Source organism: Leptolyngbya sp. FACHB-671, assembly GCF_014695745.1.
GTDB lineage: Bacteria > Cyanobacteriota > Cyanobacteriia > Elainellales > Elainellaceae > JAAUTN01.
Genome location: NZ_JACJOV010000159.1, coordinates 1 through 57,671, shown reverse-complemented (window position 1 = coordinate 57,671; position 57,671 = coordinate 1). Strand labels below are relative to the sequence as shown.

The window sequence follows — 57,671 nt, the reverse complement described above, 5'->3', positions numbered from 1 at the left end:
CTCGTCAATTCTGTAGTCGCAGTAGGTATCTGAAGCATGACCGCAGTCACTCCACTCTCCTCAACCACTCCTGCTTTTTGCGAAGGAATTCAGTATTTTGCTGACAGTTTGCCCCAGTTTGAGACGTATGGCAAAACGCCAGCGATCGCCGCTAACCAAAGTGCGATCGCTGATCCCACTGATCCCGCTGCTGTCTATCAAACGCTGCTGGCTGCCGATGCACTGCGCTACATGATTTTGCAAGTGACGGCTAGCAAAGCCTCTGGACATCCTGGTGGATTTGCCAGTCAGGTTGAAGCCTATGCCGCATTGGTCATGCTTGGCTACAAAAACATCCTTACAGAAGTCGGACATCACGCCCCCGGTTTCTACAGCGCCATGTTTATCGATCGCTCCCTTGAAGACATGGGGATCAGCACCGTCCAGCAATTGCGCGATCGCTTCCGAGAACAGCACGGTTTGCTAGGGCACTTGTCTGGCTTCATTCCTGGCATTCTTGCGCCTGCTGGGCCACTAGGACAGGGACAACACTTTGCCATGTCGGCCGCCTTGCTGCACCGTGACAAGCTTTTCCCCTTCACTGTAGGCGATGGTGGTTTGGGCGAACCCTACGTCATGAGTTCGATGGCGCATTTCCACACCGCCTACCCTGACGTAACCAACTTTTTGCCCGTCCTCGTGTGGAATGGCTATTCTCAGGAACACCACAGCATGGTGTCTACCCAGTCCAACGAACGCATGACAGCCTACTGGCACGGCAACGGCTTCGAGGAAATCGTGCTAGTTGACGCAAAAGACTTTGACGACCAGAATCAGCCCGGAGACTATGTAGACAGCACCGCATTCTCCTTTGAGCGCCGCTTGGCATTTACCCAAGCCGTACTGCAAGCTGCGGACAAAGCGGCTTGTGCAGCACTGGGCGGCAAACTAACCGTATTCATCATCAAGCAGCTTAAGGGTGCGGGCGTTCATGCTCGTGGCTCCAAGTCTCACAACCTCTATGCCCATCACACCTTAGAAAATGCGGAGGTAATCGCCGCGCTCAAAGCCCGCGCCCTAACTCCCGCCGCCTGGGAACTGGTACGCACTAACGCTGAAAGGGCAGGTGGTGGCCCCGCTGCGAAAACGTCCGTTACGGAATCCGTGTTACCGATCCCTGATCTGGGCGAACTGCCGCTAGAAGAATTCCCGGTTGGTGGCGACAATCAGGTTTCTACTACCGCAATGGGTCGCTTGGTAGGAACGGTGGGAGAACGCGATCGCCAATTTGTCGTCACCAACGCAGACGGCAATGAAGCTTCTGGCATCGGCAATATTAACCAGGCGCTAAAGGTAATTCACCCCACAACTGACCCGCTCTACAACCAGAGCCCCAACGGGCAGGTGTATGAACCGCTGAGCGAAGATGCCTGTGCAGGTTTGGCAGCAGGACTGGCGCTAATGGGTGGGCGATCGCTGTGGTGTTCCTACGAATCTTTTGCGATCAACGGCTTACCGATCTGGCAGACCGTCACTCAGGCAATGGCAGAATTGCGTCGCTCCACGCCTTCTACCGTCACCCTATTCACCGCTGGCGCACTGGAACAAGGACGTAACGGTTGGACCCATCAGCGCCCCGAAATCGAAGCTTATTTTGCTGGAATGATGCGAAACGGCAACGTTTTTCCGCTGTTTCCTCCGGACGCCAACAGCATCCAAGTTTGCTACGACTGGGCACTGTCCACCCAAAACAAGGGAATTGTGATTACTGCCAGCAAGTCTCCGCTGCCAATTCGCACAACCTTTAAGCAGACTCAGCAGGCGTTGAGAGACGGAGCGATCGCCCTCCAGGAAACCAGCGGCAGCAAAACTGTTGTGCTTGCCACAATTGGCGACATGACTCTGATCCCCGCTCTTGAAGCTGCTGACCAACTTCAAAGTCAGGGCATTGGTGTTCGCGTCGTCTCAATCGTTAGTCCCCGTCGTCTCTACCGTCCCAGCGACGTTGCCTGGGATATTTGCTCCGAGCCAGACGGCGATTTCCTGGACGATGCTAAATTTGAGTCCCTGTTTGGCGGCGATGCACTGATCGGCATCACAGGTGGAGCCAGCGGCATGTTAGAGCCAATTATGCTCCGCAGCACTGCCAAGCGCGACACCTTTGCCTGGAAGCGCGGCGAAACCACTGCCACTGCCACCCAGCTGATGGAATTCAACGGCATCACTGCTGCTGCCCTAACCCAACGTGCTTTGGAATTGGTGCAGTAAAGACACAGGTAATCCTTTTGTTGGGGCGATCGCAATTCCAGCGATGAACTAACTAAATTGGCAATCGGGCTCAGGAAAAAAACAGCGGACAGTTCAATTTCATAGAGAAATTCTATGAAATTGAACTGTCCGCTGACTCTGCTTCTACTTCCAGGTCAATTTCTGCGTAAACGCTAGAAAACTCTCTGGGATCGGAGGCAACATTGCGATCGCCCTGCTCCAGCCGGATTGCCAACACTTTTCCCTGTCCTTGGGAGATGATGTACTCCTCGATCGCCCGCTTAATGTCTTTCTCTTGCAGAATAATCTTAGTTTCCATCCTGTTTAACCCCGTTAAACTTGGCAGCTTTGCTGCATCTGGAGATAAGTTTGTGTCTGGTGATTGGTCTGTTACAGACTCATTCGTTCCTGAAATCAGCAACGCCAGCTTGACTATATGATGTAGTTGATTCTTTGGCAGAAGGGTATTCCTCAAAAGGCTGAGTTCTGCATAAATTCATTATCTGCTTTGAGATTGCTGTGAAACTCACTCAAACTGCTGTGGGGCGATCGCTCCTTTTAGGATTGGTCACGCTGGTCGTGATTTTAGGGTTAAGTGGGGGAGCGATCGCCAGAATCGTTCCTTGGAATTCGATTGATTCTCCAACGCTGATCAGTCAGGCAAACCAGAACAGCAGCGCCTCAGCCGAATCGGGTAATTCGCCCGTGATGTTGCGAGGGATGCCGCTGCCAGAGCCACCCTTTCCAGAGCCAATTTTGCCGGGAACAACGGCTTCGCCATCGGGCTATGTTCCTCGTCAGGAGAGCGCTCCAGCGCATCCCACTAACTATGGCGAACGGTTTGCTCAAGATTCAGACGGCAGGCTCGTCTCCAATGACCTGATCGTCGTCATTCACGAAACCGTTGGGTCTGCCTCCAGCGCTATCAACACCTTTCAGACACCGCATCCCAGAGACGAAGACCAGGTTAGCTATCACTCCCTCATCAAGCGAGACGGCACCGTCGTTTACATCGTGCCACCGGAGTTGAGAGCTTTTGGGGCAGGCAGTTCCGTATTTGAAGGTCCTAATGGCCCAGAGACGGTGAGAACTAACCCTGCCTTTGCCTCTTCGGTCAACAACTTCGCCTATCACACCTCACTAGAATCGCCTAACGACGGACGCGGCAACAGCAGCAGACACAGCGGCTACACCGAAGCGCAGTATCAGTCGCTTGCCTGGGTGGTCGCCCAAACCCACGTTCCCGATAATAGAATTACTACCCATCGAGCCGTCGATCGCTCAGGCACTCGCCGCGATCCCCGCAGCTTCAACTCGCAGAGATTTATAGAGTTGCTGCATACGTATTCGAGGTAGGAGTTGGGGGTTAGGGGTTGGAGGAGATGGGAAGTGGATGGGATGATGGAACGATGACAGAAATGAAACCGATTCAGGTAATTGGCGGTGGGCTGGCTGGAACTGAAGCAGCCTGGCAAATTGCTCAGGCAGGAGTACCAGTGGTTTTGCATGAAATGCGACCGCTGCGGCTCAGTCCAGCTCACCACAGCGAGCATTTAGCAGAACTGGTGTGCAGCAATTCGTTTGGGGCACAGGCAAGCGATCGCGCCTCTGGTCTTTTGCACGAAGAGTTGCGTCGCCTTGGCTCTATCGTAATTGGCAAAGCAGACGAACACGCTGTGCCTGCGGGTGGCGCATTAGCAGTCGATCGGGCTGTGTTTAGCAGTAATCTGACCGAAGTGCTGGCTCAACATCCGCTGATTGAACTGCGGCGATCGGAAGTGAGCCAGATTCCCACCGATGGGATCGTCGTACTCACGACCGGGCCGCTCACCAGTCCGGCTCTGACGGATGACCTGCATCGTTTTACTGGTCTGGAATACATGAGCTTCTTTGATGCAGCCAGTCCTATTGTGGTAGGCGAATCGATCAACATGGAGGTTGCCTTCCTCGCCTCCCGCTATGACCGAGGCGAAGCAGCTTACTTGAATTGCCCCATGAATCGGGAGCAGTATCTTCACTTCTGGCAAGAACTCTGCGTGGCGAAGCAGGCAGAATTGAAAGATTTTGAACGCGAGACGGCAAAGTTTTTTGAGGCTTGTTTGCCTATCGAGGAAATGGCGCGGCGAGGTGAAGACACCATGCGCTACGGTCCGCTTAAGCCTGTGGGTTTATTTGATGCGCGCAAAGGCGATTTTCGTGATCCTGAGCGGAAGGGCGATCGCCCCTATGCTGTCGTTCAATTGCGTCAGGAAGACAAAGCCGGACAGCTTTGGAATATGGTTGGCTTCCAGACCAACTTGCGCTGGGGAGAACAAAAGCGGGTGTTTCGGCTCATTCCTGGACTTGAGGAAGCCGAGTTTGTCCGCATGGGCGTGATGCACCGAAATACTTTTATCAATGCACCGGAACTGCTGCACCCATCGCTTCAATTCAAAACTCGCTCAACGCTGCTTGCCGCTGGACAACTAGTTGGAACTGAAGGCTACACCGCAGCCACAGCAGGCGGTTGGCTAGCTGGAACCAACGCAGCCCGCATTGCCCTTGGTCAAGATCCGTTGGTATTACCCGAAACAACCATGATGGGTGCGCTGTTTGACTTCATCAGTTCTGCCTCACCCAAACATTTCCAGCCCATGCCGCCCAACTTCGGCATCTTGCCAGAACTACCCCAGCGAATTCGCAACAAGCGCGAACGGTATGGCGTATATCGCGATCGCGCCTTCACCGACCTCTCAACCTGGAGCCTCCAGCATTCTATTTCCCTCTATGCCGCAGATTTGCAAAGAGCTTGAGAACAAATGGCAATGATCGAAGCTTGAGATCGAAGGTTATTAAGTCAATATCATTACCATTTGCACAAAGAAAGCTTTTTAATTGTTGGGCAATTGCTCAATTACTTGAACATAGGCTGAATATTGACCAGGTACATTTTGAACTTCGGTGATCGTCAGTAAACCTTGCCAATTCCGTCCTTGCTCATCTTCAAAATTCCAAAGGCTCCATTGCAAAAGCTCTCCTTCACCGCTATCAATCTGCGTCCAATTAGTTTGTTGAAACTGGCGATTGTAATGATCAATTAGTGCTTTAGCATCTAAATCACTTTCAATTTCAACGTCCGAGCGAAAACCATCATTACTACCAGAGCCAATAAAAGCATCAGCAGGCGGCGGCAGATTTGGCAACGGTGAATCTATGCCGCTTTGAGAACATATAGAAACAGGTGAATCTTGAAGTCCAGAATTGAAGCTTTCTAAGAGTTCTACTTCTACTAGCGTCTGAGAATTACTTTGAGGCTGAGTTGAAGTAAGTGAAATAAGCAACAAAGAAGACTCAGAGGGAGAGCAATAGCTGGCATATTTGAACATCTCATCGCCAGTATCTTCACTAGGTTCTACAGCAAGAAAACCTTGATTTGTAGAGTTAGAATCTAGATACTGCCAATTTGCATCAAGCAATTGCTGTTGATAAGAAGAAAAAACCTCTTCTAGCGATTGAGCTACTTTAAGTAAGATTCGTGCAGAGCTATCGCTATTTCTTAGAATGGAGCCAACAGTTTCTGCCCCTTCTGGTAAAGGAAGTTCTTCTGGCAGTGAATTGGGAAGTTGACCCGGAAGAATTTGAGTCTCTTGGTTAGACCCAGTTAAAAATCTGACCATTTCCTGAAGCAAAGAGACTTCGCTTTCGGGAATCGGTTGGGCTGAGACTGTCCCCCAGGATAAAGCGAAGCTAGCTGCAACTAGCGCGGGTAAAAGCCGGAAGTAAACCATAGATACCTCTCAAATCTTGAATCGCCGACTGACGATCGCCCGTACTAGCTCTAACAATTGCACTTCAGCCTACAACCTCCCTCACCCAGTTGTGTGAACTCATGGGAAAAAAGTCCTACCTATGCACAGTCATTCCCTAGCTCCTACCTCCCCCAATCACAAACGGCTCAACCTCACTGTTTTGCCACTCCTGTTCAGAGTATTCGCAGATAAACGGACGCACCGTAAACTTAGGGGGATCGCCACTCACGTCAATTCGCAGAAACGAGTAAGGTCGTCTCTTTTTTGAACCGCGCCCTGTGCGGCCAATGAATAGGTGCGATCGCGCCACAGAACGGCTCTTACCTTCTAGATCGCTCTCCAACAACCCAGCTCCTTCTTCTCGCTGCCGCCGCAAACTGTAGCCACTGCCGCCGCATACAATCCAGTCCATGTGAGAGTCGGCATGTCCAGTTTCTCCAGTGCGAAGATGTTCCAGACAATGGGCATGACCGTTTAGCACCAGATCAACCAGCGGACGACCCTGTGTAAAATCTCCCACCTCAGCCGCAACTGCATCAAGCACCCAGCGTAAGTTATTGCGAATAGCCAGCGTTTGCGCCTGCTGCCATTTGGTCGCCTCTGTCACATAGGGCGGGTGATGAAAATAAACCACTCTTCCCCGAACCGATGAATCTTGCCACGATGTAATTAGCCGTTCGCGCAACCACTCAAGCTGCTCATAATCTGTGACCGATAGCTTATCTGCGGTCAACTGCTTCTCAATGTCTAGCTTGACTTCGTCGATTTGCTCTAGTTTGGTGCGTAAGTCGTCGAGCCGTTCTGCTTGCTCAGGCACATTGGGGTCTAGCGTTTCACAAGTTTTGAGAATATCTTGCTTCTGTTGCTCCAGTTCTGTACGTCGGTTTTCTAGCAGCAACCGATAGGCTCTTCCTTCACGAGTGTCAGGCAATGGGGGCGGATCATTGAAGGTGTTAGAGTCCAACGCAAAGAAGTCGATCCCACCGCAGCGAAAAGTGTAATAGCGATTGGGCAACCGGGTAAATTGACCCGGTTGGTAGAGCAGACAAAGACCTGTCTCGGTTTTTGCAGTGTAATGGCGATCGAGGTGTGCCTCCATTGCCTTTGGATTAAGTGCCTTAAGGTAGTCTAAAAATGCAGCGGCATATGTGTCACCTTGATCCGAGCCAAACCAGCCCATATCAAAATCGGTTTTGAGCTGGAGCTGACGGCGAAAAGATTGGGTAACTCCTGTCATTAGCCCATACATTAATGGCAAATCGTAGTAGTCGTGATTTCCCGGAACGGGCAGCATGGGTGATTGAAATACCATTTTGTTGTATTCAATCTGGCGAGGCTTTTCACCGCCTACCAAAAATTTGCGGTAAGGCTTAATAAAGTTGTCGTGGTAGTACTCTCTAGAACCCACCAGGTAAACGACATCCCCCGTGTGAATTGTGAAACGACAATCCGCTAGATGGGCTGTCATTTGTTCAGCAATCTGACGCTGGGGATTGTGCTTTCGATGGGCACTGGAGCCACTGTCGCCAATGACGAGAAAGGAAAAGTCTGGCTCATTTGCCCAGTCTTCTGAGAAGACCATTCGCGTCTGATCAATGCCTCGCTGCATGATTTGGGGCGATCGCCATCTGACCCGCTGCTTCATCTTGCGAATCTTCGTGGAGATGGGCGGATCAGTCACAAATCTCATGATGTTCCTATGGGTTGCTGCCCCTAAAATTTTGCTTAAACACGCCTAAACTAACTCGTTTAAGCCGAGCAAACATCACATTCTAGAGAGATTCCACAGAGATTCCACAGAGCACTAACCCTTGGCACTTTAAGGCTGATACTTTGCTATCCAGGCATCATATTTGCCTTTGTTGCTGTCTGCCCCCGCTAAATCTCCAAAAGTTTGTCCAGAAATATAGACATTATCAGATGAATCAACTGTGATGCCAAACGCTTCATCATCTTGGGCGGTGCCAATCTGCTGCTGCAAGAGCAATCGGCCAGTGCTGTCATACTTTGCCACAAGTGCCTGAGAATCTGACCCACCGGATGTTCTAAATGTCTCACCTGCTAGATAAACGTCGCCCAGGCTATCGACTGCGACTCCCTGAGATTGGTCATTCCCAGTGGTGCCAAACTGCTTTGTCCATTGGAATGCGCCGTTACTGTTGTATTTTGCGACAAAGGCATCTGCACCACCCGCACTGGTGTTGGTAGGCAAACTGCCGGATGGAAGGACGCCAGCCGTTTCGCCCGTAATATAGACGTTGCCTGTGCGATCGATCGCGATTCCCCGTGAATAATCGTCGCTGTTAGTTCTTAAGGTGTTAAACCAGAGCCTTCTCCCTGTGCTGTCGTATTTAGCAACAAAAGCATCTTCTCCAGTAAGAGCCGTATCCAGATTATTAAAATTCAGATTGTTGGGATCTAGATTGGACGTGTCAATAGAAGCATTGGTAATTCCAGTGACGTAGATGTTGCCCGTTTGATCAACCGTGATACCCGAAATTACGCCGCTGTTGGTAATGGTGTTAATGTCGGCTGAAGGTGCCCAGGGCTGTAAGGTGCCGTTCGCGTCGTATTTGGCGACAAAAGCTCCGAGGTTTGCAGAGAAACCGCCAATGTTGACAAAACCACCTGCTAAGTAGGAATTATCAGCACTATCTAGCGCAATTCCAGAGGCAGCAGCAATATTTCCTCGCGCGAACTCGCGTTGCCAGACTTGGCTACCGTCGGTGTTGTACCTGGCAATATAAGCTTTACCTGAACCGAGGAATAGTCTAGATAATGATGGCGCTTCAAGATCAACGGCACCCGCTACATAAGCACTGCCAGTCCGACCAATCGCCACTCCTGATAAAACGTCTGACTCGTCCGTGCCAACTTGCCGAGTCCACTGTAAAGTCCCATTGCTGTCATATCGGCTAACATAGCCATCTTGTTTGCCTGCATTGTTGCTACCCGATTGCAGTGAACCCTCTGTGCTGCCGACCTGGTAAACGCTATTGCCGTTCGCCGCTACATCGTAAGAATAGTCATTCGAGTTGACGTTTGCAGCGCCTAATTGCTTGAGCCACTGTTGAGATAGCCGGGTTGAGGAAGGTCTTGGGATTGCTGACGTTCTAAGAGTGTATTGAGAATTGACAACCTTTGTGTCCGCAAAAACACGAATTTGATACGTTCCTGGGTTAAGAATTTCGCGGATGGATTCTGCGGTGGTACCTCGTTGTCGGGATGTTTTAAGCGGTGTGCCAGTGCGATCGTGTAGTTGCAGAGTTGCATTACCCGTCAGACCTGTTAGCGTCAAACTCACTTCCTTGCGCTGATTCAGCCTAAAGCTGTAGAAGTCATTGTCAGCACCATTCACATAGTCACGATAGCGGGTAGCAGCCCTGCCCAGGGTAATGTTGCGAGCCCGAGCAGGCGTGTCTCCAGCCGCATCGAGATTTGTGGACATGTCTAGCGCGTATCGGGTGTTGCCACTTTGCTGGTAAACCCGAACAAAATAAGTTCCTGCTGCCACATTAAAGCTGACAGCCTCGTTGTTGGTACCTCTCAACCGGGATGCTTTGAGAATTCTGCCTGCTGAATTGCGTAGCTCTAGGTTGGCATTAGCCGTTAAGCCAGACAGCTTTAGGTCAAGGCTACTTTTACCAGACAGCTTGACCCGGTAGAAGTCGTTGGGGTCCGATCTGCCGACAAGGTCTGACAAGCGAACTCTGCTAGGGGTTAGCTTGACGTTTCTTGCTTGCTGTTGTGTATTTCCACCCAGATCCCTCACAACTTTTTCCCTCCACCCGGTCAATTTCACTACAGATTGACCGATATGCTGGGGCGATCGCAAGCTCCACTCAGTAGCTTCACGTAAAGTTTATAGGAATAAGAAACCTCGGAGAAGGAAAAAGCGTCAGTTGGCTCTCGCAGTCTTTCAACCAGGGTTTAGCTATGCGCCATTGGGGTAGTACGAAAAGTTACATTCACTCCTTCATTAGACTGCTCAAGTACCAGTAGAGGAGTAGGCTTTGCTTTTTGATCCCAATGCATATAAGCAATGCGTCCTTGAATCGTCGGTTGCCAGGTATCGCGATCGGCATTTGGACTCATGTAAGTCTGCATACACTCAATAATTTGATTGATCGTGACTGATGTCGGCTGAGTCGGCAACTTCATCAGTTTTACCTGTACCCGAAACAGAACCCGCTTGCCGCCTCTAGGTGAGTCGGTAAGGTCATACTCAATATCAAAAATTTCATCGATCTGCCGTCCTGTGCTGGCAATTCCCAAAAGTCCCTGACTGGCTTGAGTTGGACGAAGCGCAATACTGATTTTCTCTTTTACCTTAATTTTGATTTGATTCAAAATAGCAAAGTGAAATTTCTCCTCCTCCATTCGCATTCGCAAGTAATCCAGGTTAAATTCTCGTGAATGGATGAGATCGGGGTTTTTCTCCATTTTGCTAATTGTTTGAAGCGCAAGCTTGAGTTTCTTATGTAACTCCTGGTTCTTGTATTCCTCAAATCGTTTTTGCTTGGAGAGGCGATGAATTTTGACCTTAGTAAATATAGCTAGACCCGCTAGTATCAAAAAGAGTGTGCCGGATGCGGACATCCACACTTGATCGGCACGAAATCCTCCAGCCTGCGTAGCCGCCGAAGCTTGAGCCAATCTGGGTTCTACTAAAACCAGGTGAGTTGACATAGCTGTTTTCTAGGATAAAAAGAAGTGGGTGATTTTTTATTAGGATGCCCCCCATACAGTAAATTTCATCACTTGTTGAGCTAATGCAACAACGGATGAAAAGTAATACGTCAAACTGATTTACGGTTTGGCAAATGGCTTTGGCTCGAAGCCATGAAGCATTCTTCAAGCAATTCACTCTCACTCCGGACAAGAGAATTGAAGATTCTAAACTCTGTAGCAACTCCGGCAAGGATAGCGTTCAACGTGAGGGCGATCGCCCAGGTATATCTGGTTGTCAATAAGTTTTGAGGGGAAAGCTAACCTCTAGAATGAGGAGATAGTGGAATGCTTGTATTTTTTATTCATGGCGTTGCGACACGAGATGTTAAATATGCAGATCCACTAAAGCGGTCAATCCAAGAAAGTTGTGCTCAATTGGGCAAGGCTCTACCTCACTTTTATTCTTGCTTTTGGGGAAATGCCTTAAACGACGTTAGTAGGATGTGGAACCTGATTCATCAGGATTTGCAGAACTATAAGAAAAAACGTCCTCAGTCTGACATTCAAGAGATATTTCGCTATCAGACATTTAGAGAAGGATTTCTTTCCGAATTTGTAGGTGATATGTTTACCTACTTAAACCCAAAGCGTGGTGTAGAAATTAGAAAGGCGATCGCCCAACAGCTATTGGCATTCATCAAAGACCACCCTGAAGAAACCGAATTGCATATTGTCTCGCATTCTTTAGGAACAGTAATCTTGTGGGATATTCTCTTTTCTGAGAAATTTCACCCCAAAGATCCAGCTTTTTACATTCGGTTGGTTATTAATGGTTTGGAGGGCGATCGCTCAGCTAGAAAACTTCAATTAAAGAGCATTACAACGATGGGATCTCCCATCCTTTTCTTTAATACTATGCTCGGTATCAGTCCAGAGAGAGTAAAAGAATTCACTTTAACGTATAAAAATGACTCTTTAAGGTGGCTCAATGTTATCCATTCTTCTGACGTGATTGCCTCTCCTCTAGGGGCAGGATTGGCGATCGACGAAACCTATCATCTAAGCCATGAAGATGTTTATGTTTCTACCGATGCTAATTTTGCAGAGAAAGCTGCTCGTTCAATTGGACAGATGGAAGCAGCAATGGCATTAGGAGCAGGGGAAGCCCATGTCAGCTATTGGAACTGTGGTAAAACACCTAGCTCGACTGTATGCAACATCTTGGATATAAAAGAAGCTAACCTACCCGGTGATACCTCGATACAAAGCGTGATTGCTCTATTAGAAAACGTATCTGGCATGACATGCGATCAAATGAGATTGCACGTTAACGACAACCCAGCAAATTCGTTGAGCTTTAAAGATGGTAGTGGCAGACTACATCATGTGATCAATGTAGCCAGAATCCATCATGTTTGTATCTTTGATCACAACAACCTATGCCAGTTTTCAGGCTACGTAGGTTGGGTTCATACCGATAGTTTTCTGCAAGCTCTACTGCTTCTAGAAAAAACTTTCTGCTGCTCTTCAGCTTCCTAATGTCTGCCCTATTTTGCCAGTTCACCGACTATTTCTCAATTGGAGGTTCTATTCTAACCACTCGTCAGTTGCCTCATTTTTAGTATTAGTGTTTCGCTCTGGAGTTTCCCGTTTAAATTCCATGTGAATTGAGCGGCTTTGCTCTCCGTCAACGGCAACAGCAATGATGGGATAGTTGATAATGCCGTCCTGGAAGGACATTTGAAAGCGGAAGGTGCCGTCTGGGTTGAGTTGAATTGGCTGTCCGTCAATCGTAACTGTTGCATCGGGTTCGGTAGCTCCGTAGACAATCAGTTCGGCATCGGCGACGAGCCAAAACTTACGCGGACGGATTGGCGGAATCGAGGCAGGAAAGCCAGCACCCGACATGCCAATGCCCGACATACCAATGCCCGATGGAGTTGGCATGGACCAAAGTGCTGCACCTGACGGGAAGACGTAGGAACTGATTGCTTGCTGAGGCACTTGTTGCATAGAGCCAAACAGGGAACCTGCAACTCGCATTGATTCTGCTGATTGTGCCAGTCCAAAGAGGGTGTTGTAAGGGGTAGATTTGCCTGTGGCTTCTTCTTGTTTGGTAGGAGGAGTAAGCGTCAGGAAGGTTTTATCGCGCAGATCTTCATCCCAGGAAATGGTAAGAAATTGGTCTTCAAACCAGTCGGAAGGATAAACAGGAGGAATGCGGGTTGGGGCAGAACGGGCTAGCATGAGCCAACCGCTGTTGTTTGTAATGTAGCCGATTTCAACAATGTAGTCGCGATCGCTCACTGGAATTGGCAAATACCAATCTCGCGCCATTTCTTCACAGCTAAATTGCTGGAGGCTGTGCGGGTTTTGATGATTTAGGTCAAGATCTGTCACGTCATATAGCCGCAGTGCCAGGTAAGAGCCACCTTGCTGACGCAACTCTTCTTTATGTCCAATGGGAATGTCCCAGTAAGCATAAGCCCACTGCGGGTCACGCGGCATCAAAACGATCCGGCTTTCGCCGTAACCTTCGGGCAAATCGTCCAGGTCTTCATCGACGGCTGCTAGGAATTCAACTTCATCCGTTTGACCCACGTCAAATTTGGCAGCTTCTATATCGGACTGTATTTTGTCAGCCTGAATTCTGTCGTTAGGCATGGCAGACCAGGCGGCTGTACCTGCTGCTAAAACTGCGCCGCCAATTTGAGTTCTAATCTCGGAAATGTCTTCAGCGGGAATATCCTCAGCAGGAGCATTTTCAGCGGGAACATCCGCAATTGAGTCTTCTGGTGTGGTGCTGGCTGCGGGACTTTCTACGAGGGGAGGCATTTCAGCTAGATTGCTTGAATCTGCCTCTGCGAGTGAAGGCACGCTTTCCAAGGAAGAATTAGTCTGGGCTGGGCTGGACAGTGCAGCAGTGTTAAGGCTAGTGATTAGGGCGTTGCGGCTAGCTTGTGCTTCTGCATAGGTCGGTTCGATTTCGAGGGCTTGGCTAAAACTGACGATCGCCTCTTCTGCTCGTCCCAAGTTTGCCAGCGCATTGCCTTTGCCTGCCCAGGTCGCAGCTAAGGCAGTTCCAATAGCAGAATTGGTTGAGGCTGCGCTGAGTTCGATTGCTCGATCAAAGCTAGCGATCGCTTCCTCTGGTCGATCGACACTGAGCAACGCATCGCCTTTGCTAGACCAGGCTGCAAAGAAATCAGGTTTAACTGCTATGGCTCGGTCAAAGCTGGTGATCGCCTCTTCGTAAAGACCCGATTCAGCCAGCACCATGCCTCGATTGTAAAGGGCCTGATATTCAGGAATTGCGTTGGGGCGATCGCTTGACAACGAGGAGCGGGCGGCAGCAGCGGCACCACCCACCAAGGTAGATCTGACGGGGGCAGCGTTGGTAGCTGGACTCGGCGTTGTAGCACCTGCCCTAGATGCAGAATGTGTAGATTCCGTGGAGGGGGTGGAGGCTGTTACGCCACTGGTTACGGCACGAGAAGCTCGTGGAGCAGCAGATACGGGTGGAACTGAAGCAGCTTGGCTTGACTCAACTCTGTTAGATTCAGCCCGTTTTCTGAGGAGCCACCACAGTAAGCCTAACAGCGCCAGCGGCAGCAGCCACCACAGCCAACCTGGAATGCCCGCGTCTGCGTTGTTTGCGGCATCTGCACTGTTTGCACTTGCGATCGCCGTCTCTTGTGCAACCAGGTTTTCTCCCAGGACTGAGACTAGTTGAAAATCGTCTGTCGTGTTATCAGTCACAGTTGTCCTGACGAGAACCGAAGATCGCAGCGAGGCAGAACTGTCAGCCCTAGAATCCTGAGCCATTGACCCACCTGGCATAGACAAAAAAGGTGAGGCTGCCAGCGCGCTAGAAATAGGAGCAATGGCAACCAGAAGCGCCAGGGTAGCTACCGAAGTATCTTTTGTTTTAAGCATAGTGAGAATGGCGAGGGAGAATAGCAGGCTGACCAGCCTCAACGAAATAAATTTTTGTAAAAGATGGGCTGATTATACCGCTTTGGCTTGAAGGGGAAACGTTTTTTAATCTACCTGTGACACAGCGATCGCCTACCTTACAGCAACAGCCTCAGCAATAAATCGAAAAAACATTCAATTTGGCTAATTTTGTCAGATCAACCCGGTTCTTGCAGACTACGGAGAAAAAATTAGACCATGCAGGATGCTTAATTTACTCGACTGAGCCGCTGATAAATAGCAGTGAGGGCATGGCGATCGCCCACGTTTCCAGGAAACAGTACCACAGGCAGGTTGGGAAATTGGGGATGGTCATTTGGAGTACGCACAATCGAGCATCCTGGCAAAATTTGCCCTAGCAGCCGCGCCGAAGTCAGCGCTAACCCGCTACTCAAGACATCATTAGAAGTAATGCCGCCTTTACTAATGAGGAAACCAATATTAGACGGCAATCCGCGCACCATGTCCATCAGCAATGCTGAAACAATCACCCCAAAATTGAGCCGCGTCTGCACGTCCTCAAACGGCAGCTCTTGACGGCTCGTATAGATTGCAGGCGTTTTGCCCTCTTGATGAATGGCATGAACCTGCTGAAGCACCTGTTCTAGCAAGGCATTGCGCTGCTGGGCGGCAGATTCTTCTAGCAATTGCTCAACTTTGACCTCAACGCCAACTACACCGGGAGCCTGAAGCAAATCTTCTAGCTGCTCAGTTGTTTTCTTAACGTGAGAGCCGACTAACACCACACCAGGTTTGCCGTTGCGCGTATAGGTTGCCATGTCTTCGGGCGCAACGGGTTGCGGGGGCAGATCCGCTAAAGCGGTCAGCAAGCTAGCCGCGCTGCGAAACAAAAAACGCTTGCCGTGGGAAGCCGCAGCCAGCACATCCGCAGCAAAGCGATCGAGGTCTGCCTGGGTTTCGGCGTCAACCACTGCACACTGGTTATTGCTCAAGTGCAGCAGGCGATCGAGACTTCCGGCTCGAATATCTGCTAGCAAAAATCGCTCAACCGATGTGGACGCAATTCGCCCTTTGGTTTTTTCTTCAACGTAATCAGGTAGGTAGCTGTAGCTGTAGCTAAAGACTGAATCACGGGCAAATTCCGTTTCATGTACCGGAGTTGGAACCCCGTCAATTATTAGATAGTGAATGCTATCGCGGGTGATGCGTCCACCTTCAAAAAAAGCGGGGGTGAGGAAATGAGCATCAAACGGGCCAAGCTCCTGGACGATCGCATCGGTTTCTACGGGATAATGTCCTCGCAACGTCGAGTCAGACCGACTGACGATCAGAAACTCCTGGATATTTTCAGCGGCGATCGCCTGCTTGAGATTCTGGCAAACCTCTCGCGTCACAGCATTCGCCCGTGCCGGAGTCATTGCCCTTGTGTTGGTTAGCACAAAAAAGATCGGCGACTCATCGGCTAAACCTAACCGCAGCGTATCAACGTCCCACCGAGTTAACAGCAGACAGCTATGCACCGTCTGGGAGCCCGTTGGGTCATCATCAAGCACGATAATCTTTGGTTTGGTAGACATAAGCTCGATTGCATCGCGTCGTTCATTAATGCCGACCCTGGTTTAGTGCCGACTCTGTAATTTTCTCATCTCGTCTTGCACACTTAACCCTATCTGCAAAGCTTCGTCCAAAAGTCGTCCATGCTCACTTGCCTGATCACTCACCTGAAGCGCCCGCAACGCCATCAGATTGTCAGCAAAAAGTTCTGGATTGCGATCGATAAACCGTTTGTTTTCCCGCAAGATGCGCTCTGTCTTGAGGGCACGAACCAGGTTGGCTCTAGTTAGCTTGAGTGCCTCAACTACCCGATGGCGGTTGCTCAAGCGCACTCGCAGATTTCCGGCAGCTTCAATCTGATCATTAATGTCAATTGCCCGAATCATCGCATTGTGGCGATCGACCTCATCCAGCAAGCCCACTAGCGGCGAGGTTGTACTTCTTTTAACTCGAATGAACTGAATGATAGCTGCGACTACAAGTGCGATTGTCGCCGCTGAGCCGAAAATTATGTATTCATACCGCAAGGGCTGAAGCTGCGGTGAAAACTGGTTAAAGGCAAGGGCAAAGGGAATGAACCCCAGCAGTGTCATCAGCGAGATTTCTAAAGTTTGGCGAATCAGAAAGTGCGATCGCTTGTGAGAATCCCGCATCACCGACCGCCGAAATACCTGACTGGTATCCACACCGCTCAGCTTTCGTAGCTCTCCCCTGGTAATTTCTAAACCCTGCAAATCCGGTCGCATCATGATGAATCCGTCAGGTCAGACTGGGCAAGTCAGGTGATGAAGGTCTTGATTGTACTAGGTTAATCGCAAACTGACTGAAGTGGAGTGCGATCTCCCCTCAATTTAACTTTTCTGCTGATTAGAAAGTCTGGTTTGATAGTCAGGAGCCAACGATTGCTTTTGCTTTTTGCACAATTCTCAACAGCATTTCTTCATAGAATGAATTGGAAGGTGCTTCAAGCTTTTCAAAAGCCCGATTGTAGGCATCAATGCAAAGATTCATTCGTGCTCTAAATTCATCAACCGTCATCGCGTCGATATACCTGAAAAGTGCATCCGAGCTGCCAAAGTCGCAGTAGTCTAAAAAACTCTTCTGCGGAAAATCTTCATAGCTCTTGTTACCTTCTCCATAGTAAATGGGAAGGCATCCGTGCTGAATACTATCCCAAATTTTCTCAGTGCAGTAATAAGCTGTATTTGTGTTTTCAAAACATAAATTGAAGTGATAGTTTTGCAAAATTTTTGCTTTTCTTGATTCCCAACCTTCTCCCCTCGAATCTTCTAATGAAACACCTCTTGGCCAACCTCTACCATAAACATCAACTTTCCCTGACTTGTATCCTTGTAGAGCGATACGGGTTCTGAGATAGCACAAATCTAACTCCTCTCCGTTTCGCTTCAGGCTCCATCGGCGGCGATTGTTGCGGTAAAACATCAGAGCCACAACCTTTTTATGCTCAAAGTTAGGAAAACTACTTTCGTCGAGCGGCTTTAGTAGGCGATCGATTGTTTGAATGCCGTTGCTGTTGACGGTGTAGTAGTTGTTGAGATAAATGTCTCCGGTATAAACATTCATAATATGAATGTCTGGTAGGCTAAACCACTTTGCCGTGTCTGTAAAATGAGTATTCCAGCGAGGTTCATGCGACCAAACTAAATATTTCTTCTTTGCTCCATATTTCAATTGAAAAGGAATTAGATTTTTACATCTCTGGGCAACGAATAAGTCACAATCAGCTTCATCTTCGGTGATAACAATGCCCTTTTCTGCTAAAAAATTGAATCCTTTTGATTTAATGAAGGGGGTATAGAGCAGTGCATCTGCTTTGAAAATTTTGATCATGATTCCAATTTCCCACTCCACTGCATCAGCTCTATTCAACGGCAGAGATTGAGCAGAAGACAGACACTTTTGCAGAAACAAACTGAATAGGCGTTTCCCCTAGAACGAAGGGCTTAAGCCCCTTGCTAGTGCGATTCTCTTAGTTTTGCGGCTGCACAGTGAGTGAATCTTCTCTCTGCCTGTCTCTTAAATTCAACCCAGGTGAAACGAGTTGCTCCGATAAACCGGAGGCAGTTAAGGCGAAAATTGAATCTACCAGGTTACATGAATCTACAGATTTCGTCAGCCATCTGAGTGCTCGCGCTGTCAGCCGTGATGATTTCGATCTGCTCGGCACTGGTAGCTCCTAACCCTAGATTGGAAGCGCGACGAATTTGTTCCAAGTCCCAGATAGAGCCATTCGAGATGGAGCTAGTGGTGCCAAGCGATCGCAAAATGGCAATACCGACTGCATTCACAGCGAATTATCGGTTCCCGCTAATGCCGATGAAATTAACCTGAGTTTGGGAAGAGTTAGTTCGTTCAAGGAGAGGGTCGGAAATATTCGTCCCAGTCGTCATTTCGCGAATCGTCTTCCTCTTCCTCACGGAAATCTTTTGGATTGTCCTGGTCGAGAAAGTCCATTAGCTCATCCCAGTCAGACTCGTCTTCAGTTGATGCAGGTCTAACACCATATTCGCCAACAGCAACTTCGACAGGAGCAGCAGGTTCAACATTGGCTTCGGAAGTCCGTGGCAGTCGAAGGGGAATCCGTGGCGGTTCTTGGGATGATTCGGTTGGGGGCTTGCTAACTTGTTCAGTTGTGCGATCGCTAGACGGTTCAAATCGCGATCGTAGCAGCAGCTTCTCAATCGGATCTATTCCAGTTGGCTTCTTACTTGGAGCGATTGGAGTCACATCTGGGGCGATCGAAGGAGTGTCTATGGGTGCCGTATCTATCGGTGCAACAGGTGGCAAAACGGTAGGCTGAATCGGCAGGGAATTCTGTGCTTCTGTTCTGGCAGTCCGCTCGGCTAAGGCAACGCTCTGACGAAACAGGCGAACCATTTGAAGCAGGTTAGCTAGATGCTCAGGCGGAATTTGCTCAATTTCTTGAATGAATGGGCGGAGTATAGCGGAGTTGCGATCGCCCCCGATTTCTCTAGCACCTCGTCCTGATGCGTCGAGAAGATCATCTTCAAAATCGTCGTCTTCAAAATCGTCGAAGTCATCGTTGAAGTTGTTGAAGTTGCGATCGCTCATACATTCCTCTCGTCAGCTTCATTCCTATTACCCGCCATCCCCAGTCTAGATCAGAGACGAAGAGCCATCCGAAATCAATTTTTGACCAATCATGGCCACTAACAGTTAAGATTTTAGATTGAACGATCAAATCTATTCGAACCTCCAGATGGCAGAAACCCTCCTATTCAACGCCTTACGTGAAGCGATCGACGAAGAGATGGCAAGAGATTCCTCCGTCTTTGTTTTGGGCGAAGACGTTGGGCACTATGGCGGTTCTTATAAAGTCACCAGAGACCTTCACAAGAAATATGGCGATCTGCGCGTCCTCGATACGCCGATCGCTGAAAACAGCTTCACGGGCATGGCAGTTGGAGCCGCAATGACAGGTTTGCGCCCGATCATCGAAGGCATGAACATGGGCTTCTTGCTGCTGGCGTTCAACCAAATTGCTAACAATGCTGGAATGCTGCGCTACACCTCCGGCGGCAATTTCAAAACCCCGATGGTAATTCGCGGACCAGGTGGCGTAGGACGACAGCTTGGAGCAGAACATTCCCAGCGGCTAGAAGCCTATTTTCAAGGCGTTCCTGGCTTAAAGTTGGTGGCTTGCTCCACCCCCTACAACGCAAAAGGCTTACTCAAATCCGCCATTCGGAATGACAATCCTGTGCTGTTTTTTGAGCATGTGCTGCTCTACAACCTGAAGGAAGACCTGCCTGAAGAGGAATATCTGCTGCCGTTGGACAAAGCCGAAGTGGTGCGGCAAGGCGAAGATGTAACCATTCTCACCTATTCCCGGATGCGACATCACGTCATGAATGCGGTGAAAACGCTGACCAAAGAAGGATTTGATCCTGAAGTCATCGACCTGATTTCGTTAAAGCCGCTTGACTTTGAGACTATTGGAGCCTCGATCCGCAAAACCCATCGCGTGATCATTGTGGAAGAGTGCATGAGGTCAGGCGGAATTGGGGCTGAACTGACGGCTTCAATCAACGATCGCCTCTTCGATGAATTGGATGCTCCAGTGATTCGTTTAGCTTCGCAGGACATTCCCACGCCCTATAACGGAACGCTGGAAAACCTGACCATTGTGCAGCCTCATCAAATTGTTGAGGCAGTGCAAAAGATTGTTGCCCTCAAGGTCTAGTTCCTTACCCTAATTCGGTGTTATTCAATGTGGCTTGCACTGTAAGGGCGTTTCGCGAAACGCCCCTACAAGATCCATTTCTCATGTCAGTAAGACTCAAACTTCAGTACAAACTGGAGGAGGGCGATCGCCTCTCTTCTCCCAAAGTGTCTTCAACTGTTCAAGCAGGTAGAAATTTTCTTCAGCAATTCCTCAACGCCAGATAGAGGTACTAAAGTCCAAGAACTTTTAAGTTGGACATGTACTGTTCAGCAGATTGGTGTTTGGGAATGCTTCGTCCAGCCAGTTCTTTAGAAATCGTCTCCTCAGAAGAATTCGCAGCTTTGGGAGATTCTCAAATCACACCAAAGTTAGGGTTGGTTTGCATCACATCTTCCAATCAGGTTCGCTATCGGACTCTAACGCGCAAACGTCTGTTGCTACTTTCAGAAGCCGAGCAGGAGAAGGCTTTGCGCGACCTGTATGCCGAAAATCTGCGGCGCTTAGGAGCTGCGTTAGAGTTTTGTGCGGCTGAGGAAATTTTTCTGTACCGTATTGCCTCCGGGCTATTTCCCTTTGCCGATGAGTCGTTAGGGGCAGCAGTATTAACAGAGTTTAGTGACTCATTGCGGCAGGTGGGTGATCGCGCCCTTCAGCTTGGCATCCGTATCGTTATGCACCCCGAACAGTTTGTTGTACTCAATTCCGACAAACCAGAAGTAATTGCTAACAGCATCAAAATTCTCACTGCCTATGCCAGAACCTTTGACCTGATGGGCTTGCCGCGATCGTCTTGGTCATTGATGAATGTTCACGGGGGGAAGGGCGATCGAGCGGAGCGGTTGATTAGCGTCATTCGAGATTTGCCCGAAGCGATTCGCAATCGTTTGACTCTGGAAAACGACGAACACACGTATGGCTCTGAGGACATTCTGGCTATCTGTCAGACTGCTGGAGTGCCCATGGTGTTTGACGCTCACCATCACATCATTCACGATCACCTGGACAGCTATGAACATCCCAGTGTCGCTGCCATGCTAGTAGCCGCCCGTAGCACCTGGGATAGACCCGACTGGCAGCTTGTTCACATCTCAAACGGACTTGCATCGTTCAACGATCCGCGCCACAGCGACCTGATTACTGTGATGCCCAGTTCTTATCGCAATGCTCCCTGGATTGAGGTTGAGGCAAAACACAAAGAAGTGGCGATCGCAAAACTCCGTCAGGATTGGCTACTTCAAGCCACAAATCATCCTAGTTAGTCGAACCCCAAGAACAAGAACAATTGCTCTGCAAAAGCTTGAAATTAAAATCACATTTTTTGGCTTGTTGCGACCAAAAATAGATTCTACACGTTGCAGTATGCTCTAGATTTTGGCTCCAGTGGAACGTGCAAGACTCGAATGCTAATTCCCAATGCAGAAAATGCAGTTGTTGATATTCGTAAGTTGCGCGATTACTGCCTCAACTTGGAACACGACGATGGTAAGCATAAAGCTCGACTTTTTTCATCAATTCTTGGAATGACGGCTGATAATGCTGAAGAATTGCGTCAAATCCTGTTTGAGGTTGTCAAAGTTCAAGCAGCTCCGTTGGGAAGGCGAGATGAATTTGGGCAACGCTACACTCTGGATTTCACAATCGAATGGCAGAATAAAAGTGCAACCCTTCGGAGTGGCTGGCTCATCGAGCATGGTTCGGAGATTCCAAAGTTGACGACCTGCTACCCTCTGTAACGTGGAGGTACAAAGCATGACAAACAATACAGTCAAGCTGTTAGATGTTGTTGCTCTGACTGTTGACCTTCCTCAGTACAATCTATGGCGTGGACAGGTAGGAACAGTTGTTGAGCTACTAGCAGAGGGTGCTGCATTTGAGGTTGAATTTAGCGATCGCAACGGACGCACATACGAGTCATTGGGGTTGCGCCCAGAGCAAATCATGATTTTGCATTTTGAGCCAATATTACCTGGTGCAAAAGCTGAAATGGTCAAAGCATAAGCAGTGCTGCACTTCCGCTGAGCTATCAGGAATGCCCTGGTTTAAGGATACTCGTTGGAATAGATTTGCGATTTCCATTCTTCTGTTTTCTATTTGCTAAGGTTGAAAAAGGTCGCGAAGAATTAAGAATCGTTGCAGAAAAAGGGAACTGATTGATAGACACGATCGCTCCATCCCTTCCTAGGCAATTTGTTCAGCGATCGCTCCTAATGTTCTCATATCCTAAGAAATAAATAGCGATCGCTCATCCCTTGGATATCTCTGAGACAATCGTAAGCAATTCTCAAACTCAGAAGTATTGTCCAAAACCTTTGGGCAAGCGACCCTCAGCGAAACGGAGATCAGTTTATGAAATTGGCTTACTGGATGTATGCCGGCCCTGCGCACATTGGTACCCTCCGCGTCTCCAGTTCCTTTAAGAATGTCCATGCCATCATGCACGCTCCGATTGGCGATGACTATTTTAATGTGATGCGATCGATGTTAGAGCGCGATCGCAACTTTACGCCCGTCACCATTAGCTCCGTCGATCGCAATGTGTTGGCGCGAGGTTCTCAAGAAAAAGTGGTGAACAACATCACCCGCAAGGATGCAGAAGAAAAGCCTGACCTGATTGTGCTGACCCCGACTTGCACTTCCAGCATTCTGCAAGAGGATTTGCAAAACTTTGTCGATCGCGCCCAAATTGATGCGAAGGGCGATGTGATGCTGGCTGACGTAAATCACTATCGTGTGAATGAACTGCAAGCCGCCGATCGCACGCTTCAGCAAATTGTGCAGTTTTACATTGCCAAAGCGAAGAAACAGGGCAGCTTGCCTACAGGCAAAACCGAGAAACCTTCCGTTAATATCATCGGTATTACCTCCCTTGGCTTCCACAATCAGCACGACTGCACTGAACTGAAGCGGCTGATGGCAGATTTGGGAATTGAGGTGAACCAGGTAATTCCTGAAGGCGCATCGGTTCAAAATCTGAAGGATTTGCCCAAAGCCTGGTTCAATTTGGTGCCTTACCGTGAAGTTGGCTTGATGGCGGCGCAATATCTCCAGGAAGACTTTGGGATGCCCTTTGTAGACATTACGCCGATGGGCGTGGTGGAAACAGCTCGCTGCATTCGCAAAATTCAGCAAGTGCTGAATGAACAGGGCGCAGGGGTGGATTACGAAGACTTCATCAACGAGCAAACCCTGTATGTCTCACAAGCCGCCTGGTTTTCTCGCTCGATCGACTGCCAAAACCTGACGGGTAAGAAAGCAGTTGTATTTGGCGACAATACTCACGCTGCTGCACTCACTAAAGTCTTGTCCCGTGAGATGGGAATTCATGTGGTGTTGGCAGGGACTTACTGCAAGTATGACGAAGCCTGGTTCCGGGAGCAGGTGAGTGAGTACTGTGATGAGGTGATGATTAGTGATGACAATGGGGCAATCGGCGATGCGATCGCCCGCCTAGAACCCTCTGCCATCTTCGGCACCCAAATGGAACGACATGTGGGCAAGCGACTACACATTCCCTGTGGGGTAATTGCAGCTCCGATTCACATTCAAGATTTCCCTATTGGCTATAAGCCTTTTGTGGGTTATGAAGGCACCAATCAGATTGCTGACTTGGTCTACAACTCCTTCACGTTGGGGATGGAAGATCACTTGCTCGAAATCTTTGGCGGTCACGATACTAAGGAAGTGATCACTAAAGGTATCAGCACTGATTCTGATCTGGGCTGGACAAAAGATGCACAGGCGGAGCTGAACAAAGTACCTGGCTTTGTGCGCGGTAAGGTGAAACGCAATACGGAAAAGTTTGCGCGCGATCGCAACTTAACCGAAATCACCGTCGAAGTGATGTACGCCGCGAAAGAAGCGGTCGGTGTTTAAGTAAATTGAGCAACATGCATCCTATCCTTTAGGGGAAAGAAGTATGTAGATTGGGGTAGCCATTAGGCTGCCCTTTTTTGTATGGAGAGCTAAATAGCTAAAACCCAATGCCTAACTAAATGGCATTGGGTTTTGCACTTGCTCTATTTAACTTGTGCTGCACCAGGAGCCCAGAAGTCGTGCTCGTTAGGTACTATGCTTCCGTTTTGGCATTTGTGTTTAGGTTCAGTGCAGGTCTGCGCTCAGCAAAATATCTGAGAATGAAGGTATTCACAAAAGTTAGAATGACTGGACCTAGAATGAAAGCTAGAATTCCTCGAACTGCGAATCCGGGGGTTAGTACTGACGCAAGCCAGAAACAAAGTCCGTTAACTACAAGCGAGAACAAACCAAAACTCACGAAGTTGAGCGGCAGAGATAGTGTTGATAGAACTGGCTTTGCAGTGGAGTTGACCAGTCCAATCACCAGAGCAGCAATCAACGCTGCTGGAAAGTTTGCCAGATCAACACCAGGAACGGCTAAATCTACAACCAGCAAACTCAAGGCGGTAGCCAGAGCAGTAAAAAGGGCGCTAAGCATAAAATTTTCCTCAAACGAACTTCAACTTCAAGGGGAAGCAAAATACAAATTTGCTTAAACTACCTCAATGATCAGCCATATAACCTGACTGTCACCTCCCCATGCAGATAGATTCGAGGTCGTCCTAAAGACATTTTTGAAAAGGATTAGAACAAGCAAGCAACAATTAATTCTCACGGTGGAGGGCAGTTTGATTATAAGTTGAAACAATGGAATAAAAGCTAGCGTGAAAAGTCTCTAGTGCAAAAGTTTTTGGGAGAAACCTTATGAATTTACTTCGATTAGTTCTGGCAATTTTGTTACCTCCTGTTGGAGTGTTTTTGACCTACGGAGTTAGTACAACTCTGCTGATTAACATTGTGTTGACGCTCTTAGGTTGGCTACCGGGCAGCATTCATGCTGTTTGGGCGCTCGCCAAGCACAGCGAAGTAGCTCGCCGTCAAGAAAACTTCTAATTGATCTATTCCAGGACTGTAAATGTAGGGGGAGCGTTGCTCCCCCTACATTTTATTTTTTAGACTTATTTTTCAAACAAAAAGAAAGGTGAGCATTGCCCACCTTTCTTTTTAGATCTTTTTTCTTTTTATAGACTGGTGCAATTAGCTTGCGTCACCGTTTCTAACGGAATGCCAAAGCTCTTTGAGCAATTGCTTCACTCGTTGCTCTCCTCGTGCTAGAGCGGCTCCGGCTTCACCCATTTTTTGCTCAAATTCTACTTGCTTCTGATTTAACCGAGGTGTTTCTCCCACTTCAGCCTGAGCTTTAGTTTGGTCGTACCAAGTTTTAGCGCTATCTAAATGCCGTTGAACCTCTTCATAACGAGCACCATAACGGGCAGCTAGATTGGCCTGCAAAACAGAGAGTTGGGTTTGCAGTTGTGCGTAACGCTTCCGCATCGAAGACACTTCTTCGCTGTCTTTGACTGAACTCACAGCAGAATTAATGGCAGATTTGATCTCTGTTGATCTGCTGCTTCCCGTCTCCTCAATATCCATTAGAGCGCTGTCAATTTGTCCTTGAAGCGCTTTTTCTTCGCCATCAATTTGAGCTTGAAGCTGCTCAACTTCAGACTGGGTTTTGGCGATCGCCTGCCGTCTCACGCTACTGATTCCTTCAATTGCGCCTTCAATTGAAGCGGTGATTTCTTCCTTAGTTTCCTGACCCCGATCTTGCAAATTATCAATGACCGTGGAGACCGCTTCTCTAACGATCGAGCGAATTTCAACTGATCCTTCTTTGATTTCTGAAACTGCCTGTGATACAGCCAGTTTGACGATTTCTCGAATCCGTTCTGTTCTCAGTTGCCCTTCAGTTTTTGCTTTTTGAAGGTCTTCCGAAATTTTGTTTTTAACAGAGTTTTCTTTGACCGAATTAGGCATAATTGGCTCCTGGCATCAAGCTGCCAATAAAACTGCTAATTCAAAAAGCCAAGCTAGGTCTGTTCGAGTAAAATTTATCGAGCTAGAAACGCTTAGCTTTTTTCCTCAACTCCTTTATGCTGTCGCAAAACTAAGGCAGCTTGACACTCCCGTAGGACGTAATAACCGATCCTATTCCGCACCACTACCCAAAAGGAATAAGCCGATCATCGTAACGCTATTCCAAAGGCTATGTAGCAGGATTGGAGATAGGAGACTACGCGATCGCGTATATACAAATCCCAACACGGCACCTAATAAAGTTAGCGGTAAAACTTCGGCAAGGCTGAGGTGAGCGGTGGCAAAAATTAAGCTGCTGAGGGCGATTGCCCATCCTACCGACATATAGCGAGTCAGAGATGGCAACAAAAAGCCGCGAAATAGGATTTCCTCGAAAATGGGAGCGGCGATCGATGCCGTCGCAAAAAACATTCCCAGTGCTATGGGGTCACCTTCCTCTAGCACAATTTGCAGCAGTGGGTTGCTGCCCCCCTGCCCCTGCCAAACCTGTTGATTGATCCACGACACCACGATCATCAATGGCAACGCTACGAGATAGCCGCCTCCCCCCCATAAAAACCAGTTACTTTTGCTCTTCAGGCGGAACCATTCCTGAGGAAGCGGCAGAAACTTACGGATCGAGAGGTAAAGCACAAACAGGGATATCCCTGCCATTGCGAGATAGTAGAGCAGCGCGTAGGCGGCTCTGGCGCGGCTATCAAATGCGGAGAAACCGATTCCAAGCAACTGTGAAGCCAGTGGCAGAACAATCTGCCCCGCAAAGAAAAAGCCAGCAATCAGCACCTGCCAGACGATTTCCCCGCTCCAGGGAGTTTCCCAGGTCGTGGTGCCGTTTTGAGCTAGAAGCGCTTGTTCGCCTCGAAAAGCCCGCTGTACTAGCAGTGAAATCAAGATGGCAGTACCCGCTAAACAGCCAATGATAGGGACCACACCAATCAGCGTTAGTTTGAGAAAAGTCTGCTGAGCGGCTGCTTGTGCAGCTTGCTGAAGAGCGGATATTGCATCAGGACGCTGTTGCAGTTCATACAGGCGGCTAAGAGCCCGATCGCGAAACCAGCCGTCCAGATTTTCCTGAATCTGCTGTTCAACATCGGGCAACAGCCGTGGCGGTTGGCTCCACAGACCCGTTAAGGTTTCGGCTACTCGGTTAGGTGGGGGGGCTGTTGCATCTGAAGCCCTTGTATCCGAAGCAGTTGCATCCGAGGCTGACCGAGTCCCGTTGCTGGCAGTCAATCTCGACCAGGTTTCTAAAGCGGTTTCCACTTGACCTTGCTCAGCTTGAAGAATGCCAATTCGCAGGTCGAGCTGGTCAATCAGCGTTTGCTGTTGTCGAATCGCGGTGCGTAACTGACCTTGCTTAGAGGGATCTGAAGAGGAGGTTGGAAATTCTGGCGCGGCTGCGTCGGCGACAGTAACCTGATCAAGCCGTGACTGAAATCGGTCAAGTTCAGTTTGAGCCGTTTGCCGCACGTCCTCGTATTGCTCAAGCGAGGTGGCGATCGGGTCCTTACCTAAAATTGCAGTACGGGTTGAGTCTACGTTTGCACCACTTGCTTCAGGCTGAAACTCGGTCGCTTGAAGCAACAAATCAGTTTGATAAAGCTGAAGCCGACTGGTAATTTGCGGCTCACTCCAACTGCCGATCAGGGAACTGCCAACTAAAAAGACAACAAAAAAGGTGAGACCGGTTAAAACCAACCGTTTCAATGTGATCATTTCTCGCGGTGGAAGCGGGTTTGCAGACAAATTCGGATGGAATCCTTCACAAAAGCTAAATTAGGCGAATAGGAATTAACTCTACCTTGATTGGCATTATCGCACTGTTCTTTAGGTCAAGAAATGTTCGGGTGGAGTGCCAGAGACAGGTTAAAATGCATCTGGTTTTGACTGTTTTCTGTCCTGTTGATCCTGCGGTTCTTGAAAGAAATGAGGCTCGGTTGCGTTTCTTTCATCGGTTGCGTTTCTTTCAAATGACAGGTCAATTTGTAAACGAACCTTAGTGGAGGATAAAGTCCTGACTACTCGCGTCATTCTCGTGCGTCACGGCGAGAGCACTTACAATGTCCTGCGTAAAGTTCAGGGTCACTTTGACGAATCTTACCTGACAGAGGCGGGCGAAGCTGCTGCGCGTCAGGTCGGTAGTGCCCTGCAAGGTTTAAGCTTTAGTGCTGCCTACAGTAGCCCATTGCAACGCGCTAAGCAAACTGCAACTTTGATTTTATCGACCCTGGAGCAGCAGGATTCCTCAGACTCAGTGCCACCGCTGCAACTTCGTGATGACCTGAAGGAAATCAACCTGGCTCTTTGGGAGGGGCTGGATTTTGATGAGGTTGAGCGTCGTTTTCCGGAAGGCTATCGGCTGTGGCGCGATCGCCCCCACGAGCTTTCCATGCAGGTTCCTAATGAGAATGGTACGACAGAATTCTTTCCGGTACCGGCCTTGTACGAGCAAGCAAAGCAGTTTTGGCGGGAAGTTTTACCCGACCATGCTGGGGAAACGATTCTAGTCGTCGCTCACAGCGGCATCAATCGGGCTTTGCTCAGCACTGCCATTGGGCTGCAACCCGAAAGCTATCAGACTTTTTATCAGTCCAACTGCGGTATTAGCGTATTGAACTTCGCGGGTGGGTTAGGGCAGCCCGTACAGCTTGAATCCGTTAACCTAACTGGACACATGGGCGAAGTGTTGCCCAAAACTCGTCAAGGACAGCGAGGTCCACGTCTGCTGCTGGTGCGTCATGGGGAAACCGACTGGAACCGTCAAAAGCGATTTCAAGGGCAAATTGACGTACCGTTAAATGACCAGGGACGGGTACAGGCAGAGCAGGCGGGCGCATTCTTACAATCGGTGGCGATCGCCAAAGCCGTTAGTAGCCCAATGCTACGTCCCAAAGAAACAGCCGAGGCGATTCTGAAAAGGCATCCTGGTCTAAACCTGGAGCTTGATGAAAACCTGTGTGAAATCAGTCACGGACTCTGGGAAGGCAAGCTGGAGGAAGAGATTGAGCAGGGCTATCCTGGACTGTTAGCCCAGTGGCAAAGCGCCCCTGAAACCGTGCAGATGCCTGAAGGTGAGAATTTACAGCAGGTGTGGGATCGGGCGATCGCCGCCTGGGATGCAATCGTCCAATCCGCCGCTCAGCTCGACCCGCCTGGAATTACTCTTGTCGTTGCCCATGATGCGGTCAACAAAGCAATTCTCTGTTATCTGGCTGGAGCAGGTCCAGAGCGCTTTTGGGCATTTAAGCAAGGCAATGGAGCCGTTAGCGTGATCGACTACCCGCATGGCATTGAATCTCGTCCTGTGATTCAGGCGATGAACATCACGACTCACCTGGGTGGGGTGCTAGACCGGACGGCGGCAGGGGCGTTGTAAATGGCTGAGCTATTTCGCCAGGTGCGGTTGCTTGATCCGGTGTCTGATAGCGATCGCGTAGCAGATGTGCTGGTTGCCGATGGGGTGATTCAGCAGGTAGAGGCGCAGATTGCTGATCTGCCAGAAGATGTGGAAATTTGCGATCGCCCCAACCTGATCCTGGCACCGGGTTTGGTCGATCTCTATAGCCACTCTGGCGAACCCGGATATGAATCTAGGGAAACTCTGGATTCACTCATGCAATCTGCACTCGCAGGCGGCTTCACGCGACTGGCGTTATTACCCGACACCGACCCCGCAATCGACAATCCGGGCGGTGTGGAGAGAGTGCGATCGCTGCTGCGCCACGTTGGACCGATTCCCCAGGTTGACTTTTGGGGTGCCCTCACCACTCAGGTCAAGGGCGAGCAAATGACCGAACTGGCAGAACTTGCCGCTGCCGGAGTAATTGGCTTTGCTGACGGTCGCCCGCTGCAAAACTGGGCGCTAGTGCGCCGACTACTAGAATACTGTCAGCCTTTAGGTAAACCGATCGCCTTCTCTTGCTGCGATCGCCAGCTAGCCGGAAATGGGGTGGTGCGAGAAGGCTTAGAATCCATGCAGTTAGGCTTACCGGGAATTCCAGCGATCGCTGAAACTATTGCCCTAGCGGCGCTATTGGAGTGCGTTGAAACCATCGGCACCCCAGTTCACATTATGCGCGTTTCCACGACCCGCAGCGTTGAGTTGATTCGAGCCGCAAAATCCCGTGGTTTACCGATTACTGCTAGTACGATGTGGATGCATCTACTGCTCAACACGTCCGACGTTCAAAGCTATGATCCCAGCCTGCGTCTAGAGCCACCGCTAGGCAATTCGCCCGATCAAGCTGCTCTGATTCAAGGTTTAGAGGAAGGCGTGCTGGATGCGATCGCCATTGACCACACCCCCTACACCTACGAAGAAAAAACCGTTTCCTTTGCTGAAGCGCCTCCAGGAGCAATTGGTCTAGAACTGGCGCTGCCTATGCTCTGGCAGAAGTTTGTGGAGACGGGGAACTGGGAGGGGCGATCGCTCTGGCGATATCTCAGCACCAACCCCGCCCTTTGCTTGGGACAAACTCCTGCCAACCTGCAACCTGGTCAAGTTGCAGAGCTAACTCTATTCGACCCACAGCACCGCTGGCAAATTACGCCACAAGCTCTCAAGTCGCTTTCCACCAATACCCCCTGGCTGGGGCAGGAAGTCACAGGGCACATTTTAAGAACTTATCCAGGAAGATAAGTTACGGGACATGCAATATATCTACAGAATGTTGCAGATGTGGTAGGGGCGCACTGCGGTGCGCCCCTACAGAAATTAATGTGTCGCGAAATCTGTTTAAGTCGGTATTAGAAGTTTCGGCTTAGCTAATGTAGTCCGCCAAGGTCAAAATCAACAAAGAGCCAACAATGTGCCCAAAGCTCATTGCACCCAAAAAGCCTCCTACACTGATGTTGTTGAACAGTTCTGGGAAAGGCAGAGGCATCTGACGACCATCATGGGGACGCTCAATTCCTCGGCTAGCTAAGAACAAAATTACAAGACAGGAAATACTCATAATCAGAGCTTCTGGCAACCCCCAGGTATTGCCAGCACGAGCAGTAGTTTGTTGGGCAGCAGCTAATAACGTAGATAAGATCATAGACTTTTCTCCTCGACGAAACTGGACTGAATAACATCCATCAGTGTTCGTCTTAATCGCCGTCTACACCTCTCCCCGTCGGGAGATTTGTGATTTTGATCCAAGCTAGCGATGCTTTTCTACCCCAACTTGCTGACACATTTCTGCTACCGGACAGGTTGAACAGTGGGGTAGATTGCCTGTGCAAATGTGTTTGCCAAAGGGAACCAGCAGTTGGTTAATTTCTACCCAGTAAACAGTAGGTAACTTGGCTTCAAGGGCAGTGAGTGTTTTTTCGGGTTTGCGGGTTTGCACATAGCCCCAGCGATTGGTGACTCGGTGAACGTGGATATCGACACTGATGCACGCTTGACCACAGGCAATTCCCAAAGTTAGGTTGGAGCATTTAGGACCAACACCATCAAAGGCAAGCAACACCTCTGCCTCACAGGGCAACTCACCGTTGTAGTCCGTCACGATGCGTTGGGCGATCGCATGAATCTGCCGTGACTTCGGCTCATGAAACGTGCAGTCTTGAATTAACTGCTCAATTTCAGCAGGAGTTAGGCGACTCATTGCTTCTGGAGTTCGGGCACGCGCGAATAACCGCCGAGAAACGGGCAGGCTGACTTCGTCATAAGTACGAATAGAAATAATGCAGGAAACAAGCTGCTCAAATGGCGAACCGTATCCCTCATCTGCCAGCGCAAACATAGCAGCTTTAGGAAAGGGACGCACTGCCTCGCGAATACGCTCTATTGCCTGATTAATCTCAAACAGTTTTTCGACCACCCTGAATCACCTCAACAAAAAAACCTGATATTTCTATCAGGTTAAACGTTGTCGCTTTCAGCAAGGTCATCCAGCAAATGTCTCGCCAAATATTTTTTGCTGTGCTTATGTAAGTTTGCCCGACATTAACGTAGCCCTAACGTCAGCGTTCCTGCTTTAACTCATCTCCATCTCGTCGGGATCTGTATGCTCTGTATAAAGATGCTCTGTATAAAGCTTTTGCCAAAGTACTTGAGCTTGCTGATCTTGCTCCGACAGAGGCGTATGTGTGTTAGGTGCTGACTTGCCCCTTTCCTGAAGTGTGTCTTCCAAAGCCTGGATATCTCGGCGGATTTGTTGAAGTAGCAGATCAAGCTCAGATTGCATCACAATTTGCTGGGTGTCCCTTCTCAAGCTAGATTCAGGCGTGGGTAAAACCTGTGACTATATCTTCAAAGTTACGATGGCAGTTGCGATCGCACTTCACCCCATCGTCTCGCCTGTCTGGGTGAGTCTGGGTTTTTGGAGTCACCTCATCAGATGACCCGCTGTGTCAGAGAGTTTTACCCCAATAGACAAATCAGGGACAGGATGTGGCTAAGATATCAATCGTAAGTTGACAGCCTTCAAGGGGTTGGGCGATCGCCCGCCTCACCTTTCCATAAATCCTTAAGTTAGATAGAGGCATCTAATGGATAAAATTCAAGCTCAAGCTGCTCATCTCTGGCAGCGCCTGTCTGCACCCGAAACGGGTGCAACCTATCAGCAGGCAGCCCTGCTCACTGGGGATCTTCTGAAAGAAACAGCGACATTACTCTGGCTGCTAATTTGCTTATTTCTCGTTGCTTTTGAATGGTTTTGGAAAACCTCTGTGCAGCTAGGCAGCAACTTTCGAGCATGGTTGTCTGGCATCGAGCAGTCTAGCCCAGATCGGGTTGTATCCGAGGCAGGCAGAGCCTTACTGTCAGCCGGAAAGAATAGTGTTGGGTTTACACTCTCCCAAGCAAAAGAACAGTTGGGACTTCCAGCAGAACAGCCCACCCAGTCCGCAGCATTGCCAGCTAAACCCTCACCTGTCAGTTCCTCACCAGAACCCTATCAATTACCTCCGCCTGCTTCTTCCTTTGCTGCGCCAACCCCACCATCAACACCCTCGCAACCTTCAGCTCAACCGGTCGAGCCCGATGTCAGCGATGACGCAGAATGATTTAGGTCTCTTTGATTCTTAAAAGAGTTGCGGTTGGAGGAATCGGCTTCTTCTGCCCCCGACAATCGCAACCAATCGTATTGCTATAGAATATGTAAGTAATGCAAAGAGTTGTAACAAAACGATGACCCAACCTCAACCCACTGTCACCCCCAAGCTAGAAGAACCAAAGTTTGGATTTAATGACTACGCAGAACGTTTGAACGGGCGCGCCGCTATGATTGGTTTCGTTTTGACGCTAGCTATTGAATACGTTACTGGGCAAGGGCTGTTGTCCTGGTTAGGGCTGTACTAAATCGGTTTTGGCAAAAGAATTTTATCTTCGTAGGGGTGAGCATTGCTGATCTAGATGTATGAGTAGGGGCATGGCATCGCCATGCCCTACAGAGGAAATTGAGATCTGTGAAGCAGACCCGCATTCAGCAATGCTTAGGGGTGAACGATCGTTTGCCCTTGCTGAAGCATTGTTAAACTTGCTCCTCAACTGGTTTGCCGATTGGTAGAACGAGTAATCCGTTTCCAATGAACTTTATTGGTCTGTTTATATTTCTTATAATTTGCTCTGCTTGATGAGCTAGCTTAGAGATAAGGAGTTCACAGGTGGATAGACGGTGTAGATCTCTCTTATAGATCTTAAACAGATTGCCTGAATCAAAGGCGTATTTTGAAGACAAGCGAGCCGCAATGAACTTACTCTGGTCACGGATGCTGAAGTCTGGATATCGTAAGGAACCTATTTCAAGCTTTATTATTACGGTCGGGGCTGTGGATGCAGTAATTGGTGGCGTGGGCGATCGCCTCTCTCTCATGCTTTTGGGCGTAGGACTTGTTGGCGTGGCGATCGCCCTACGCTGGTGGAAGATTCGTCAAAGCAAAATTGAGATTCCGAGTAGCGCGCCGATTCATTACCTGCCGGGGCATTCCTCTCGCCCTCAGCTTCCCACATTGAGTATGTCTCGCAAAACTCCACCTCGCCGAACCTGAAATATTTTTATCAGGTCAGACACCATGACAAGCCGCACTCTGGCACCTCAAGAGAAGTTCCTCAAAATTGGTGAAGTCGCTTCTAGCAGCGGTTTACCCGTCAAAACCATTCGTTATTACGAAGAAATCGGGCTATTAGCGCCAACGGTAGATCGCTCCGAATCAGGCTATCGTCTGTTTAACCGCCAGGTCTTGAACCGATTGGCGTTTATCAAACGTGCACAGTCACTTGGGCTGAGCCTTAACGAAATTCACCAAATTTTAGCTGTTCACGACGAAGGGCAGTTGCCCTGTGGCGAAGTAAAACAACACCTGCAAGCCAAGGTGCAGTCAATCACGGAACAAATTGAAGCACTGGAAACTTTAAAGTTTGAGCTGCAGGGCATCTTGTCCGGATGGGAGGAATACCCCAATAGCAATCGAATGGCTCAAACCATTTGCCCAAATCTTCAGCAGTCCCTTGAAAAGCCGAATTTTTGACCCCTCACCCATAGGGACACCACAAATGTTCCCAGAATTCCATCTTTTCAAGATATACTAAAAAACGGTTACAAAAAACAATTGACAGTGGGCGATTAGCACAGTGGTAGCGCACTTCCTTCACACGGAAGGGGTCACTGGTTCAAATCCAGTATCGCCCATAGATTTTTCTCCTATCGCTGTCGTTCTTAACGATTAAGTATTAAGCTTGCAGCATTATTATCGCTTTTAGCTTAGAAAGCTGAAGCATGGACCGACCGTAGCATATAAAGTGGGCTAACTTTTGCTGCCTGCCTTTCTTAGGCAATCAGGTCGGTTAAATGTAATTCGATCGCAAATACCGACTCAGATGTTCCAGCTTTGCAAGGGGGCTAAACAATGTTGGGAGCAGAACGGATGTTACTGTCTCGCTACAGTGTGGCTGTGCTGGTAAGCTTACTGGCGTTGCTCGTAAGGTTTCTGCTGATACCAGTGCTTGGATATGAAGCACCACTATTGGTCTTCATTATTCCTGTCATGATTAGCGCCTGGTATGGGGGGCTAGCTCCTGGGATGCTAGCAACGGGTTTAACTGCTCTTGTTGGCACCTATTTCTTTGTCTCGCCTTACTTTAGCTTCAACATTGATGGGTTGGAGAACGGTGTACGAATTATCATTTTTCTGATCGAAGGAATACTGATCAGTAGCTTGAGCGAAGCACTGAGAAGAGCCAGGCAGCGGGCAGAAAGAACAGCAGTGGCGTTGCAGGAAAGTGAGGACCAATATCGTCTTCTGGTGGAGGGTGTGAAAGACTATGCCATTTTCATGCTTGACCCCAATGGTCGGATCACAAGTTGGAATACAGGTGCCGAACGACTGAAAGGCTATTCTGCTCCAGAGGTTTTGGGACGGCATTTCTCACTCCTGTTTGCACCAGAGTCCGTTGAGCAGCACCAACCGGAGCAGCAGTTGCACACTGCCACTATTGAAACTCGCTATGAAGGACAGGGCTGGCGACGACGAAAAGATGGATCGCTATTTTGGGCAGATGTAGTACTCGCTGCCTTGCAGGGCGATCGCGGCAATTTACGAGGTTTTGTAGAAGTCACGCGAGATGTCACCGCACGGAGGCAAGCTGAATCAACATTACAAAAAACACTGAAAGACTTGTCTGATGTCAAATTTGCTCTCGATCAAGCGGCAATTTTAGCAATCACGGATGCTCAAGGAACCATTACCGAAATTAATGATAAATTCTGTGAACTCTCCAAGTTCTCTAAAGAAGAACTGATTGGGCAAAATCACCGCATTATTAATTCTGGCTATCATGCCAAAGAGTTTTTCCACAATCTTTGGAGAACAATTACTCAAGGTGAAGTATGGCACGGTGAAATCAAAAACCGCGCCAAGGATGGCACCTATTATTGGGTTGACACAACCATTGTTCCGTTGCTTGATGAGTCTGGTAAACCCGTTCAATACCTTGCGGTACGGTTTGATATTACTTCCCGAAAGCAGGCAGAAGAGGCTTTAGCTCAGGAAAAAGCCACCAGTGATTTGGAGCGCAAACGTTTACGGGCGATTCTCGATATTCTGCCAGTTGGAGTGTTTATTGCTAACGCTAATGGAACGATCATTGACATGAATCCGGCAACTCGTACCATTTGGGGTGAAGAAGCTCCAATGCCAGGAAGCGTGGAAGAATACCGAGAGTATAAGGGATGGCGGTCTGGAACAAATTATCGTCTTTCTAGCCAAGATTGGGCTTTAACCCGTGCCCTTCAGGAAGGACGAACCTACTTAAATGAAGAAGTTGATATTGAAACGTTTGATGGACAACGTAAAACTATTTTGAATTCAGCAGTTCCGATTCTAGATAGAACGGGCGAGACCATCAACGCAGTAACGGTCAACGTGGATATTACCCGACGCAAACAGGCAGAAGAGTCACTCCGTCGCACAGTTCAACGATTAGAAACCTTGCAGCAGATCGATCGCGCCATTCTACAAGCAACCTCCTCTGAAGCTATTGCTCGCTCTGCCCTGCTACGGTTAAATCAGGTGATTGCTTACCAACAAGCAGCGGTTGTCCTATTTGACTTCGAGACCAATGAAGCTCAAGTGCTGGCAGGACAAGTTGACTCTACAAAGGCAGGTTCTATTACCTCGATCGCTTCATTCTCATCGTTAGAGAGTTTGCGCTATCGAGAAACAGTTCGCTATATCGAGGATTTGAGTACCATGCTCCAGCGTCCTCCCATGCTGGAGTATCAGTTTAGGCAAGGAACACGCAGCGTCCTAATTGTTGCTCTGTTGATAGAAGGGGATTTGATCGGAGATTTGTATCTATTTGCTAATGAGCCTGCTGCTTTTGATGTTGAGAATCGGGCGATCGCCCAAGAACTTGCCAATCAGCTTGCGGTCGCAATTCAACAAGCTCGATTGCGAGAGCAGTTACAACGCTATGCAGCGGAACTAGAGCAACGGGTAGAGTCGCGAACTGCTGAACTTCAGGAAGCCAACGAAGCTTTGCAGGCATTTGCCTACTCGGTTTCCCATGACCTGCGTGCTCCCCTCCGCTCAATGGCAGGATTAGGAACGATTCTGTTAGAAGATTATGGCGATCGCCTTGATGAAGACGGTCAAGACTATGCACAGCGGATCGTGCAAGCCGCACGAGATATGGACACCCTAATTCTGGATCTATTAGATTACAGTCGCCTCAGTCGCAGTGACATTCAATTACGGGTGCTTAATCTGAATGCGATCATCACAGAAGTGCTATCTCACTTGCGAGCCGAGATCGATGCAAAACACGCTGAAGTTGTTGTTGAGTCGCCGCTGCCTGAAGCCGAGGGACACTATGCAATTTTCAGCCAGATTCTCACTAACTTACTCACTAATGCGCTGAAATTTGCTCGACGAGATCATCAGCTTCAAATTCATCTTTGGGCAGAAGAGCGGCTCGATGAAACTGGAGCGTGGGTGCGCTTGTGGGTAGAAGATAACGGCATTGGCATTGAGCCTAGATTTCAAGAGCAAATTTTTCAGGTGTTTGAGCGATTGCACAGTGCCGAGGTTTATCCGGGTACGGGCATTGGCTTAGCAATTGTTCGCAAAGGAGCCGAGCGCATGGGCGGACGGGTTGGGGTTGAATCTCAAGTTGGTCAAGGAAGCCGCTTTTGGATTGAATTACGCAAGCCCCTTGCATAATCAGAAAAGCGATTATTTTTTAAGCAATGTATATCCTTGTGGCTGACGACGATCCCAATCAACGGCTGTTTATCATTCGAGAATTAGAAAAAGAATTTTCGGGGCTGCAAGTTCAAGAGATTGTTGATGAAAACAGTTTTGAGCAGGTGCTAGGGGGCGATCGCATTGACTTAGCAATCCTCGACTATCAGCTACGGTGGACTACTGGGCTAGACCTGCTCCATCAATTAAAACGACATTCTCCCAATTGTCCAGTGATCATGTTTACTGATACGGCTAACCAAGAAATTGCCGTTGAAGCGATGAAATCTGGACTGGATGACTACATTTTGAAGTCTCCAAAAAATTACATCCGTTTACGAGCGTCAGCACGAGCCGCTGTAGAACGTACCCAATCAAAGCAGAGAGCCGCTTTACTTGAGGTTCGATTTCAGTCATTGCTAGAGCAACTCAGCATCGGTGTGTTTCGGGCAACGCCTGACCATCAGGTAATCGAAGCCAATCAAGCCTTTCTGCAACTCTTGCGAATTAGTTCTCTGGAAGATGAACAAATAAACCAGATCACAAGTCAGTTGTCTCAACCGACAGAACTTGCACCCGGGCAGAAGCGAGAGCGAGAATTGCAGTTGATCAGCGAGGGGAATGTCATCTGGATTCGCTTGGCTGAAACTCTCAATTCTGTGAGTGGAGAGGTAGTGATTGATGGGTTAGTGGAAGACATCACAGAACTCAAACATTATGCTGCCCGGTTACAGACCATTCAGGAAGAAGAGCGCCAGCGCTATACTGAGCAACTTGAGCAGGAAATAAGCCGCCGGACTCAGGAGCTAGAGGAGGCAAACAAAGACCTGGAAGCCTTTACCTACTCGGTTTCCCACGACTTGCGAGAGCCTTTGCGCTCGATCCGTGGGTATGCTCAAATCTTGCTAGAAGACTTTGCTGACCAGCTAGACTCAACGGGTCAAGGCTACGCCGACCGGATTCGAGAGAATGGCGATCGCATGGATCAGATGTTACAGGGTTTATTGTCCTACAACCGCTTGAGTCGAATGACGTTAGCGTTACAGGCGATCGACTTAGATATCGCCGTCAGAGATGTCTTGAGTCAATTAGAGCTTCAATTGCAACAAGTTCAAATTATTGTTGAAGCACCGCTGTTCACTGTAATAGGTCACTACCTAACTGTGGAGCAGGTAATTACAAACCTAATTACGAATGCCATTAAGTTCGTGGCTCCCGGTGTACAACCCCGTATCCGAATTTGGAGTGAACATCGCAATGAGTTCATTCGTTTGTGGATTGAGGACAACGGCATCGGCATTGCTTCTCAATATCGTGACCGAATTTTCCGTATCTTTGAGCGGTTACACGGGGTAGAAAGCTACCCTGGTACGGGCATTGGGTTAGCGATCGTCCAACGCAGCATAGAGCGAATGGGTGGGCGATCGGGCGTTGAGTCTCAAGTAGGGCAAGGAAGCCGCTTTTGGATTGAGCTACCTACTTTTGGAGAGTAAAATTAATCATTTACTAGCACTGCAAATGATTAATTTTGCAACACAGCTTCTATTCTAAAAATTTCCTTAAGAGCAGATTAGAAAACTTAAATATATACCTTCGATCAAAGCGTTCAACTGCGTTCTGGCGGGGCATCCTAGATATACCCTGTAATGACTCCACTTATTCCCCAAGTGCGCCTACTCCTGGTTGATGACAGTCCCGACGATCGCCTTCAGGTTATCCATATTCTGCGGCGTGAATTTCCTGATTTGCAGGTTGAGCAGGTCAATGATTCTGACAGCCTTCACCAAGCTCTAATGATGGATGGCTTTGATATTGCCATTACAGACTATCGCTTGCGTTGGACGGACGGAATCAGTGTTCTTGAAAAGATTAAATATCGCTATCCAGATTGTCCTGTCATTATGTTGACTGCCAGCGGCACAGAGGAAGTGGCAGTTACGGCACTCAAAGCAGGGCTAGATGACTACTTAATAAAATCACCTAAGCACTATAGTCGGTTACCTAATGCCGTCCGTTTGGCAATCAACCATGCTCGGTACGCCGTCGAACAGCGATGGCAAGCCCAACAAGAGCAGTTGATTACTAGGATCGCCCAACATATTCGACAATCGCTAGATTTAGAAACAATTTTGAGCACGACAGTTGTTGAAGTTCAGCGATTTTTACAAAGCGATCGCGTCTGCATTATCCGTCTCAACCCCGATTGGAGTAGAACCTTAATCGTGGATGCGACTGCCAAAGGGACATCCTCAGTGGCTGGAGTTACCTTTCCTAGTGATCCTGACTTTGATGAGCGTTATGCTCAATTCTTTCGTGAGGGTCAACCCGTCGTGATTGATCAAATTGCTAGTGCTAACGTCACACCTCAGCTCCGGAGTGACCTTCAGCAAATGCAAGTCCAAGCCGCTTTAGCAGTTCCTATCTTGCAGGGCAATAACCTATGGGGGTTGCTCGTGGCTCATCATTGCTCAGCACCTCGGCAATGGAAACCAGTTGAGACAAGTTTACTCCAGCATTTGGCGACCCAGTTGGCGATCGCTATTCAGCAATCTGAACTGTACCAACAGGTGCAACGGTTGAATGCTGAGTTAGAACAACAAGTAGAAGAGCGAACCGCCCAACTTCAGCAAGCTTTTCAGTTTGAGGCAACGTTGAAGCGCATTACCGATAAAGTGAGAGATTCGCTCGATGAAGATTACATTCTGCAAACTGCCGTTGAGGAGTTAGCAAAAGCGATCGGTGTGAATTGCTGCAATGCGGCTGTGTACGATCTCGAACAGGGAACTTCTGTAATTCGCTGTGAGTATTCTGTTGAAGAGAAGTACCTGCAAGAAAAAAACATTCAAATGGCAAATTTCCCTCAAGGGTACAACCAATTGTTGAAAGGGCAATATTTCCAACACTGCTCAACGCAACCCCATCCCCGACGAGGACGGGTTGCTATGTTTTCTTGTCCGATTTTGGATGATGAAGGTGTGATGGGTGATCTGTGGTTGATTCACCATGCCGATTACGGCTTTAGTGAACAGGATATTCGCCTGGTTCAGCAAGTTGCCAATCAGTGCGCGATCGCCCTGCGACAGTCTCGTCTTTATCAAGCAGCACAGACACAGGTCAAGGAGTTAGAGAAGCTTAACCGCCTCAAAGATGATTTTCTCAGTACTGTCTCTCATGAGTTGCGAACCCCTGTTACTAACATGAAGATGGCTATCCAAATGCTGCAAGTTGCTCGAACAGACCAACACCGACAGCGCTACCTGGAAATTTTGCGATCGGAGTGTAACCGGGAAACTGCACTGATTAGTGATTTGCTGGATCTACAACGATTAGAAACTTTATCAATTCCTGGAACTTTAGACGAGCCCATTGACCTACTAGACTGGCTTCCTCGCATCATCGAACCGTTTCAAAATCGGGCTCAGGAGCAGCAACAGCACCTCGAAGTCGATATCTCCTCTGACCTTCCTCGATTACGGGTTAGCCGTACTCACTTAGAACGAGTTCTCGCTGAGTTGTTAAACAACGCCTGTAAGTACACGCAGGCAAATGGGACGATTCACTTCAAAGCTCAGGCTGTTCTTGCGGCTTCAACAGCAGGATCTGTGGTGCAGTTCACGATTAGTAATACAGCAGAAATTGTAGAAACCGAGTTATCTCATATTTTTGAGAAGTTCTACCGAATTCCGAATGCAGATCCTTGGGGGCAAGGAGGCACAGGCTTAGGACTGGCACTGGTGCAAAAATTAGTCACTCATTTAGGCGGTACGATTGCGGTGACCAGTACTCAAGGATGGACGACGTTTTCTGTGCAGCTACCGTGCTCTCGCTAACACAACACTCATGTTGTCCCCTTCACAACCCGTCAGGGCTGTACTTCGCGCAGCCGACGCTCCAGGAAGCGACGCTCACTGTCATTTGTAACGAGTTCTAGTGCTCGCCTATAGCTCTGGGTCGCTTCGTTTAACGCTCCAATACGCCGCAATAGATCAGCACGGGTGGCATGAAACAGATGGTAGCTGTCAAGTTCAGTGGCAAGTCCATTAATGAGTTCAAGTGCTGGCTGGGGACTGTCTGCCATCGCGATCGCCACTGCCCGATTCAATGAAATGATCGGTGATGGCTGCAAGCGCTCCAGCACCTCGTAAAGCCGCACAATCTGCGCCCAGTCAGTTTCTTCGGCTCGCGTTGCTTGACAGTGGAGGGCTGCGATCGCCGCTTGCAGGGCATAAATACCCGTTCCGCCGCGCAACGCTTCTTCTACTAGTGGCAACGCCTCAGCAATCTGTTGGTGATTCCAACGGCTGCGATCTTGGTCTTCCAGCAGAATTAGATCGCCTGTCTCATCCAGACGTGCATCCCGCCGCGAGTCGTGCAGCAACATCAGTGCCACCAGTGCCGTGACTTCAGAGGGAGGTTGGGGTGCCATCAATTGCCGCACCAGTTGTCCCAAACGAATTGCTTCTGTGCAGAGGTCAGCCCGCACCATTGTTTCGCCTTTGGTCGCCGCGTAGCCCTCATTAAAGATGAGATAAATCACTGTCAGTACTGCCTCTATCCGAGGAGCGAGATCCGCCATCTCTGGCACTTTGTAAGGAATGCCAGCATCCCGGATCTTGCGCTTGGCACGTACCAACCGTTGCGCTAGTGTCGCTGTCGGTACGAGAAACGCGCGGGCAATTTCGTCGGTTTCCAGTCCGCCCAACATTCGCAGCGTTAGAGCAACCTGGCTTTCGATCGCCAGTGCTGGGTGACAGCAAGTAAAGATCAGGCGTAGGCGATCGTCTGGAATTTCATCACTGTCATAAGTCGGCTCCTCACTACTAGGAATTAATCCAGAGGCGGCATACCATTCCAGTTTTTCTGTGAGTCGCGTTCTTCGTCGGAGGCGATCGATTGCTTTGTATCGAGCGGTTCGGATAATCCAGGCGCGGGGAAGATCGGGAATCCCGCTGGTTTGCCACTGATTCACAGCAGCCGCAAACGCTTCTTGTGCTGCTTCTTCAGCGATGTTGAAATCTCCAATCAACCGAATCAGAATGGCGACAATTCGTCCCCACTCCGCCCGGTAGACAGAGGCGATCGCCTGAGTAACATCCGATTTTGTGGTTGGAGCCATACCTGTCACAAAAAAATTTGGGCAAGGTGTCGATTTGAGCAGTTGCCGTTCGACTGACTTACAAAGGAGGCAACGGAAGCAAATTCGATCGTACTTTATAGTACATCTGATCGCATCTATCGCATCTGACGAGAAAATTTTGGGTGAGGTGTCGATTTAAGTCATTGCCGTTCGACTCACTTGCAAAGGTAAAGAATCAAAGGCAAAGAATGGAGGCAACCGAATGAAATACTTGCTGCTGATATACATGGACGAAAATGTTCTGAGTGAAACCGAGCGAGAACACTGCTACGTGGAATCTGCACAACTCGCACAGGAACTTAACTCGAAAGGACAATACCTGGCAACCGCTCCCCTTCACCCCGTTGCAACGGCAACCAGCGTTCGGGTACGTGACGGCAAATCACTGGTGACTGACGGTCCGTTTGCTGAAACCCGTGAACAACTGGGCGGATTTTTTCTGATTGATGCTCAGGATTTGGATGAGGCGATCGCGATCGCCGCTCAGATCCCAGGGGCAAGAGCTGGCACCGTCGAAATTCGTCCCGTGCTTGAAGTTGCGGGATTACCAAAGAGTTAGTGCCTGCTTGTTTCAGTTCGCCTAATTCTACCAATCCTTCCACTTCAACAGTTCAGAATCCTGACCCCACAAACTTCAGTCCGAGGAGATACTCCAATGCGATTTATGTTGCTCATGATTCCCCAAGGCTACGAGAGTGCAGACCCAGGAGCTATGCCCGATGCTAAAGCGGTTGAAGCCATGATGAAGTACAACGAAGCACTTCAACAAGCTGGCGTACTGGTTTCCCTTGAAGGGCTTCACCCGCCCTCAATGGGTGCGCGAATTACCTTCAATGGGGGAAATCCAAAAGTGACGGAAGGAGTTTCCCCGAATGTGAAAGAGGTGCTGGGTGGCTACTGGATGATTCAAGTGAACTCAAAAGAGGAAGCCATTGAGTGGGCTTCTCGCTGTCCTGCCTCAGATAACGAGACGATCGAAATCCGTCAAGTGCAAGAATTTGAGGATTTCTCTGAAGATGTTCAGCAAGCCGCAGCTGGATTTGTGGAAATGGAAGCACAGGGAACGACTCGATCAACCGATGAAGCTCTAATCCGAGAACTGTTAGAGAAATGGGCAGATGCAACCCGTTTGGGAAAGCATGATGAAGTTCTGGTTTTCCATGCATCAGATGTCACGATCTTCGATGTGTTGCCTCCGCTGAAGTATGAGGGAGCCGATGCTTATCGCAAAAGCTGGGACGATTGGCAGCCCACAACCGAAAGTTCCGGTCGATTTGAAATTCACGATCTCAAAATCACTGCGGGTCAGGACGTAGCATTCGCGTATTGCTTGATCCACTGCGGGGGGGCTCAACCCGATGGTGGGACATTCGAAGATTGGGTACGTGCCACGTTTTGCCTCCACAAATTAGCGGGGAAGTGGTTAGTCACTCATCAACATATTTCAATGCCAATTGGCAAACAATCGGGGAACCGTTAGTTGTGCCCTGTAACCCCAACTCATTTTGTCGCTAGCCCAGATCTCGACGCCTAAAATTTCTAACCTCAAACCAAGGAGATTCTTCAATGACAGTTGCAAACATCAACACAAACCACGAAGCTCAAATTCGCCAACTAATTAGCGATCAACAGCGTGCCATTTGCGCCAAAGACGTGGATCAAATCATGTCTCATTATGCCAATGAGGTCATTCTCTTCGATGTCAAACCTCCATTTCAAACCAAAGGCAAAGACGCAGTTCGTCACATCTGGGAAGACTGTCTGCCTTATTTTCCAGACTCTTTTGAGATGGAAACACGAGATCTTACGATCGCTGTGAATGATGGCTTGGCGACAGCACACTGGCTATTTCGCTTTAAGGGAGAACCCGATCATCCTGCAATGAAAATGTGGCTACGCGCCACTGCTGTTTACCAGAAGAATCAGGGCGACTGGCAGATCTTACATGAACACATTTCGGTGCCATTTGCTCCAGAGACCTCTCAAGCGGTCTTCACGCTTAACCCGTAGAAACAATTGTATGAGCGGGTTTGGTAGACCCATTGAATACCTCAAAGCAATCAATGTAATCCCTCCCTACAGGAACTAACCCACAAGAGGACATCATGAAAATTAATCCTTATCTCATGTTCAACGGTAATTGCGAGGCAGCATTCAAGTTTTACGAGCAGTGTCTTGGCGGCAAGATCACGATGATGATGACTCACAAAGAGGCACCTTCAGCAGAACAGGTATCTCCTGAATGGCATGACAAAATCATGCACGCCTGTCTCGATTTGGGCGATCGCCTCCTGATGGGGTCTGACAGTCCACCTGAATATTCTGAAACTGCTCAAGGCTTCTACGTGCAGATTAGCGTTGCTGAGCCAGCGGAAGCAGAACGAATTTTTCACACTCTGGCAGAAAACGGCAAGGTAAAGATGCCGATCGAGCAAACCTTTTGGTCTGTCCGTTTTGGAATGTTGATCGACCAGTTCGGTACGCCCTGGATGGTTAACTGCGATCAGGTTGCTTAAACCGTTGTAATCTCCCTTAAACTCCATCCTCAACGCTTTTCTACCAATACATCTGCAACAAATCACCCCAAGAAAAAACATGACTACCCAAATTTTCGTCAACCTACCCGTCAACGACCTCAAGCAATCGATCGAGTTCTTTACGCAACTTGGTTTCCAGTTCAATCCTCAATTCACTGACGAAACTGCCACCTGCATGATTGTTTCGGAGACAATCTTCGTCATGCTCTTGACCCATGAGAAGTTCAAGACCTTCACACCAAAGGCGATTTGTGATGCCAAGCAAAGTACTGAAGTGCTGGTGTGCTTATCTGCTGAAAGTCGAGAAAAAATTGATGACATGGTTCGCAAAGCGATCGCAGCGGGTGGAACCACTCACAGCGAACCCCAAGACCACGGCTTCATGTACGCACACGGGTTTCAAGATTTAGATGGACACATTTGGGAACTGATGTACATGGAACCCAGCGCAATTAACTAATCAAAGGAGATTCACGATGATTAAGAACGAAATTGCGCATCCAAAAATTGTTGAGCAAAATGAGTGGCTCACTGCTCGTAAAACCCTGCTTGAACACGAGAAAGAATATACCCGGCAACGCGATCGCATTAATGCCGAGCGACGCAGGCTACCCATGATCAAACTTGAGAAGGACTACACCTTTGAAGGATCAAATGGTTCCGTCAAACTAATTGATTTATTTGATGGACGTACCCAACTCATCATTTACCACTTTATGTTTGCTCCGGAGTGGGAGAAAGGCTGTATGGGCTGTACAGGCTATGTTGATGCTCTCGGTGATCTGTCAATGCTGAGCGATCGCGACACAACATTCGTGCTGGTTTCCCGTGCCCCACTGCCCAAACTTGAAGCCTACAAAACACTCAAAGGATGGACTGTCCCCTGGTATTCCTCCTTTGGCAGTGATTTCAACTATGATTTCCATGTCACGTTAGATGAAAACATCGCACCCATCGAGTACAACTATCGGGACAAAGCTGAGTTAGAGAGAAGGAATGGCTCAAATGTGATGCAGGGCGAGAGTCATGGACTTAGCGTTTTCTTCCGCATTGGTGACGATGTGTTCCACACGTACTCGACTTATGGTCGTGGTGTTGAATCACTCACGGATTCCTACAGCTTGCTGGATATGACTCCCTATGGGCGGCAAGAGGATTTTGAAGACTCTCCCCCAGGTTGGCCCCAGCAGCCGACGTATGGATAATTTCGTAGGGCATGGCATTGCCATGCCCCTACAGAGGAAATTGAGATCCGTGGATGATGTCCGCATTCAGCAATGCCGATTTTCCTTCACCCCTATTTCTGAGCGATCGCCCGATGATAAAACTGTGTCATTTCAGCAAACCATTCTTGCCGAGAAGCCTCCCAGGTGTAAAACATATGTCCGCCTTGAAAATGTTTGATGGTTAGATTAGGGCGAACTTCTGGATCAAGCTTCATCAAATCTGCAAGATGGTTGGAGGAAAAGTAGGGCGTGACCAAATCAAATAGTCCATGTGTGATGTAAACCTGCATGTAAGAGTTGAGCGTCATGCCCACACGCAAATCATCGACTGCACCAATAAAGCCTTGTTTTAACCCACCTTTGAGTTCAAATTTCCAGGCTTTGAAGGTTTCAAAATTGAGCAAATGATAGGTTAAGTTTGTCTCAACTCCTAAAGTGCCGCGTAAGTGACTATTAATTGCTCCTGTAAATAACCGATCCAACCCGTCTAAGGTTGGATCGGTTCCTTCATAGAGAGGGCGATCGGGAAAGGGATCAATTGCCGTAATTGAGGCATCATATAAACCCACAATGCGCTGCTGGTCGCGGAGCAACTCTCTAGCAAATACATCAATGCCAATCCGTCCACCTTGCCGAGTAATGAGATCAACTGGCAGACCCACTAAATTTGCAAACTCTTGATAAACCTGTTGTCGCTCATCACTGGGTAAGGTATCTCCCAGCGCCAAGAGTGGAATTAGCGTTCTGCGGGCAAATACTTCGGCGGCAGCGAGATGAGTTTGCAAGTTTTCACCCACCAATTGAGCGCGATCGTGATGGGCGGCGGCTCCCGCCATTGAGGGAAGGACTGCCGCCCAGGATGTTAAGTTGTAATCGGTTCCTTCTAATAAACTAAATTCTAGGACGGGTGAAATGAGAATTGCCCCTGATAACCCTACACCAAAGTCTTGTTGCAGTTTACGCGCCAGTTTTGCGACCCGAAATCCGCCATAACTTTCGCCTGCAATGAAAATAGGAGATAGCCAGCGATTTTGCTTTGAGAGGAAGGTTTGGATAAATTCTGCTAGTGCCTTTAAATCTCGTTCTACTTCCCAAAACTCAGTTTCTTTCTCTTCTGGGTTTTCAGATTTTGTCTTTTCGTCCGCTTTCGCATCATCTTTCTCGGGCGGCACTGCCCGACTAAAGCCTGTTCCTACTGGGTCGATGAATACCAGATCTGTAAAGCTCAGCCAACTTTCTAAATTATCTACAACTTTAACGGGAGGTTGAGGTAGGGTACCTTTCTGACCAAATGCGACTCGTTTAGGCCCTAACGCGCCCATGTGTAGGTAGGCAGAGGCAGCACCAGGTCCACCATTAAATACAAAAGTGAGTGGACGGGGAGTAGAGTCTTGATTATCTACTAGATAGGCTACATGAAAGAGTTCGGCGATCGCCTTCTCGCGCTCATATAAGGGTTGCCACTGGGCGATCGCGGTGTAATGAATCTCTCCACTAGGCAGGGAAAGAACGTGATTGGTGGTGCTAGATTGACGAGTTGTAGGAGTGGTGGAATCGGACATAGTGATGCTTGAAACCCAACGTGATCTCTCATCAATTAAACGTTAAAAGGTGCAGATAGGAATAATGGAACGATTTAATTTTAATGAAAAGGTGGACAGTTGAGTACTACAAGTGTAGTATAAAAACAGCCAAGTTTGTAATACAACTCTTACAGCCTTCGATGATACGCATTCTTCTCGCCACCTTATGCAACCCCATGCTGTGCCTAACCCATAAGGGTTTGAGCTGTATATCGGCGATGTTTGCGCTAACGGGAACGTATCGATTGGGTGGCGGTACTGGCAGTGAAGGCATTAATAGAGCGATTTGTTCAGGCTCCGTTAGCGTCAGATGGTTTACAGAACAATTGACCAAAAGCGGCAGGTGCAGGCAAGCCTAACACCCACATCGGGAAATCTATACCAACTTCCCTAGCCCCCGCTTCTGGTCATCAGAGGCGGGGGTTGTCTTTTGAGGAGCGAAGTTTATGCAGGTGACACAACGGAGTGAGTACAGGCAACCCCAAGTCCTTCAAAACCAAGTAGTAGTGTTCTCTAAAAATTACCTACCCTTGGCGCGGATTAACATCAAGCGGGCGATCGTGCTTCTGGTTACAGGTCAGGCGGAATCTCTAGGATTTGGCAACACTCAGCAGTGGGAAGTGCGATCGCCCAGCATCGTACTACAAATCCCTGAACATATCCGTTTGACGAGTGGCAATCCCGAACGTCACTGGAAAGCACCTCCAGTGAATCGTCGGGAAGTTTTCCGGCGCGATAACCACATTTGCCAGTACTGTGGCAGCCCGAAGCGGCTCACGCTTGATCACGTTATTCCTCGCTCGAAAGGTGGAACTCACACTTGGGATAATGTAGTAGCGGCTTGTGAGAAATGCAATTCAGCGAAGGGCGATCGCCTCTTACACGAAACCGCGATGGTACTGAGAACTAAACCGAAAGCACCGATTCACTCTGCCATTGCGTTTGCCGAGCAATTCTGGAAAGAGCAACATGATACCAACCTGATTTGAAGATGTTGCAAAGATGGGTCAGGGCGCACTGCGATGCGCCCTGACAGAAGTTGACATGTCCCGAAATCTGTTTAAATCAATATGATTTGGCGTGAAGGATACAAGTATTCCTGCACCAAGGCAGACCCACACATAGCAAGGTGAGGGACAGTTAGCGTCAGAATCAGGTGAACTCGACAGGATGAAACGTGCGATCGATGCAAAGGTAAGGAGCGGTGTTTTACCATACCTCTGTCCAATTCACCTATCTTTACGTATGAACCCGCCCAACCCAATCAATCTGATTCAGGAACGCTACGGTATCCGTGCATTCGATCCAGAACGGTGGAATGAGACGTTAACAGCCCTGCTCTCTCACCGCTCAGTGCGTGCCTATCTGCCAGATCCCTTGCCGCCTCACACCCTGGAGACCCTGGTCGCGGCTGCCCAATCTGCTGCCACATCCTCAAACCTGCAAACCTGGAGCGTTGTGGCGATCGCCGATCCAACACGAAAAGACACTCTTGCTCAACTGGCAGGGAATCAGGCACACATTCGCCAATGTCCCTTGTTTCTAGTCTGGTTAACTGACCTGGCACGACTGCATCAGCTTGCCTCACAGCGAGGACTACCTGCCGAAGGGTTAGATTACCTGGAGATGTTTTTGACAGCCACGGTTGATGCTGCCCTGGCAGCGCAGAATGCAACGGTTGCCGCCAAATCTTTGGGGCTGGGCACCGTTTACATTGGCGGAATGCGAAACCATCCCGAACAAGTTGCCGAAACACTCCAGCTCCCACCCCATCTGTTTGCAGTTTTCGGACTGTGCGTGGGATATCCTGACCCCGCTAAACCTGCTGCCATTAAACCTCGTCTACCTCAGGCAGCGGTACTCCACCACGAAACATACAATATCGCGCAGCAAGAAGGGGCGATCGCCCAGTACAACGAAATCATGCAACAGTTTTATCAGTCTCAGCAGATGAATGTAACTGGCGATTGGGTAGAACATTCCCTCAAACGAGTTGCAACAGGACAGGCATTAAGTGGACGCGATCGCTTGAAAGAAATCCTACAGCGTCTCGGGTTTCCGCTGCGTTAGGCTACCAATCATCCCTGACATGTGAAAACACAACAAACCAACAAGCAGGACAGTTCTTTAGAACCCACTTTCTGTCTACTGCTCTAAATCTTGCCTTCAAATCGCTGGTTCCAAATGATATTGCCTACTACATTAACAGCTAAGGTGATAGTCCCCACAATTAACGCCAGCGAGGGATTGTAGCCGCTACGACTCAGGTTTTTCATCCACAAATGAGTCAGATCAGATGACACTAACCCATCTGCAATGAAGGGAAAAAGATACATTAGTGCTGCACCAATAATGAGCCAGCCCACCATAGAGGTAAGCAAAAAGACGGTTTTGGCTGTAGATTGGCTACCCATGGGCGATCGCAGTAAACAACTAACGTCAAGATTATCATGACGATGCGCTGTGTTGGTGCTCATGCAGTTGGTGGTGTGGGCGATCGCTCAAATCAATGACTACTGCGTCATGGTATGGTTTTGCTGATACCCTTATCGTTTCTGCATGCAAGTTAATTTCGGTCGAAAGTTCACTCCGAGCATGACTCATCATGCTTGACGACAATAATAGAAAGCTCTACACAGCCCGTGGTATCGTTCAACATTACACTCAGTTGAAGATGCTACAGCCTGCTGAACAAACCATTCTTGAGCGGTTTCAAAATCAATGGTCGAGTATGAGAATGCTCGATATTGGAGTAGGTGGAGGGCGCACAACCCGACACTTCTCTAAATTAGTGCTGGAGTATGTTGGTATTGACTACTCTACAGAGATGATTGGGGCTTGCCAAAAGCGTTTTGCAGCATCCTCTGATACAACTTTTGAAGTTTGTGATGCTAGAGATATGAGTCAATTTAAGGATAATACTTTCGATTTTATTATGTTTAGCTTTAATGGCATTGATTATGTTTCCCACAGCGATCGGTTGAAAGTGCTTCAAGAAGTGAGCAGAGTGAGTAAACCCGGAGGCTATTTCTTCTTCTCCAGCCATAACCTCCAGCGGATAGAACGAGAGTTTAACTGGAAAAATCAAATGAGCCTGAACCCGATCACAACCTATGTCAATTTGGTGATGTTGACTTTATTACGCTGCTTCAATTACTCAACGACTTTGGAGCAGCTAAGTCTATCTACACACGCCACTGTTAAAGACGAATCTCACAACTTTCGCTTAAAAACTTACTATGTTAGACCTCAAGAACAAATCAACCAATTAGAAGCTGGCTTTAGCAATATCCAAGTTTATTCTTGGAAAAATGGCTTGGAGCTTAAAACTAAAAATGAGTGGTCTGCTAATACTGATATGTGGCTTTACTACCTGTGCACAATCAAATAATTCACTTCTATAGCATTGGGTAAAAAGATCTGTTTCAAGGTTTTATCAAAGCAGCGGCGATAGATAAGTGATACTGCATTTCTGATTTTGTCCCTACACCCTGTTTTAAGCTACCCACGATCGGAACTGTTTGACGGGCAAAAGGGCTAGCAACTAGTGCAATGTGATGGTCGGCTACAGCTAAGCCCTGAGTAGGGTCATAGCCACGCCAGCCAGCCCCCGGCAAGTAAACTTCTGCCCAAGCATGGAGATGATGTTCTTGAGAAGGTGTAGGTTGAGTATCTGTTTGGCGATCGCCCCCCTCACCCCCCGGCTCTTTCGGCTCATCTGACTGATAACCACTGACAAATCGAGCCGCCAGCCCGATCGCCCGACAGGTTTCAATAAACAGGACTGCTAAGTCGCGACATGAGCCTGACTTTTGCGTCCAGGTGATACCAGCCGGAAACGGTTCACCCGTTTCTCGCACGATATATTTGCAGCTTTCGTGAATACGCTGGTTGAGCGTAGTGAGAAAAGAAATGGTATTGTTCGTGTCCTGCCAAATTTCCTCAGCCAGTTGAATCGCAACCGGATTAACACTGCTAGCGAAGTGGAGAAATTGTCCCCCTAAACAGGGCTGTAGCTGCGTCAGGAGTGAAGCAGGATAGTTAACTGGGAGTTGGATGGCCCAGGATTCTACTAGATAGTCAAAGGGGTTTGTGCGAAAAGTCTCAACTTCTGAAGTGGTGGTGATGGTGAGAGTGGCGATCGCCTCTTCTGCAAACCACAGTCGCAGTTCTGCATTGCCATCCAGGTCGATATTTTCTACGACTCGAATCGGTTGTGGATCAGTGTCTAGTGAGAAACGGTGCAGCGTTTGAGCGACATCAGAGCGGGGGCGCAACCGCAGCACATGAGGAGACAAGGTGACTGGATTCTCGTAGCTGTAAGTCGTGGTGTGAGTAATTTTGTAATACACAGTTTAATTACTGAGCCTGGTGCATGGGTTCTAAGGCAAAAAAGGTCTCAAACATCTTTCCTCCAACGCTGTTAATTCGACTTTGCAGGTCGTCCAAAAACTGATGTAAGCCTCGCTGGGTAATTTCTTCAATTGTCAGGTAGTCTAACTCAGAGCGCAGTTTGCCTAACGTTCGCTCAACTGGATTTTGCCAGGTGCCAGGTAAGCAACCCGTGATTTGACAGAGCGATCGCTCCGCCTGCAATAGACAAAACTGAATGGAGCGAGGAAACTCACGGTCTAAAATGAGAAATTCTGCTACCTCATTTGGAGTAATCCGGTGCTGGCATTTGCGATACATCTCATAGGCACTAGCAGATTTAAGCAACGCAATCCACTGCAACTCATCCAGTGCTGTTCCAACATCTTTTACGGAAGGTAACAGAATGAAATACTTCACATCTAGAATTCGCGCTGTTTTATCTGCCCGTTCCAACAGCCTGCCGATTTGCCCAAAGTGCCAACCCTCGTTGTGAGTCATGGTGGCATCCATTACACCTGCAAACAGGTGACTGGCCATTTTTACCTCAGAAAAGAAGCCAAACAGTTCTGATAGCTGCTGCATTTGAGAGGCTTCTTTCACCATCAGATAGAAGGCGTTGACCTGTTCCCACATTTCCGAGGAAATGATTTCTCGCACCGAGCGGGCATTCTCTCGGGCCGATTGCAGACAGGACAGGATGGAGTTGGGATATTTAGGGTCAAAGGTGAGAAAGTGAATGACATTTTCCGGTGTGAACTCACCATAGCGCTCCATAAACAAAGGTAAGTCACCGGTTGTGACCACCAACGGCTTCCACTGTTGGGCTACACCGACGGGAGAATCTAGCAGCAGGTTAAAGTTAACATCAACAAACCGAGCTACATTTTCTGCCCGTTCTACATAGCGATTGAGCCAGTAAATTGAATCTGCAACGCGACTTAACATAAGACATAAAAAATGAGTAAGGGTTGAGAGGGATAGGTGAGCAAATTCTAGGTTTTAACTATTGCACTACCCAGGTATCTTTGCTGCCACCCCCCTGAGATGAGTTGACCACCAGTGAACCTTTCCTCAACGCCACGCGAGTCAGCCCACCCGGAGTCACGTAAATGTCTTTGCCATAGAGGATGTAGGGACGTAAATCAACGTGGCGACCATCAAAATGATCGTCTAAGAAAGTGGGCATTCGCGATAGAGATAAGGTCGGTTGCGCGATGTAGTTGCGAGGGCTGGCTTTGATCCGTCCAGCAAACTCTTCTCGCTGCTCAACGGTAGCGTGAGGTCCAACCAGCATTCCATAGCCACCCGATTCATTCGCAGCTTTGACTACTAGCTTATCCAAATTGGCTAATACATGGGACTGTTGATCGGCTTCCCAGCAAAGGTAAGTAGGAACGTTGGGCAACATCTGGTCTTCGTCCAGGTAGTAACGAATGATTTGAGGTACGTAGGCGTAGATCACTTTATCGTCTGCGACTCCTGTTCCTAAAGCATTGGCGATCGCCACTCGCCCCTGTTTATAGACCTCAGTTAATCCGGGAACACCCAACAATGAATCCGCCCGAAATGCTTTTGGGTCAATGAAGTTATCGTCTATCCGACGGTAGATCACATCAACTCGCTGCAATCCCCTAGTTGTTCGCATCTGCAGATATCCATCAGACACGACCAGATCTCGACCCTCAACTAACTCAACGCCCATTTGCTGCGCTAGAAAAGAGTGCTCAAAATAGGCAGAGTTATAAATCCCAGGCGTTAGCACTACTACTCTGGGCTCAGGCAAGCCTGAAGGAGCCAGATTTAACAGCGTTTCAAGTAGTTGACTGGCATAATCATCCACGGGCTGAATTGCCATCGAGTTAAACACTAGAGGAAACGTGTTTTTCATCACGCGGCGATTTTCTAGCACATAGGAAACACCCGAAGGGCAGCGCAGGTTGTCTTCCAGGACATACCATTGACCGCTGCGATCGCGCACCAAATCCGTCCCAGTAATGTGACACCAAATTCCCTGTGGCGGCTGCAATTCCATACAGGGTTTGAGAAACCCCGACGCTGAATAAATTAGCTCAGCAGGAATTACTCCATCTTTGAGAATCTTCTGCTCTCCGTAGATGTCTGCTAAAAAAAGATTTAGAGCCTGAATTCGCTGTTTTAACCCTTGCTCCAGCCAGCTCCATTCCTGAGCTGAAACAATGCGTGGCACAATATCAAACGGAAAAATTCGCTCAGTTCCTTGATTGTCGCCATAGACATTAAACGTTACCCCTAGCTTAAACAAAGCATTTTGGGCAGCCTGCTGCCGTCGCTGAAGTTCTTGTAGAGTCAAGGACTGAATTCGCTCAATCAGCAGCGTGGCTTCGGCTCGGGGTTGCCCCTTTGCCGCAAATAGCTCATCGTAAAAGTCTCCGGGGTTATACTGGTCAATCACAATCAATAGTCCCTTTCAATGCTGCCAGGTGTTTGCTTTCATGCAACGCCACTCGCCTGAGCGCAAACGCTTCTTCAATTTATACCTATTCAATAGAGGGTAGCGGAAACTGCTGACTGTAATGGATGATACAGAAACAGTTTGAATGTAGCCTAAGCAGTATTGGTAATGGGCTGATACAGCGATTACTCACCCTAAATCCACCACCGTTGCGCTTTCACAGAGCCTAAAAATGAGTTGCAGACACAACTATCTTTGGATAGGTTTTCTAATACTTTTCTCCTGTTGGTGAAATCGAGTTTAGTAATAAGAGAGTTTGAACTGACTTAGGTTTCCCTATGGGCTCAACTCGTTTACCATACTCCGTATTCAAAAGGGGGTGAGATATGAGACGACGACGAGTTATTGCCGTTTTGGCGATCGCCATTTTTTTAGGAATTGTATTGCTAACAGGCGCACCACCTCGTGCCCAGGAAGGAGCAGCAGCAGTTGCTAGAGGAAGGGGTGGGGCGGTTGCCTCAGTCGATGCAAGAGCAACTGAAGTTGGAATTGAAGTGCTACAGGCAGGCGGTAATGCAATTGATGCAGCGGTTGCGGCAGCGGCGGCACTGGGTGTAGTCGAACCCTTTTCGGCAGGAGTTGGGGGTGGCGACTTTATGGTGATTTACCTGAAGGATGCCGATCGAGTGATCACATTAGATGGACGCGAACAGGCTCCCGCTTCTGCCAGTGTGGATATGTTTAACGATCCCAACAATCCAGGAGAACTGTTACCGTTTTCCCCCGATCGCATCAGCACCGGACTTGCTGTTGGTGTACCGGGCACCCCTCTAACTTGGGCAGAAGCTTTAAGTCGCTATGGCACGATCTCATTGGCAGAAGCTTTAGAACCTGCGATCGCCATTGCAGAAGACGGTTTTGAAGTAGATACAACCTTTGTCACTCAGCTTGAGCAAAATCAAGAGCGATTTGGTGCCTACATTCCTACCCGATCGCTTTACCTGGCGAATGGGCTGCCCGAAGTGGGTTCAACCTTTCGCAATCCAGATTTGGCAAAAACCTATCGACTGTTGGTTGAACAAGGCGTGAATGCGTTCTATCGAGGTGAGATCGCACAAGCAATTGTAGAAACGGTACAAAACCCTCCTGCACAGGAAATTACACCCTTTGCCGCACTTCCGGGAGGAATGACCTTAGATGATTTAGATGAGTATCATGTACAGGTTCGTCCACCTGTGGCGACCGACTATCGCGGTTACACAATTTACGGTATGGGACTGCCCAGCAGTGGCGGTGTTACTGGCATTCAAACGCTCAATTTAGCGGAAGGTTTTGACCTGGCAACACTCGATCGCGCCCAGGCTTTACACGCCATTATTGAATCCGAGAGGTTGGCATACGCCGATCGCTCTGCTTTTCTGGGCGATCCAGAGTATGTTGATGTCCCTCTTGCAGGTTTGTTGAGTGAAGAGTACACAGCGGAGAGGCGATCGCTCATTGAAAACACTGCCCCACCCGAAGGGATCGAAGCCCGCACCACAGCAGGCAATCCATTGCCCTATCAAACTGATCCTAGTCCCAGCATGACAACCGCCACTCCTGTCGCTCAAATTGGCGATCACGAAGGGCTTTCCACCACTCACCTAACCGTTGCCGATCGCTTTGGCAATGTCGTTTCCTACACACTCACGATTGAGTCTACGGGTGGCTCTGGCATTGTTGTTCCAGGATATGGATTTCTCCTCAACAATGAGTTGACCGACTTTGACCCCGAAAGTCCTCATCCCAACACCCCAGAACCGGGAAAGCGCCCCCGCAGCAGTATGTCTCCGACGATCGCCTTTGCTCCAGATGGACAAGTGATAGCCTTTGGCTCTCCAGGTGGTTCAACCATTATCACAACCGTTCTAGGAATTGCCTTTAATGTATTTGACTTTGATCTGCCAATTGATAAGGCGATCGCCGCTCCTCGTATCTCTCAACGCAATGGAGGCGTAACTCAAGTAGATAGTGGCTTTGAAACCAGTGAGTTAGGGTTAGCCCTGACTGAGTTAGGACATGTGCTGGAACCTGTTGCCGAAATTGGAGCCGCTACAGGTATAGCCATCAACCCTGACGGAACAATGATTGCAGCCGCAGAGCCAACTCGCCGAGGAGGTGGAGCAGCCCAAACCGTCGAACCGTAAAACAGTACAGACCTTATATCCTTATCCGAATGTACTGGCGAAATAAAGAACTTACAGCCATCTTCAGATGAATAAGCTTTAGCGTAGGGGCGGTTCGCAAACCGCCCTTACAGAGTAGACCTCCTGCATGAATCAAAAGGCATGTGCCAATTCATAGTTGAGTAAGCCAGCAATCAGATTCAAGCGCAAGCCAAACCGTTTTCTACGATTGCGATAACGTCCCGAAAAG

General features: G+C 48.7%; 55 protein-coding genes and 1 tRNA gene. 33 read left to right on the top strand and 23 right to left on the bottom strand.

From position 1 onward, the window contains the following. Positions 1-36 precede the first annotated feature (36 nt). Positions 37-2,247: a phosphoketolase family protein gene (locus tag H6F93_RS29600; RefSeq protein WP_190688978.1), complete on the top strand. Its 2,211-nt coding sequence runs from the start codon at positions 37-39 to the stop codon at positions 2,245-2,247. Between the two features lie 112 nt (positions 2,248-2,359). Here H6F93_RS29600 and H6F93_RS29595 read toward each other — a convergent pair whose 3' ends face one another. Then, positions 2,360-2,566 (bottom strand): hypothetical protein, encoded by a 207-nt coding sequence (locus tag H6F93_RS29595; RefSeq protein ID WP_190645009.1) that lies wholly within the window; start codon positions 2,564-2,566, stop codon positions 2,360-2,362. Between the two features lie 200 nt (positions 2,567-2,766). On the opposite strand from H6F93_RS29595, the gene H6F93_RS29590 reads away from it, so the two are divergent. Both H6F93_RS29590 and trmFO read left to right on the top strand, forming a co-directional pair. Beyond that, a complete protein-coding gene (locus H6F93_RS29590) occupies positions 2,767-3,603 on the top strand; it encodes an N-acetylmuramoyl-L-alanine amidase (protein ID WP_347277377.1) in 837 nt (278 codons plus the stop codon). 26 nt (positions 3,604-3,629) lie between these two features. Then, complete coding sequence (gene trmFO / locus H6F93_RS29585) at positions 3,630-5,039, top strand: FADH(2)-oxidizing methylenetetrahydrofolate--tRNA-(uracil(54)-C(5))-methyltransferase TrmFO (protein WP_524538039.1); 1,410 nt, start codon at positions 3,630-3,632, stop codon at positions 5,037-5,039. A gap of 78 nt (positions 5,040-5,117) precedes the next feature. On the opposite strand, the gene H6F93_RS29580 is transcribed toward trmFO, so the two are convergent. From H6F93_RS29580 to H6F93_RS29565, 4 genes are all read right to left on the bottom strand, one after another. Continuing rightward, a complete protein-coding gene (locus H6F93_RS29580) occupies positions 5,118-6,014 on the bottom strand; it encodes a hypothetical protein (RefSeq protein ID WP_190688973.1) in 897 nt (298 codons plus the stop codon). A 136-nt stretch (positions 6,015-6,150) separates the two neighbouring features. Continuing rightward, complete coding sequence (locus H6F93_RS29575) at positions 6,151-7,725, bottom strand: metallophosphoesterase family protein (protein WP_190688970.1); 1,575 nt, start codon at positions 7,723-7,725, stop codon at positions 6,151-6,153. 129 nt (positions 7,726-7,854) lie between these two features. Beyond that, positions 7,855-9,738, bottom strand: coding sequence for an SBBP repeat-containing protein (locus tag H6F93_RS29570; RefSeq protein ID WP_190688967.1), 1,884 nt, complete (start codon positions 9,736-9,738; stop codon positions 7,855-7,857). A 227-nt stretch (positions 9,739-9,965) separates the two neighbouring features. Further along, positions 9,966-10,724, bottom strand: a complete 759-nt coding sequence (locus H6F93_RS29565) for a hypothetical protein (RefSeq protein ID WP_190645005.1) — start codon at positions 10,722-10,724, stop codon at positions 9,966-9,968. A 327-nt stretch (positions 10,725-11,051) separates the two neighbouring features. Here H6F93_RS29565 and H6F93_RS29560 point away from each other — a divergent pair, with 327 nt between their 5' ends. Continuing rightward, the gene (locus H6F93_RS29560) at positions 11,052-12,245 is read left to right on the top strand and encodes a hypothetical protein (RefSeq protein WP_190688964.1); all 1,194 of its coding nucleotides are present in this window, start codon (positions 11,052-11,054) and stop codon (positions 12,243-12,245) included. Positions 12,246-12,293: 48 nt separating this feature from the next. Here the strand turns inward: H6F93_RS29560 and H6F93_RS35980 are convergent, their stop codons facing one another. The 6 genes from H6F93_RS35980 to H6F93_RS29530 all read right to left on the bottom strand — a co-directional run bounded on the left by H6F93_RS35980 (position 12,294) and on the right by H6F93_RS29530 (position 19,289). Further along, positions 12,294-14,642: a DUF4912 domain-containing protein gene (locus H6F93_RS35980; protein WP_190688961.1), complete on the bottom strand. Its 2,349-nt coding sequence runs from the start codon at positions 14,640-14,642 to the stop codon at positions 12,294-12,296. 248 nt (positions 14,643-14,890) lie between these two features. Continuing rightward, the gene (locus H6F93_RS29550) at positions 14,891-16,219 is read right to left on the bottom strand and encodes a four-carbon acid sugar kinase family protein (RefSeq protein WP_190688958.1); all 1,329 of its coding nucleotides are present in this window, start codon (positions 16,217-16,219) and stop codon (positions 14,891-14,893) included. A 42-nt stretch (positions 16,220-16,261) separates the two neighbouring features. Further along, a complete protein-coding gene (locus tag H6F93_RS29545; RefSeq protein ID WP_199314191.1) occupies positions 16,262-16,945 on the bottom strand; it encodes a hypothetical protein in 684 nt (227 codons plus the stop codon). Between the two features lie 139 nt (positions 16,946-17,084). Then, positions 17,085-18,068: a glycosyltransferase family 10 domain-containing protein gene (locus tag H6F93_RS35510; protein WP_206755786.1), complete on the bottom strand. Its 984-nt coding sequence runs from the start codon at positions 18,066-18,068 to the stop codon at positions 17,085-17,087. Between the two features lie 239 nt (positions 18,069-18,307). Continuing rightward, positions 18,308-18,505 carry a hypothetical protein gene (locus H6F93_RS29535; RefSeq protein WP_190688953.1) on the bottom strand — a complete coding sequence of 66 codons (198 nt, stop codon included), beginning with the start codon at positions 18,503-18,505 and terminating at the stop codon, positions 18,308-18,310. A 64-nt stretch (positions 18,506-18,569) separates the two neighbouring features. Beyond that, on the bottom strand, positions 18,570-19,289 hold the full coding sequence (locus H6F93_RS29530; protein ID WP_190688949.1) for a hypothetical protein: 720 nt from the start codon (positions 19,287-19,289) through the stop codon (positions 18,570-18,572). 148 nt (positions 19,290-19,437) lie between these two features. Between H6F93_RS29530 and H6F93_RS29525 the strand changes: the two genes are divergently transcribed. From H6F93_RS29525 to bchB, 6 genes are all read left to right on the top strand, one after another. Further along, positions 19,438-20,421: an alpha-ketoacid dehydrogenase subunit beta gene (locus H6F93_RS29525; protein WP_190644999.1), complete on the top strand. Its 984-nt coding sequence runs from the start codon at positions 19,438-19,440 to the stop codon at positions 20,419-20,421. A gap of 83 nt (positions 20,422-20,504) precedes the next feature. Continuing rightward, positions 20,505-20,627 (top strand): hypothetical protein, encoded by a 123-nt coding sequence (locus tag H6F93_RS34870; protein ID WP_277882216.1) that lies wholly within the window; start codon positions 20,505-20,507, stop codon positions 20,625-20,627. A gap of 63 nt (positions 20,628-20,690) precedes the next feature. Further along, positions 20,691-21,662, top strand: coding sequence for a UV DNA damage repair endonuclease UvsE (gene uvsE, locus H6F93_RS29520; RefSeq protein ID WP_190645086.1), 972 nt, complete (start codon positions 20,691-20,693; stop codon positions 21,660-21,662). A gap of 141 nt (positions 21,663-21,803) precedes the next feature. Then, on the top strand, positions 21,804-22,136 hold the full coding sequence (locus H6F93_RS29515; protein WP_190688947.1) for a DUF6883 domain-containing protein: 333 nt from the start codon (positions 21,804-21,806) through the stop codon (positions 22,134-22,136). A 16-nt stretch (positions 22,137-22,152) separates the two neighbouring features. Further along, positions 22,153-22,401: a DUF4926 domain-containing protein gene (locus H6F93_RS29510; RefSeq protein WP_190688943.1), complete on the top strand. Its 249-nt coding sequence runs from the start codon at positions 22,153-22,155 to the stop codon at positions 22,399-22,401. Positions 22,402-22,749: 348 nt separating this feature from the next. Then, positions 22,750-24,276: a ferredoxin:protochlorophyllide reductase (ATP-dependent) subunit B gene (gene bchB, locus H6F93_RS29505; protein ID WP_190688940.1), complete on the top strand. Its 1,527-nt coding sequence runs from the start codon at positions 22,750-22,752 to the stop codon at positions 24,274-24,276. A gap of 193 nt (positions 24,277-24,469) precedes the next feature. On the opposite strand, the gene H6F93_RS29500 is transcribed toward bchB, so the two are convergent. Next, the gene (locus H6F93_RS29500; protein WP_190644995.1) at positions 24,470-24,856 is read right to left on the bottom strand and encodes a phage holin family protein; all 387 of its coding nucleotides are present in this window, start codon (positions 24,854-24,856) and stop codon (positions 24,470-24,472) included. Positions 24,857-25,122: 266 nt separating this feature from the next. Here H6F93_RS29500 and H6F93_RS29495 point away from each other — a divergent pair, with 266 nt between their 5' ends. Beyond that, positions 25,123-25,311: a YqaE/Pmp3 family membrane protein gene (locus tag H6F93_RS29495; RefSeq protein WP_190644994.1), complete on the top strand. Its 189-nt coding sequence runs from the start codon at positions 25,123-25,125 to the stop codon at positions 25,309-25,311. Positions 25,312-25,455: 144 nt separating this feature from the next. On the opposite strand, the gene H6F93_RS29490 is transcribed toward H6F93_RS29495, so the two are convergent. Both H6F93_RS29490 and H6F93_RS29485 read right to left on the bottom strand, forming a co-directional pair. Next, positions 25,456-26,235 (bottom strand): histidine kinase, encoded by a 780-nt coding sequence (locus tag H6F93_RS29490; RefSeq protein WP_190688937.1) that lies wholly within the window; start codon positions 26,233-26,235, stop codon positions 25,456-25,458. Between the two features lie 171 nt (positions 26,236-26,406). Beyond that, on the bottom strand, positions 26,407-28,011 hold the full coding sequence (locus H6F93_RS29485; RefSeq protein WP_199314190.1) for a CPBP family intramembrane glutamic endopeptidase: 1,605 nt from the start codon (positions 28,009-28,011) through the stop codon (positions 26,407-26,409). A 283-nt stretch (positions 28,012-28,294) separates the two neighbouring features. Here H6F93_RS29485 and H6F93_RS29480 point away from each other — a divergent pair, with 283 nt between their 5' ends. Further along, the gene (locus tag H6F93_RS29480) at positions 28,295-29,671 is read left to right on the top strand and encodes a histidine phosphatase family protein (RefSeq protein WP_347277376.1); all 1,377 of its coding nucleotides are present in this window, start codon (positions 28,295-28,297) and stop codon (positions 29,669-29,671) included. Beyond that, a complete protein-coding gene (locus tag H6F93_RS29475; protein ID WP_190688934.1) occupies positions 29,672-30,934 on the top strand; it encodes a dihydroorotase in 1,263 nt (420 codons plus the stop codon). A gap of 121 nt (positions 30,935-31,055) precedes the next feature. On the opposite strand, the gene H6F93_RS29470 is transcribed toward H6F93_RS29475, so the two are convergent. From H6F93_RS29470 to H6F93_RS29460, 3 genes are all read right to left on the bottom strand, one after another. Next, positions 31,056-31,334, bottom strand: coding sequence for a photosystem I reaction center subunit PsaK (locus H6F93_RS29470; RefSeq protein ID WP_190644991.1), 279 nt, complete (start codon positions 31,332-31,334; stop codon positions 31,056-31,058). Between the two features lie 105 nt (positions 31,335-31,439). Then, the gene (locus H6F93_RS29465) at positions 31,440-32,105 is read right to left on the bottom strand and encodes an endonuclease III domain-containing protein (RefSeq protein WP_347277375.1); all 666 of its coding nucleotides are present in this window, start codon (positions 32,103-32,105) and stop codon (positions 31,440-31,442) included. Positions 32,106-32,261: 156 nt separating this feature from the next. Beyond that, positions 32,262-32,471 (bottom strand): hypothetical protein, encoded by a 210-nt coding sequence (locus H6F93_RS29460; protein WP_190644990.1) that lies wholly within the window; start codon positions 32,469-32,471, stop codon positions 32,262-32,264. A gap of 13 nt (positions 32,472-32,484) precedes the next feature. Here H6F93_RS29460 and H6F93_RS29455 point away from each other — a divergent pair, with 13 nt between their 5' ends. From H6F93_RS29455 to H6F93_RS29410, 10 genes are all read left to right on the top strand, one after another. Continuing rightward, positions 32,485-32,628, top strand: coding sequence for a hypothetical protein (locus H6F93_RS29455; RefSeq protein WP_190688930.1), 144 nt, complete (start codon positions 32,485-32,487; stop codon positions 32,626-32,628). Positions 32,629-32,775: 147 nt separating this feature from the next. Next, entirely contained in the window at positions 32,776-33,291 is a 516-nt protein-coding gene (locus tag H6F93_RS29450) for a hypothetical protein (RefSeq protein WP_190688928.1), read from the top strand. A gap of 124 nt (positions 33,292-33,415) precedes the next feature. After that, positions 33,416-33,586, top strand: a complete 171-nt coding sequence (locus tag H6F93_RS29445; protein WP_190644987.1) for a CAB/ELIP/HLIP family chlorophyll-binding protein — start codon at positions 33,416-33,418, stop codon at positions 33,584-33,586. Between the two features lie 70 nt (positions 33,587-33,656). Continuing rightward, a complete protein-coding gene (locus H6F93_RS29440; RefSeq protein WP_190688926.1) occupies positions 33,657-33,794 on the top strand; it encodes a hypothetical protein in 138 nt (45 codons plus the stop codon). Between the two features lie 139 nt (positions 33,795-33,933). Further along, positions 33,934-34,275, top strand: a complete 342-nt coding sequence (locus tag H6F93_RS29435) for a hypothetical protein (RefSeq protein WP_242043685.1) — start codon at positions 33,934-33,936, stop codon at positions 34,273-34,275. A gap of 24 nt (positions 34,276-34,299) precedes the next feature. Further along, positions 34,300-34,755: a heavy metal-responsive transcriptional regulator gene (locus H6F93_RS29430; RefSeq protein WP_190688922.1), complete on the top strand. Its 456-nt coding sequence runs from the start codon at positions 34,300-34,302 to the stop codon at positions 34,753-34,755. A gap of 89 nt (positions 34,756-34,844) precedes the next feature. Then, positions 34,845-34,916 (top strand) — tRNA-Val (locus tag H6F93_RS29425). Positions 34,917-35,133: 217 nt separating this feature from the next. Beyond that, positions 35,134-37,947 (top strand): PAS domain S-box protein, encoded by a 2,814-nt coding sequence (locus H6F93_RS29420; RefSeq protein WP_190688920.1) that lies wholly within the window; start codon positions 35,134-35,136, stop codon positions 37,945-37,947. 26 nt (positions 37,948-37,973) lie between these two features. After that, the gene (locus H6F93_RS29415) at positions 37,974-39,461 is read left to right on the top strand and encodes a sensor histidine kinase (protein ID WP_190688918.1); all 1,488 of its coding nucleotides are present in this window, start codon (positions 37,974-37,976) and stop codon (positions 39,459-39,461) included. Between the two features lie 153 nt (positions 39,462-39,614). Further along, positions 39,615-41,798, top strand: coding sequence for a GAF domain-containing protein (locus H6F93_RS29410; RefSeq protein ID WP_190688915.1), 2,184 nt, complete (start codon positions 39,615-39,617; stop codon positions 41,796-41,798). 32 nt (positions 41,799-41,830) lie between these two features. Here the strand turns inward: H6F93_RS29410 and H6F93_RS29405 are convergent, their stop codons facing one another. Continuing rightward, positions 41,831-43,084 (bottom strand): RNA polymerase sigma factor, encoded by a 1,254-nt coding sequence (locus tag H6F93_RS29405; protein ID WP_190688912.1) that lies wholly within the window; start codon positions 43,082-43,084, stop codon positions 41,831-41,833. Positions 43,085-43,307: 223 nt separating this feature from the next. Here H6F93_RS29405 and H6F93_RS29400 point away from each other — a divergent pair, with 223 nt between their 5' ends. The 6 genes from H6F93_RS29400 to H6F93_RS29375 all read left to right on the top strand — a co-directional run bounded on the left by H6F93_RS29400 (position 43,308) and on the right by H6F93_RS29375 (position 46,847). Further along, the gene (locus H6F93_RS29400) at positions 43,308-43,664 is read left to right on the top strand and encodes a YciI family protein (RefSeq protein WP_190646523.1); all 357 of its coding nucleotides are present in this window, start codon (positions 43,308-43,310) and stop codon (positions 43,662-43,664) included. 96 nt (positions 43,665-43,760) lie between these two features. Beyond that, on the top strand, positions 43,761-44,585 hold the full coding sequence (locus H6F93_RS35975; protein WP_190688909.1) for a YciI family protein: 825 nt from the start codon (positions 43,761-43,763) through the stop codon (positions 44,583-44,585). Between the two features lie 86 nt (positions 44,586-44,671). After that, complete coding sequence (locus tag H6F93_RS29390) at positions 44,672-45,115, top strand: YybH family protein (RefSeq protein ID WP_190688906.1); 444 nt, start codon at positions 44,672-44,674, stop codon at positions 45,113-45,115. Between the two features lie 95 nt (positions 45,116-45,210). Continuing rightward, positions 45,211-45,621: a VOC family protein gene (locus tag H6F93_RS29385; protein WP_190688903.1), complete on the top strand. Its 411-nt coding sequence runs from the start codon at positions 45,211-45,213 to the stop codon at positions 45,619-45,621. 79 nt (positions 45,622-45,700) lie between these two features. After that, positions 45,701-46,102, top strand: a complete 402-nt coding sequence (locus tag H6F93_RS29380; RefSeq protein WP_190688900.1) for a VOC family protein — start codon at positions 45,701-45,703, stop codon at positions 46,100-46,102. Positions 46,103-46,118: 16 nt separating this feature from the next. Next, positions 46,119-46,847: a DUF899 domain-containing protein gene (locus tag H6F93_RS29375; RefSeq protein WP_190688896.1), complete on the top strand. Its 729-nt coding sequence runs from the start codon at positions 46,119-46,121 to the stop codon at positions 46,845-46,847. 92 nt (positions 46,848-46,939) lie between these two features. Here H6F93_RS29375 and H6F93_RS29370 read toward each other — a convergent pair whose 3' ends face one another. Continuing rightward, positions 46,940-48,430, bottom strand: coding sequence for a S10 family peptidase (locus H6F93_RS29370; protein ID WP_190688892.1), 1,491 nt, complete (start codon positions 48,428-48,430; stop codon positions 46,940-46,942). A 467-nt stretch (positions 48,431-48,897) separates the two neighbouring features. Between H6F93_RS29370 and H6F93_RS29365 the strand changes: the two genes are divergently transcribed. Further along, positions 48,898-49,440 (top strand): HNH endonuclease, encoded by a 543-nt coding sequence (locus H6F93_RS29365; RefSeq protein ID WP_190688889.1) that lies wholly within the window; start codon positions 48,898-48,900, stop codon positions 49,438-49,440. A 181-nt stretch (positions 49,441-49,621) separates the two neighbouring features. After that, the gene (locus tag H6F93_RS29360; protein ID WP_242043684.1) at positions 49,622-50,521 is read left to right on the top strand and encodes an NADPH-dependent oxidoreductase; all 900 of its coding nucleotides are present in this window, start codon (positions 49,622-49,624) and stop codon (positions 50,519-50,521) included. 83 nt (positions 50,522-50,604) lie between these two features. On the opposite strand, the gene H6F93_RS29355 is transcribed toward H6F93_RS29360, so the two are convergent. Further along, positions 50,605-50,928, bottom strand: a complete 324-nt coding sequence (locus H6F93_RS29355) for a hypothetical protein (protein WP_242043683.1) — start codon at positions 50,926-50,928, stop codon at positions 50,605-50,607. 128 nt (positions 50,929-51,056) lie between these two features. Between H6F93_RS29355 and H6F93_RS29350 the strand changes: the two genes are divergently transcribed. Beyond that, positions 51,057-51,842 carry a class I SAM-dependent methyltransferase gene (locus H6F93_RS29350; protein WP_190688886.1) on the top strand — a complete coding sequence of 262 codons (786 nt, stop codon included), beginning with the start codon at positions 51,057-51,059 and terminating at the stop codon, positions 51,840-51,842. A 34-nt stretch (positions 51,843-51,876) separates the two neighbouring features. On the opposite strand, the gene H6F93_RS35495 is transcribed toward H6F93_RS29350, so the two are convergent. The 3 genes from H6F93_RS35495 to H6F93_RS29335 are packed head-to-tail and all read right to left on the bottom strand — an operon-like array spanning position 51,877 to position 55,256. Beyond that, the gene (locus H6F93_RS35495) at positions 51,877-52,803 is read right to left on the bottom strand and encodes a transglutaminase N-terminal domain-containing protein (protein ID WP_190688883.1); all 927 of its coding nucleotides are present in this window, start codon (positions 52,801-52,803) and stop codon (positions 51,877-51,879) included. A 7-nt stretch (positions 52,804-52,810) separates the two neighbouring features. After that, entirely contained in the window at positions 52,811-53,770 is a 960-nt protein-coding gene (locus tag H6F93_RS29340; RefSeq protein WP_190646533.1) for an alpha-E domain-containing protein, read from the bottom strand. A gap of 58 nt (positions 53,771-53,828) precedes the next feature. Beyond that, positions 53,829-55,256, bottom strand: a complete 1,428-nt coding sequence (locus H6F93_RS29335) for a circularly permuted type 2 ATP-grasp protein (RefSeq protein WP_524538038.1) — start codon at positions 55,254-55,256, stop codon at positions 53,829-53,831. Between the two features lie 386 nt (positions 55,257-55,642). Here H6F93_RS29335 and ggt point away from each other — a divergent pair, with 386 nt between their 5' ends. Then, positions 55,643-57,442 carry a gamma-glutamyltransferase gene (gene ggt, locus H6F93_RS29330; RefSeq protein ID WP_190688878.1) on the top strand — a complete coding sequence of 600 codons (1,800 nt, stop codon included), beginning with the start codon at positions 55,643-55,645 and terminating at the stop codon, positions 57,440-57,442. The last annotated feature ends 229 nt before the right edge of the window (positions 57,443-57,671 follow it).

What these genes read in the sequence shown, in the direction of transcription:
- H6F93_RS29475 (WP_190688934.1), top strand. Translation starts at nt 29,672, where the DNA reads ATGGCTGAGCTATTTCGCCAGGTGCGGTTGCTTGATCCGGTGTCTGAT.
- H6F93_RS29450 (WP_190688928.1), top strand. Translation starts at nt 32,776, where the DNA reads ATGGATAAAATTCAAGCTCAAGCTGCTCATCTCTGGCAGCGCCTGTCT.
- H6F93_RS29380 (WP_190688900.1), top strand. Translation starts at nt 45,701, where the DNA reads ATGACTACCCAAATTTTCGTCAACCTACCCGTCAACGACCTCAAGCAA.
- H6F93_RS29415 (WP_190688918.1), top strand. Translation starts at nt 37,974, where the DNA reads ATGTATATCCTTGTGGCTGACGACGATCCCAATCAACGGCTGTTTATC.
- H6F93_RS29430 (WP_190688922.1), top strand. Translation starts at nt 34,300, where the DNA reads ATGACAAGCCGCACTCTGGCACCTCAAGAGAAGTTCCTCAAAATTGGT.
- H6F93_RS35980 (WP_190688961.1), bottom strand. Translation starts at nt 14,642, where the DNA reads ATGCTTAAAACAAAAGATACTTCGGTAGCTACCCTGGCGCTTCTGGTT.
- H6F93_RS29575 (WP_190688970.1), bottom strand. Translation starts at nt 7,725, where the DNA reads ATGAGATTTGTGACTGATCCGCCCATCTCCACGAAGATTCGCAAGATG.
- H6F93_RS29365 (WP_190688889.1), top strand. Translation starts at nt 48,898, where the DNA reads ATGCAGGTGACACAACGGAGTGAGTACAGGCAACCCCAAGTCCTTCAA.
- H6F93_RS29440 (WP_190688926.1), top strand. Translation starts at nt 33,657, where the DNA reads ATGGCATCGCCATGCCCTACAGAGGAAATTGAGATCTGTGAAGCAGAC.
- H6F93_RS29580 (WP_190688973.1), bottom strand. Translation starts at nt 6,014, where the DNA reads ATGGTTTACTTCCGGCTTTTACCCGCGCTAGTTGCAGCTAGCTTCGCT.
- H6F93_RS29510 (WP_190688943.1), top strand. Translation starts at nt 22,153, where the DNA reads ATGACAAACAATACAGTCAAGCTGTTAGATGTTGTTGCTCTGACTGTT.
- H6F93_RS29595 (WP_190645009.1), bottom strand. Translation starts at nt 2,566, where the DNA reads ATGGAAACTAAGATTATTCTGCAAGAGAAAGACATTAAGCGGGCGATC.
- H6F93_RS29560 (WP_190688964.1), top strand. Translation starts at nt 11,052, where the DNA reads ATGCTTGTATTTTTTATTCATGGCGTTGCGACACGAGATGTTAAATAT.
- uvsE (WP_190645086.1), top strand. Translation starts at nt 20,691, where the DNA reads ATGCTTCGTCCAGCCAGTTCTTTAGAAATCGTCTCCTCAGAAGAATTC.
- H6F93_RS29470 (WP_190644991.1), bottom strand. Translation starts at nt 31,334, where the DNA reads ATGATCTTATCTACGTTATTAGCTGCTGCCCAACAAACTACTGCTCGT.
- H6F93_RS29375 (WP_190688896.1), top strand. Translation starts at nt 46,119, where the DNA reads ATGATTAAGAACGAAATTGCGCATCCAAAAATTGTTGAGCAAAATGAG.
- trmFO (WP_524538039.1), top strand. Translation starts at nt 3,630, where the DNA reads ATGGGAAGTGGATGGGATGATGGAACGATGACAGAAATGAAACCGATT.
- ggt (WP_190688878.1), top strand. Translation starts at nt 55,643, where the DNA reads ATGAGACGACGACGAGTTATTGCCGTTTTGGCGATCGCCATTTTTTTA.
- H6F93_RS29550 (WP_190688958.1), bottom strand. Translation starts at nt 16,219, where the DNA reads ATGTCTACCAAACCAAAGATTATCGTGCTTGATGATGACCCAACGGGC.
- H6F93_RS29515 (WP_190688947.1), top strand. Translation starts at nt 21,804, where the DNA reads ATGCTAATTCCCAATGCAGAAAATGCAGTTGTTGATATTCGTAAGTTG.
- H6F93_RS29410 (WP_190688915.1), top strand. Translation starts at nt 39,615, where the DNA reads ATGACTCCACTTATTCCCCAAGTGCGCCTACTCCTGGTTGATGACAGT.
- H6F93_RS29460 (WP_190644990.1), bottom strand. Translation starts at nt 32,471, where the DNA reads ATGCAATCTGAGCTTGATCTGCTACTTCAACAAATCCGCCGAGATATC.
- H6F93_RS29490 (WP_190688937.1), bottom strand. Translation starts at nt 26,235, where the DNA reads ATGCCTAATTCGGTCAAAGAAAACTCTGTTAAAAACAAAATTTCGGAA.
- bchB (WP_190688940.1), top strand. Translation starts at nt 22,750, where the DNA reads ATGAAATTGGCTTACTGGATGTATGCCGGCCCTGCGCACATTGGTACC.
- H6F93_RS29485 (WP_199314190.1), bottom strand. Translation starts at nt 28,011, where the DNA reads ATGATCACATTGAAACGGTTGGTTTTAACCGGTCTCACCTTTTTTGTT.
- H6F93_RS29420 (WP_190688920.1), top strand. Translation starts at nt 35,134, where the DNA reads ATGTTGGGAGCAGAACGGATGTTACTGTCTCGCTACAGTGTGGCTGTG.
- H6F93_RS29495 (WP_190644994.1), top strand. Translation starts at nt 25,123, where the DNA reads ATGAATTTACTTCGATTAGTTCTGGCAATTTTGTTACCTCCTGTTGGA.
- H6F93_RS29530 (WP_190688949.1), bottom strand. Translation starts at nt 19,289, where the DNA reads ATGAGCGATCGCAACTTCAACAACTTCAACGATGACTTCGACGATTTT.
- H6F93_RS29445 (WP_190644987.1), top strand. Translation starts at nt 33,416, where the DNA reads ATGACCCAACCTCAACCCACTGTCACCCCCAAGCTAGAAGAACCAAAG.
- H6F93_RS29340 (WP_190646533.1), bottom strand. Translation starts at nt 53,770, where the DNA reads ATGTTAAGTCGCGTTGCAGATTCAATTTACTGGCTCAATCGCTATGTA.
- H6F93_RS29350 (WP_190688886.1), top strand. Translation starts at nt 51,057, where the DNA reads ATGCTTGACGACAATAATAGAAAGCTCTACACAGCCCGTGGTATCGTT.
- H6F93_RS29405 (WP_190688912.1), bottom strand. Translation starts at nt 43,084, where the DNA reads ATGGCTCCAACCACAAAATCGGATGTTACTCAGGCGATCGCCTCTGTC.
- H6F93_RS29370 (WP_190688892.1), bottom strand. Translation starts at nt 48,430, where the DNA reads ATGTCCGATTCCACCACTCCTACAACTCGTCAATCTAGCACCACCAAT.
- H6F93_RS29385 (WP_190688903.1), top strand. Translation starts at nt 45,211, where the DNA reads ATGAAAATTAATCCTTATCTCATGTTCAACGGTAATTGCGAGGCAGCA.
- H6F93_RS29545 (WP_199314191.1), bottom strand. Translation starts at nt 16,945, where the DNA reads ATGATGCGACCGGATTTGCAGGGTTTAGAAATTACCAGGGGAGAGCTA.
- H6F93_RS29600 (WP_190688978.1), top strand. Translation starts at nt 37, where the DNA reads ATGACCGCAGTCACTCCACTCTCCTCAACCACTCCTGCTTTTTGCGAA.
- H6F93_RS29500 (WP_190644995.1), bottom strand. Translation starts at nt 24,856, where the DNA reads ATGCTTAGCGCCCTTTTTACTGCTCTGGCTACCGCCTTGAGTTTGCTG.
- H6F93_RS29565 (WP_190645005.1), bottom strand. Translation starts at nt 10,724, where the DNA reads ATGTCAACTCACCTGGTTTTAGTAGAACCCAGATTGGCTCAAGCTTCG.
- H6F93_RS29525 (WP_190644999.1), top strand. Translation starts at nt 19,438, where the DNA reads ATGGCAGAAACCCTCCTATTCAACGCCTTACGTGAAGCGATCGACGAA.
- H6F93_RS29400 (WP_190646523.1), top strand. Translation starts at nt 43,308, where the DNA reads ATGAAATACTTGCTGCTGATATACATGGACGAAAATGTTCTGAGTGAA.
- H6F93_RS34870 (WP_277882216.1), top strand. Translation starts at nt 20,505, where the DNA reads ATGTCAGTAAGACTCAAACTTCAGTACAAACTGGAGGAGGGCGATCGC.
- H6F93_RS29360 (WP_242043684.1), top strand. Translation starts at nt 49,622, where the DNA reads ATGAAACGTGCGATCGATGCAAAGGTAAGGAGCGGTGTTTTACCATAC.
- H6F93_RS29355 (WP_242043683.1), bottom strand. Translation starts at nt 50,928, where the DNA reads ATGAGCACCAACACAGCGCATCGTCATGATAATCTTGACGTTAGTTGT.
- H6F93_RS35975 (WP_190688909.1), top strand. Translation starts at nt 43,761, where the DNA reads ATGCGATTTATGTTGCTCATGATTCCCCAAGGCTACGAGAGTGCAGAC.
- H6F93_RS29390 (WP_190688906.1), top strand. Translation starts at nt 44,672, where the DNA reads ATGACAGTTGCAAACATCAACACAAACCACGAAGCTCAAATTCGCCAA.